Annotated in this window: 58 protein-coding genes and 6 pseudogenes (1 of these 64 running past the window's edge); 35 read left to right on the forward strand and 29 right to left on the reverse strand. The window is 69.5% G+C overall.

Annotated elements, in window-relative coordinates:
- On the forward strand, positions 1-242 hold a 242-nt coding region (locus tag ACFZDK_RS50880; protein WP_390984873.1), incomplete at its 5' end, for an SDR family oxidoreductase.
- 269 nt (positions 243-511) lie between these two features.
- Positions 512-928, forward strand: coding sequence for a nuclear transport factor 2 family protein (locus tag ACFZDK_RS50885; protein WP_390984876.1), 417 nt, complete (start codon positions 512-514; stop codon positions 926-928).
- A gap of 180 nt (positions 929-1,108) precedes the next feature.
- Here ACFZDK_RS50885 and ACFZDK_RS50890 read toward each other — a convergent pair.
- A pseudogene (locus ACFZDK_RS50890) lies at positions 1,109-1,462 on the reverse strand (site-specific integrase); the annotation flags it as partial.
- Between the two features lie 7 nt (positions 1,463-1,469).
- Here ACFZDK_RS50890 and ACFZDK_RS50895 point away from each other — a divergent pair.
- The 5 genes from ACFZDK_RS50895 (at position 1,470) to ACFZDK_RS50915 (ending at position 6,595) form a co-directional block, all read left to right on the forward strand.
- Positions 1,470-2,306: an alpha/beta hydrolase fold domain-containing protein gene (locus ACFZDK_RS50895; RefSeq protein ID WP_390985056.1), complete on the forward strand. Its 837-nt coding sequence runs from the start codon at positions 1,470-1,472 to the stop codon at positions 2,304-2,306.
- The gene (locus ACFZDK_RS50900; RefSeq protein ID WP_390984879.1) at positions 2,303-3,628 is read left to right on the forward strand and encodes a D-arabinono-1,4-lactone oxidase; all 1,326 of its coding nucleotides are present in this window, start codon (positions 2,303-2,305) and stop codon (positions 3,626-3,628) included. Before ACFZDK_RS50895 ends, ACFZDK_RS50900 begins: the two co-directional genes overlap by 4 nt.
- Positions 3,625-4,833, forward strand: coding sequence for an alanine racemase (locus ACFZDK_RS50905; RefSeq protein WP_390984882.1), 1,209 nt, complete (start codon positions 3,625-3,627; stop codon positions 4,831-4,833). The genes ACFZDK_RS50900 and ACFZDK_RS50905 overlap by 4 nt, the downstream gene beginning before the upstream one ends.
- Positions 4,834-4,949: 116 nt before the next feature.
- On the forward strand, positions 4,950-5,609 hold the full coding sequence (locus tag ACFZDK_RS50910; protein WP_390984884.1) for a hypothetical protein: 660 nt from the start codon (positions 4,950-4,952) through the stop codon (positions 5,607-5,609).
- A 323-nt stretch (positions 5,610-5,932) separates the two neighbouring features.
- Positions 5,933-6,595: a hypothetical protein gene (locus ACFZDK_RS50915; RefSeq protein WP_390984886.1), complete on the forward strand. Its 663-nt coding sequence runs from the start codon at positions 5,933-5,935 to the stop codon at positions 6,593-6,595.
- A 24-nt stretch (positions 6,596-6,619) separates the two neighbouring features.
- Here ACFZDK_RS50915 and ACFZDK_RS50920 read toward each other — a convergent pair whose 3' ends face one another.
- The 4 genes from ACFZDK_RS50920 to ACFZDK_RS50935 all read right to left on the reverse strand — a co-directional run bounded on the left by ACFZDK_RS50920 (position 6,620) and on the right by ACFZDK_RS50935 (position 10,283).
- Positions 6,620-7,222: an HD domain-containing protein gene (locus tag ACFZDK_RS50920; protein ID WP_390984889.1), complete on the reverse strand. Its 603-nt coding sequence runs from the start codon at positions 7,220-7,222 to the stop codon at positions 6,620-6,622.
- Positions 7,223-7,298: 76 nt separating this feature from the next.
- A complete protein-coding gene (locus ACFZDK_RS50925; RefSeq protein ID WP_390984891.1) occupies positions 7,299-7,865 on the reverse strand; it encodes a dihydrofolate reductase family protein in 567 nt (188 codons plus the stop codon).
- A gap of 274 nt (positions 7,866-8,139) precedes the next feature.
- On the reverse strand, positions 8,140-9,054 hold the full coding sequence (locus ACFZDK_RS50930; protein WP_390984894.1) for a hypothetical protein: 915 nt from the start codon (positions 9,052-9,054) through the stop codon (positions 8,140-8,142).
- Positions 9,051-10,283, reverse strand: a complete 1,233-nt coding sequence (locus tag ACFZDK_RS50935) for a hypothetical protein (protein WP_390984897.1) — start codon at positions 10,281-10,283, stop codon at positions 9,051-9,053. The genes ACFZDK_RS50930 and ACFZDK_RS50935 overlap by 4 nt, the downstream gene beginning before the upstream one ends.
- Positions 10,284-10,464: 181 nt before the next feature.
- Between ACFZDK_RS50935 and ACFZDK_RS50940 the strand changes: the two genes are divergently transcribed.
- The 3 genes from ACFZDK_RS50940 to ACFZDK_RS50950 all read left to right on the forward strand — a co-directional run bounded on the left by ACFZDK_RS50940 (position 10,465) and on the right by ACFZDK_RS50950 (position 11,898).
- A complete protein-coding gene (locus ACFZDK_RS50940) occupies positions 10,465-11,067 on the forward strand; it encodes a class I SAM-dependent methyltransferase (protein ID WP_390984899.1) in 603 nt (200 codons plus the stop codon).
- Between the two features lie 118 nt (positions 11,068-11,185).
- A complete protein-coding gene (locus ACFZDK_RS50945) occupies positions 11,186-11,677 on the forward strand; it encodes a DUF2975 domain-containing protein (protein WP_390984902.1) in 492 nt (163 codons plus the stop codon).
- Positions 11,677-11,898, forward strand: a complete 222-nt coding sequence (locus ACFZDK_RS50950) for a helix-turn-helix domain-containing protein (protein WP_390984905.1) — start codon at positions 11,677-11,679, stop codon at positions 11,896-11,898. The genes ACFZDK_RS50945 and ACFZDK_RS50950 overlap by 1 nt, the downstream gene beginning before the upstream one ends.
- A gap of 289 nt (positions 11,899-12,187) precedes the next feature.
- Here ACFZDK_RS50950 and ACFZDK_RS50955 read toward each other — a convergent pair whose 3' ends face one another.
- A complete protein-coding gene (locus ACFZDK_RS50955) occupies positions 12,188-12,727 on the reverse strand; it encodes a hypothetical protein (protein ID WP_390984908.1) in 540 nt (179 codons plus the stop codon).
- 209 nt (positions 12,728-12,936) lie between these two features.
- Entirely contained in the window at positions 12,937-14,037 is a 1,101-nt protein-coding gene (locus tag ACFZDK_RS50960; protein WP_390984911.1) for a protein kinase family protein, read from the reverse strand.
- A gap of 190 nt (positions 14,038-14,227) precedes the next feature.
- Between ACFZDK_RS50960 and ACFZDK_RS50965 the strand changes: the two genes are divergently transcribed.
- Complete coding sequence (locus tag ACFZDK_RS50965) at positions 14,228-14,485, forward strand: transposase (protein WP_390984914.1); 258 nt, start codon at positions 14,228-14,230, stop codon at positions 14,483-14,485.
- A gap of 40 nt (positions 14,486-14,525) precedes the next feature.
- On the opposite strand, the gene ACFZDK_RS50970 is transcribed toward ACFZDK_RS50965, so the two are convergent.
- Positions 14,526-15,740: an RNA-guided endonuclease TnpB family protein gene (locus ACFZDK_RS50970; RefSeq protein ID WP_390984917.1), complete on the reverse strand. Its 1,215-nt coding sequence runs from the start codon at positions 15,738-15,740 to the stop codon at positions 14,526-14,528.
- 50 nt (positions 15,741-15,790) lie between these two features.
- On the opposite strand from ACFZDK_RS50970, the gene tnpA reads away from it, so the two are divergent.
- Complete coding sequence (gene tnpA, locus ACFZDK_RS50975) at positions 15,791-16,219, forward strand: IS200/IS605 family transposase (RefSeq protein WP_390984920.1); 429 nt, start codon at positions 15,791-15,793, stop codon at positions 16,217-16,219.
- Positions 16,220-16,330: 111 nt separating this feature from the next.
- Here tnpA and proS read toward each other — a convergent pair whose 3' ends face one another.
- Entirely contained in the window at positions 16,331-17,743 is a 1,413-nt protein-coding gene (gene proS / locus ACFZDK_RS50980) for a proline--tRNA ligase (protein ID WP_390984922.1), read from the reverse strand.
- A gap of 180 nt (positions 17,744-17,923) precedes the next feature.
- A complete protein-coding gene (locus tag ACFZDK_RS50985; RefSeq protein WP_390984926.1) occupies positions 17,924-19,000 on the reverse strand; it encodes a fatty acid desaturase in 1,077 nt (358 codons plus the stop codon).
- A gap of 327 nt (positions 19,001-19,327) precedes the next feature.
- Between ACFZDK_RS50985 and ACFZDK_RS50990 the strand changes: the two genes are divergently transcribed.
- The 7 genes from ACFZDK_RS50990 (at position 19,328) to ACFZDK_RS51020 (ending at position 24,079) form a co-directional block, all read left to right on the forward strand.
- Entirely contained in the window at positions 19,328-19,483 is a 156-nt protein-coding gene (locus ACFZDK_RS50990) for a hypothetical protein (RefSeq protein ID WP_390984929.1), read from the forward strand.
- Between the two features lie 18 nt (positions 19,484-19,501).
- Positions 19,502-20,704 (forward strand): FAD-dependent monooxygenase, encoded by a 1,203-nt coding sequence (locus ACFZDK_RS50995; RefSeq protein ID WP_390984932.1) that lies wholly within the window; start codon positions 19,502-19,504, stop codon positions 20,702-20,704.
- 91 nt (positions 20,705-20,795) lie between these two features.
- Positions 20,796-21,260 carry a hypothetical protein gene (locus tag ACFZDK_RS51000; RefSeq protein WP_390984935.1) on the forward strand — a complete coding sequence of 155 codons (465 nt, stop codon included), beginning with the start codon at positions 20,796-20,798 and terminating at the stop codon, positions 21,258-21,260.
- A gap of 83 nt (positions 21,261-21,343) precedes the next feature.
- The gene (locus ACFZDK_RS51005; protein ID WP_390984938.1) at positions 21,344-22,465 is read left to right on the forward strand and encodes an IS630 family transposase; all 1,122 of its coding nucleotides are present in this window, start codon (positions 21,344-21,346) and stop codon (positions 22,463-22,465) included.
- 46 nt (positions 22,466-22,511) lie between these two features.
- The gene (locus ACFZDK_RS51010; protein WP_390984941.1) at positions 22,512-22,820 is read left to right on the forward strand and encodes an Imm53 family immunity protein; all 309 of its coding nucleotides are present in this window, start codon (positions 22,512-22,514) and stop codon (positions 22,818-22,820) included.
- A gap of 132 nt (positions 22,821-22,952) precedes the next feature.
- Positions 22,953-23,555 (forward strand): helix-turn-helix domain-containing protein, encoded by a 603-nt coding sequence (locus tag ACFZDK_RS51015; protein ID WP_390984944.1) that lies wholly within the window; start codon positions 22,953-22,955, stop codon positions 23,553-23,555.
- The gene (locus ACFZDK_RS51020) at positions 23,552-24,079 is read left to right on the forward strand and encodes a transposase (RefSeq protein WP_390985058.1); all 528 of its coding nucleotides are present in this window, start codon (positions 23,552-23,554) and stop codon (positions 24,077-24,079) included. The genes ACFZDK_RS51015 and ACFZDK_RS51020 overlap by 4 nt, the downstream gene beginning before the upstream one ends.
- A 30-nt stretch (positions 24,080-24,109) precedes the next feature.
- On the opposite strand, the pseudogene ACFZDK_RS51025 reads toward ACFZDK_RS51020, so the two are convergent.
- A pseudogene (locus tag ACFZDK_RS51025) lies at positions 24,110-25,113 on the reverse strand (IS5 family transposase).
- A gap of 240 nt (positions 25,114-25,353) precedes the next feature.
- Here ACFZDK_RS51025 and ACFZDK_RS51030 point away from each other — a divergent pair.
- Together ACFZDK_RS51030 and ACFZDK_RS51035 are read left to right on the forward strand one after the other, a co-directional pair.
- A complete protein-coding gene (locus ACFZDK_RS51030; RefSeq protein ID WP_390984948.1) occupies positions 25,354-25,593 on the forward strand; it encodes a hypothetical protein in 240 nt (79 codons plus the stop codon).
- A complete protein-coding gene (locus ACFZDK_RS51035; protein WP_390984950.1) occupies positions 25,593-25,973 on the forward strand; it encodes a toxin Doc in 381 nt (126 codons plus the stop codon). Before ACFZDK_RS51030 ends, ACFZDK_RS51035 begins: the two co-directional genes overlap by 1 nt.
- A 937-nt stretch (positions 25,974-26,910) precedes the next feature.
- Here ACFZDK_RS51035 and ACFZDK_RS51040 read toward each other — a convergent pair.
- Positions 26,911-27,489: a WHG domain-containing protein gene (locus ACFZDK_RS51040; protein ID WP_390984953.1), complete on the reverse strand. Its 579-nt coding sequence runs from the start codon at positions 27,487-27,489 to the stop codon at positions 26,911-26,913.
- A 91-nt stretch (positions 27,490-27,580) separates the two neighbouring features.
- Here ACFZDK_RS51040 and ACFZDK_RS51045 point away from each other — a divergent pair, with 91 nt between their 5' ends.
- From ACFZDK_RS51045 to ACFZDK_RS51060, 4 genes are all read left to right on the forward strand, one after another.
- Positions 27,581-28,027 (forward strand): anthrone oxygenase family protein, encoded by a 447-nt coding sequence (locus ACFZDK_RS51045; protein WP_390984956.1) that lies wholly within the window; start codon positions 27,581-27,583, stop codon positions 28,025-28,027.
- Between the two features lie 139 nt (positions 28,028-28,166).
- The gene (locus ACFZDK_RS51050; RefSeq protein ID WP_390984958.1) at positions 28,167-28,832 is read left to right on the forward strand and encodes a metallophosphoesterase; all 666 of its coding nucleotides are present in this window, start codon (positions 28,167-28,169) and stop codon (positions 28,830-28,832) included.
- Between the two features lie 14 nt (positions 28,833-28,846).
- Positions 28,847-29,266 (forward strand): CBS domain-containing protein, encoded by a 420-nt coding sequence (locus tag ACFZDK_RS51055; protein ID WP_390984961.1) that lies wholly within the window; start codon positions 28,847-28,849, stop codon positions 29,264-29,266.
- A 135-nt stretch (positions 29,267-29,401) separates the two neighbouring features.
- Positions 29,402-30,919, forward strand: coding sequence for a cytochrome b N-terminal domain-containing protein (locus ACFZDK_RS51060; RefSeq protein ID WP_390984963.1), 1,518 nt, complete (start codon positions 29,402-29,404; stop codon positions 30,917-30,919).
- On the opposite strand, the gene ACFZDK_RS51065 is transcribed toward ACFZDK_RS51060, so the two are convergent.
- Together ACFZDK_RS51065 and ctaD are read right to left on the reverse strand one after the other, a co-directional pair.
- Complete coding sequence (locus tag ACFZDK_RS51065; protein ID WP_390984966.1) at positions 30,837-31,241, reverse strand: cytochrome c oxidase subunit 4; 405 nt, start codon at positions 31,239-31,241, stop codon at positions 30,837-30,839. The genes ACFZDK_RS51060 and ACFZDK_RS51065 overlap by 83 nt on opposite strands.
- A complete protein-coding gene (gene ctaD, locus ACFZDK_RS51070) occupies positions 31,238-32,911 on the reverse strand; it encodes a cytochrome c oxidase subunit I (protein ID WP_390984969.1) in 1,674 nt (557 codons plus the stop codon). Before ctaD ends, ACFZDK_RS51065 begins: the two co-directional genes overlap by 4 nt.
- A 317-nt stretch (positions 32,912-33,228) precedes the next feature.
- On the opposite strand from ctaD, the gene ACFZDK_RS51075 reads away from it, so the two are divergent.
- Positions 33,229-34,194, forward strand: coding sequence for a TIGR03557 family F420-dependent LLM class oxidoreductase (locus ACFZDK_RS51075; RefSeq protein WP_390985060.1), 966 nt, complete (start codon positions 33,229-33,231; stop codon positions 34,192-34,194).
- Positions 34,195-34,213: 19 nt separating this feature from the next.
- On the forward strand, positions 34,214-34,885 hold the full coding sequence (locus ACFZDK_RS51080) for an HAD family hydrolase (protein ID WP_390984972.1): 672 nt from the start codon (positions 34,214-34,216) through the stop codon (positions 34,883-34,885).
- 17 nt (positions 34,886-34,902) lie between these two features.
- On the opposite strand, the gene ACFZDK_RS51085 is transcribed toward ACFZDK_RS51080, so the two are convergent.
- The 5 genes from ACFZDK_RS51085 to ACFZDK_RS51105 all read right to left on the reverse strand — a co-directional run bounded on the left by ACFZDK_RS51085 (position 34,903) and on the right by ACFZDK_RS51105 (position 42,288).
- Positions 34,903-35,910, reverse strand: coding sequence for an SDR family oxidoreductase (locus tag ACFZDK_RS51085; protein WP_390984974.1), 1,008 nt, complete (start codon positions 35,908-35,910; stop codon positions 34,903-34,905).
- A gap of 25 nt (positions 35,911-35,935) precedes the next feature.
- The gene (locus ACFZDK_RS51090; protein WP_390984977.1) at positions 35,936-37,039 is read right to left on the reverse strand and encodes an enolase C-terminal domain-like protein; all 1,104 of its coding nucleotides are present in this window, start codon (positions 37,037-37,039) and stop codon (positions 35,936-35,938) included.
- Positions 37,036-38,868, reverse strand: a complete 1,833-nt coding sequence (locus ACFZDK_RS51095; RefSeq protein ID WP_390984979.1) for a thiamine pyrophosphate-requiring protein — start codon at positions 38,866-38,868, stop codon at positions 37,036-37,038. Before ACFZDK_RS51095 ends, ACFZDK_RS51090 begins: the two co-directional genes overlap by 4 nt.
- Positions 38,869-38,907: 39 nt before the next feature.
- On the reverse strand, positions 38,908-41,985 hold the full coding sequence (locus ACFZDK_RS51100) for an FAD-linked oxidase C-terminal domain-containing protein (RefSeq protein WP_390984982.1): 3,078 nt from the start codon (positions 41,983-41,985) through the stop codon (positions 38,908-38,910).
- A gap of 135 nt (positions 41,986-42,120) precedes the next feature.
- On the reverse strand, positions 42,121-42,288 hold the full coding sequence (locus tag ACFZDK_RS51105; RefSeq protein ID WP_390984985.1) for a hypothetical protein: 168 nt from the start codon (positions 42,286-42,288) through the stop codon (positions 42,121-42,123).
- 477 nt (positions 42,289-42,765) lie between these two features.
- On the opposite strand from ACFZDK_RS51105, the pseudogene ACFZDK_RS51110 reads away from it, so the two are divergent.
- Positions 42,766-43,007, forward strand: a pseudogene (locus ACFZDK_RS51110) (DUF6766 family protein); the annotation flags it as partial.
- Here ACFZDK_RS51110 and ACFZDK_RS51115 read toward each other — a convergent pair.
- The 4 genes and pseudogenes from ACFZDK_RS51115 to ACFZDK_RS51130 all read right to left on the reverse strand — a co-directional run.
- Complete coding sequence (locus tag ACFZDK_RS51115) at positions 42,975-43,487, reverse strand: hypothetical protein (protein WP_390984988.1); 513 nt, start codon at positions 43,485-43,487, stop codon at positions 42,975-42,977. The pseudogene ACFZDK_RS51110 and the gene ACFZDK_RS51115 overlap by 33 nt on opposite strands.
- A 229-nt stretch (positions 43,488-43,716) precedes the next feature.
- Entirely contained in the window at positions 43,717-44,277 is a 561-nt protein-coding gene (locus tag ACFZDK_RS51120) for a hemerythrin domain-containing protein (protein ID WP_390984990.1), read from the reverse strand.
- A gap of 265 nt (positions 44,278-44,542) precedes the next feature.
- The gene (locus ACFZDK_RS51125; protein ID WP_390985063.1) at positions 44,543-44,914 is read right to left on the reverse strand and encodes an STAS domain-containing protein; all 372 of its coding nucleotides are present in this window, start codon (positions 44,912-44,914) and stop codon (positions 44,543-44,545) included.
- Positions 44,915-44,923: 9 nt separating this feature from the next.
- Positions 44,924-45,241 (reverse strand): annotated as a pseudogene (locus ACFZDK_RS51130) (winged helix-turn-helix transcriptional regulator); the annotation flags it as partial.
- A 230-nt stretch (positions 45,242-45,471) separates the two neighbouring features.
- Here ACFZDK_RS51130 and ACFZDK_RS51135 point away from each other — a divergent pair.
- Together ACFZDK_RS51135 and ACFZDK_RS51140 are read left to right on the forward strand one after the other, a co-directional pair.
- Positions 45,472-46,134 (forward strand): ANTAR domain-containing protein, encoded by a 663-nt coding sequence (locus ACFZDK_RS51135; RefSeq protein ID WP_390984993.1) that lies wholly within the window; start codon positions 45,472-45,474, stop codon positions 46,132-46,134.
- Positions 46,135-46,314: 180 nt separating this feature from the next.
- Entirely contained in the window at positions 46,315-46,968 is a 654-nt protein-coding gene (locus ACFZDK_RS51140; protein WP_390984996.1) for a TerD family protein, read from the forward strand.
- 190 nt (positions 46,969-47,158) lie between these two features.
- Here the strand turns inward: ACFZDK_RS51140 and ACFZDK_RS51145 are convergent, their stop codons facing one another.
- Positions 47,159-47,638 carry a monooxygenase family protein gene (locus ACFZDK_RS51145; protein ID WP_390984998.1) on the reverse strand — a complete coding sequence of 160 codons (480 nt, stop codon included), beginning with the start codon at positions 47,636-47,638 and terminating at the stop codon, positions 47,159-47,161.
- Here ACFZDK_RS51145 and ACFZDK_RS51150 point away from each other — a divergent pair.
- The 5 genes and pseudogenes from ACFZDK_RS51150 (at position 47,585) to ACFZDK_RS51170 (ending at position 52,585) form a co-directional block, all read left to right on the forward strand.
- Positions 47,585-47,941 (forward strand): hypothetical protein, encoded by a 357-nt coding sequence (locus ACFZDK_RS51150; RefSeq protein ID WP_390985070.1) that lies wholly within the window; start codon positions 47,585-47,587, stop codon positions 47,939-47,941. The two genes, ACFZDK_RS51145 and ACFZDK_RS51150, sit on opposite strands and share 54 nt — an antisense overlap.
- 24 nt (positions 47,942-47,965) lie before the next feature.
- A complete protein-coding gene (locus ACFZDK_RS51155) occupies positions 47,966-49,573 on the forward strand; it encodes an FAD-dependent oxidoreductase (protein ID WP_390985000.1) in 1,608 nt (535 codons plus the stop codon).
- 585 nt (positions 49,574-50,158) lie between these two features.
- The gene (locus tag ACFZDK_RS51160) at positions 50,159-51,190 is read left to right on the forward strand and encodes a serine hydrolase (RefSeq protein ID WP_390985003.1); all 1,032 of its coding nucleotides are present in this window, start codon (positions 50,159-50,161) and stop codon (positions 51,188-51,190) included.
- Positions 51,191-51,423: 233 nt separating this feature from the next.
- Positions 51,424-51,579, forward strand: a pseudogene (locus ACFZDK_RS51165) (transposase family protein); the annotation flags it as partial.
- A 526-nt stretch (positions 51,580-52,105) separates the two neighbouring features.
- Positions 52,106-52,585: a hypothetical protein gene (locus ACFZDK_RS51170; RefSeq protein WP_390985006.1), complete on the forward strand. Its 480-nt coding sequence runs from the start codon at positions 52,106-52,108 to the stop codon at positions 52,583-52,585.
- Between the two features lie 107 nt (positions 52,586-52,692).
- Here the strand turns inward: ACFZDK_RS51170 and ACFZDK_RS51175 are convergent, their stop codons facing one another.
- The 5 genes and pseudogenes from ACFZDK_RS51175 to ACFZDK_RS51195 form a co-directional block, all read right to left on the reverse strand.
- Positions 52,693-52,848 (reverse strand): hypothetical protein, encoded by a 156-nt coding sequence (locus tag ACFZDK_RS51175; protein WP_390985009.1) that lies wholly within the window; start codon positions 52,846-52,848, stop codon positions 52,693-52,695.
- Entirely contained in the window at positions 52,845-53,126 is a 282-nt protein-coding gene (locus ACFZDK_RS51180; protein ID WP_390985012.1) for a hypothetical protein, read from the reverse strand. Before ACFZDK_RS51180 ends, ACFZDK_RS51175 begins: the two co-directional genes overlap by 4 nt.
- Positions 53,123-53,780, reverse strand: a pseudogene (locus tag ACFZDK_RS51185) (endonuclease/exonuclease/phosphatase family protein). Before ACFZDK_RS51185 ends, ACFZDK_RS51180 begins: the two are co-directional and overlap by 4 nt.
- Positions 53,781-53,895: 115 nt before the next feature.
- The gene (locus ACFZDK_RS51190; protein ID WP_390985014.1) at positions 53,896-54,042 is read right to left on the reverse strand and encodes a hypothetical protein; all 147 of its coding nucleotides are present in this window, start codon (positions 54,040-54,042) and stop codon (positions 53,896-53,898) included.
- A gap of 103 nt (positions 54,043-54,145) precedes the next feature.
- Positions 54,146-54,275, reverse strand: the 3' portion of a protein-coding gene (locus tag ACFZDK_RS51195) for a GyrI-like domain-containing protein (RefSeq protein WP_390985016.1). The gene runs 689 nt beyond the window's last position; only the last 130 of its 819 coding nucleotides appear in the window; its start codon lies off the right edge, out of view; the stop codon is at positions 54,146-54,148.

Genomic DNA, 54,275 nt, shown 5'->3' on the forward strand with positions numbered 1-54,275 from the left:
GCGGAATCCGCGTCAACACCCTCACCCCAGGCCCTGTCGAGACCCCGGGCCTGGACGAGCTCCACGCCGCTTTCCCGCACAGCGATCAGCCCACCACGGCCGAGCCCGCCCCACCGACCCCGCTCGGCCGCGCCGGCCGTCCCGACGAGGTCGCCGCCACCGCCCTCTACCTGGCCGGCGACCAAAGCAGTTTCACCACCGGCGCGGAACTGTTCGTCGACGGCGGAGCCACACAGCTCTAGGCGCCAAATCGCGGGACGCATCCGATACCCCAGGGCGTCTGAGCCGCGTACTTGCGACCGTCGCCAGGGCAACGGATTCGACACAACGACACGGCAGGGAGTGAGTCTTGAAGAGCCGAATTCGGGTTCGCGCCGGTCGACCTTGGCGCGCTGCGTGAAGGCGGGGCGTTCATGCAGTTCGGCGGGCCGCTGAGCGGCAAGCACTTCCTGTTCCAGGGCTGAGGCCCGACCGACACCTGATGCAAACGAAGAGACAAAGGACAAGGACGATGGCAACAGATACGCAGACCTCGCGGACCGTGGCCGAGAAGTTCCTGGAGCGCCTGGGCAGGCAGGACCCCGACGGCATCCAGGAATTGTTCGCCGAGGAGATCGACTGGGACGTCCCCGGCAGTGACGCGCTGCCCTGGACCGGGCGCCGTACCCGCCGGGAGGAGGTCGGGCCGTACTTCACCACGATGTGGCCGCACTTCGCGCCCGGCAGGAGCAAGGTCGTGCTGGAGCGCTTCATCGTCGACGGTGGTGACGTGGTACTGCTGGCGGTCTTCACGCACACCGTCGCGGCCAGTGGGAAGGAGTTCACCACACCGGCGGCCATGCACCTGAGGGTCGAGGACAACCGGATCGTCCGCATGCACCTGTACGAGGACACGCTGACCGTCGAGAAGGCGTTCAGCGTCGGCTGAGTGAAGAGTGCTCAGGGGCCCGTGGCCCGGCGCACATGGCGGCCAGGACCTCGCGTTCGCCGAGTTCCGGGCCGGCCGGCGCCCATAGGATCGGCATCCCGGAGGGGGTGCAGACCAGATACAGAGCCCAGTGCCGTGCGGCACCGCCGTATCGGCGACGGACAGCACGGCCGGCGGAGTTCAGCGCCGGGCATCACCAGGTGCGAGGAGGCTGGTCACCTCGGCGACGGCCTCCGGCGAGGGCTTGAAGTAGCGGCGGACGTTCTCGGCCTTCTTGTGCCGGGACTTGGCCATCAGCATCAGCTCGGAGGCACTTTTCTCGCCGAGGTGGGTGAGGCCGGTGTGCCGGTACTCGTGCAGGTCCCAGCCCGTACCCAGCCCACGCAGGGCGGTGTGCTGGTCGACCAGGCCGTAGGCCTGGCCGTAGGAGAGGCGGGCCAGGCCAGTGTCCCGGCAGACGTCCCGGGCCGAGAGCATCCTGCCCGGGCCGGGACGGCGGCGGGTGACGAACACCGGCCCGCGGGTGTGGCGCTTGGCGGAGATCCGGGACCTCACGATCCCGACGCCCGAGGGCGGTATCCCGGCCCGCCTGTACCGGCCGGCGGGGGTGCGGCGTCCGTCGGCCGCGCTCGTCTACTTCCACGGCGGCGGATGGGTGCTCGGAGACCTGAGCGCCAGCGACTCCGTGGCCCGGTTCCTGGCCCATCACGCCGCGCTGACCGTCATCGCGGTCGACTACCGGCTGGCGCCGGAGAACCCGTTCCCGGCGGCCGTGGACGACGCGCTCGCGGCCTTCACGCACGTGGTGGAACACGCGGGGGAGTACGGCGTCGATCCGGCGGCCGTCGGGGTCGGCGGGGAGAGCGCGGGCGGGAACCTCGCGGCCGTGGTGGCGCTGGAGACGGCCCGGCGCGCACGCGAAGCCTCCTGCCCTACCCCGGCGATGCAACTCCTCCTCATGCCGGTCACGGACCTCTCGCGCAAGCACCGCTCGTACGAGCTGTTCGGGACGGGGCTGTTCCTCACCGAGGCCCAGATGGACTGGTACAAGGCCCACTACCTCCCTGATCCGGAACTGGCCACGGACCCACGGGTGTCGCCGCTCCTGGCCGAGGACGTCCACGACGTGGCGCCCGCCTACGTCGCCGTCGCGGGATTCGACGTCCTGCGCGACGAGGGCGAGGCGTACGCGCACAAGCTGCGGGACGCCGGAGTGCCGGCCGCCCTGCGGCGCCACAGCGGCATCACGCACAGCATGGTCAACGCGACCGGGTCCGGCCCCGCGCCCCGGGCGGTGCTGCGCGAAGTCGCGGGCGCCCTCCGCATGGGACTGACCTCCCGGGCCGGTCTGAAGACCCCCGAGGTGGAGGCGCGATGACCGCCACCAGGACCGCCACCTGGACGAACTGGGCGGGCGACCGGACCAGTCACCCGACGTCCTTCGTACGACCGCGCGATGAGGAAGAGGTCGTCCGTGCCGTGCGGACCGCGACCGAGCGGGAGCTCACCGTGCGTGCGGCGGGCAGCGGCCACTCGTTCAGCGACCTGGTCTGCACCGACGGCGTCATGATCGATCTGTCGCGCATGAACCGGGTGCTGTCGGTCGACGAGCACCAAGTCACCCTCCAGGCCGGCATCACCCTGCGCGAGCTGGGCCCGCGCAACGCCGAGCACGGCCTGTCCCTCGAGAACCAGGGGGACATCGACGCGCAGACGATGGCCGGGGCCCTCGCGACGGCCACGCACGGCACGGGCCGCGCGTTCGGCAACCTGTCGTCGCGGGTGGTGGGCATGCGACTGGTGACCGCGGACGGCACCGTACGACAGCTGGACCGGACCACCACATCGGAGCTGCTGCGCGCGGCCAGGGTGTCACTGGGGGCGCTCGGCATCGTCACCGAGGTGACCGTCGCCTGCGTCCCGGCCTTCACCCTGCGCCGGGTCGACCGGCCCCGGCCGCTCGACGACGTACTGGCCGGACTGGACCAACTGGTCGACACCCGCGACCACTTCGAGTTCTTCATCTGGCCGTACACCCGCACGGCCATGACCAGGACGTCGACCCGCACCGACGACACCCCGAGCCCAACTCCCCTCTGGAAGCGCCGACTTCGTGAGGAGTTCGCCGAGAACACGGTTCTGGGCGCACTGTGCCGGGTCGGCAGACGGTTCCCCTCCCTCGTACCGACCGTCAACGCCACCGTCGCCCGGTCGATGTCCGGGTCGCGGGTCGAGGACGTGGCCCATCGCGTCTACGCCACCGCCAGGAAGGTGAAGTTCACCGAGAGCGAGTACGCGATCCCGCGACGCCACTGCGCCGAGGCGCTGACCGCGTGCCTCCGACTCGTCGAGCGGCAGCGCCTGCCGATCCTGTTCCCCTTCGAGGTGCGCTTCACCGCCTCCGACGACGCGTACCTGTCCACCGCCGAGGGGCGCGAGACCTGCTACATCGCCGCCCACCAGTACCAGGGCATGGACGCCGACCCTTTCTTCCGCGCCTTCGAGGACGCCATGGCGACGTACGGGGGCCGACCGCACCGGGGCAAACGGCACACCCGTACGGAGGGCGACCTGCGCCCTCTCTATCCGCACTGGGACGACTTCGCCGAGCGGCGCACCGAACTCGATCCGACCGGGACCTTCGGCAACGCCCACACCCGAAGGGTCCTCGGCACCCACGACGAGGTGGTGACCCGATGACAGCACTCGACGATGCCGAGGACTACTACCGGCAGGTGTTCGCCCGGACCCAACCACCCTTCGCTTTCGTCGACTCGGACGCGCTCACCGCCAACGCGCACGACCTCCTGCGCCGGGCGCACGGGAAACCCGTCCGCATCGCGTCCAAGTCCCTCCGGGCCCCCACGATCATCGACCACGCCCTCGGGCTGGACCCCGGCTTCCAGGGCATCATGGCGTTCACCCTCGACGAGGCGCTGTGGCTGCACGGTCTCGGCGCCCAGGACGTCCTGGTCGCCTACCCGACGACCGACACCGAGCTGCTCGGGACCCTCGCCGGGCGCACCGCCGAGGACCCCGAGGGTGCGCCCGTCGTGATGATCGACTCGCCGGACCATGTCGAGCTGATCGAACGCGCGGCCCGCCGCCACGACGTCAGGGTGAAGACCTGCCTGGACTTCGACGCGTCCTTCTGGCTGGCGGGCGGCCGGATACGGATCGGGGCGAAGCGCACTCCGATCCACACCCCGGAGCAGGCCGCCGCGACGGCCCGGCGCGTCGAGCGCAGCGCGTACGCCCGTCTGGTCGGCGTGATGTCGTACGAGGCGCAGATCGCCGGAACGGGCGACGCGGTGCCGAGGCGGCCGGTCACCAACCGTGCGATCCGGCTGATGCAGGACAGGTCCCACCGCGAGCTCCGGCAACGTCGCGCGCTCGCGGTCGAGGCGATCTCCCGTGTCACGCCCCTGGACTTCGTCAACGCCGGCGGAACCGGCGACCTGGAACTGGTCGCGAGTGAACCCGCCGTCACCGAGGTCACCGCGGGATCCGGACTCTACGCGCCCGCCCTGTTCGACAGATACTCCCGGTTCGCTCCGCGGGCCGCGGCGTTCTTCGCCCTGCCCGTCGTACGCAGGCCCGGCCCGAAGACGGTGACCGTGCTCGGCGGTGGCTACGTCGCCTCCGGCGTGCCCCGCTGGGACCGGGCGTCCGTGCCGACCTTCCCGCCCGGACTGCGGTACGACGGCAACGAGGGCGCGGGCGAGGTGCAGACGCCACTGACCGGTGCCCCCGCGGCGCACCTCGCGGTCGGATCGTCGGTCTTCTTCCGGCACGCCGAAGCCGGTGAACTGTGCGAGCGCTTCAACGAGTTGCACCTGGTCCGGGACGGGAAGATCGTCGACGTCGTCCCGACCTATCGCGGAGAGGGCCGTTGCTTTCTCTGAGGCCACGCCGATGCGTGCGGGCCCAGGACAGTGCCCGATCTCCCTTAAGCTGATCTTCACAGCAACTGCCAGGCGCAAACAGGGGGATCAGCGTGGGAACGTCCGGGACAGCGGGCATGGCCGACCCGATACAGGAAGCCGCCGTCCCGAGCCCCACCAAGACGCTCAACTCGTTGCTGTGGGCGCTGGCGATCCCGCTGGTAGCTGTGACGGGAGCGGTCCTTGCCCAGTTTCCCTGGTCGTGGATCGGCATCGTCGTCGTGGTCCTCGCGGGGTTCAGCGCACCCGCCGTGGCAGGCGGCGTCTGGAATCGCGCGGGGGCCGCGACCTTCGCAGCCGTGACCACGTTCGCCCTCGGTCTCTTCGCGGGGCCCAGCCTGTTCGAGACCTACGTCAAGCAGGTCGGCGAGAGGACCGACGCCCTGGTCGCCGACACCGCGACGTACAAGAACGCCAGGAACAGCGAGCGCACCGTCTGCCGGGTCGTGGACACCTCGGGCAAGGTCCAGGACCTGACCGAACAGCAGAACTGCCAAGGCCAGTTCAAGCGCGGCCAGCACATCGTCCTGTACAAGGATCCGCTGGGCGTCCTCGAACCGTGGGCCGAGGCCACGGACGACCGAGCCGTGGACGTCGTCGGCCTGTACGCCACGGCCGGCCTGTTCACCGCCACGACCGCGTCGCTCTTCTACGCGGGAACGCGGCGGCGCTCAGACCGGGAGACGGACGGGAAGAAGCTCCGCACGTACGGCCCTCCGCGGCGATCGGAACCGTGAACGGTGATCCCCTGCCGGGCTCTGCGGTGCAGGGCGCCGTCCCGAGCGGTTGATGTCGGCAAGCGGAGCCGGGTGGCTCATTCTGGCGGAGCTTTCGTGGATTCCCGAAGGCGCTGGTCGCGCATGGCTAAAGTCCCTCCTGCACAGCCGTAGTCGTGCGATACCGGAGGGTGGCCATGAGGGGCAGGGGCGGCGGGCGGAGCCGGTCGGGACGGCGGGCGTTATGCGCCTCACCAGCACTCCTGGCCAGGTCCGCGGCGGCAGTCCTGTGCGCGTTCCTCCTTCTGGTTCTGGCCAGTTGCGGCACCGCCAACAGAGGCGACGTGCCGACACAGCACAGCTGGGTCCAGGCGATGGACAAGGCCCGTACGTCGCTGTTCAAGGGTGACCTTGAGTACGACGATGTCCGCCGCCTGAAGTTCCGGGCCGGACACCGAACCCCTTTTGAGGTCACTGTCTCCGGCAGCTGGCGGAACCTGGGGAACGGGAAACCGCACCAATCCGTGAACGTGGGGGCGGAGATCGGAGTTCAGCTCCACTGCCACGGTGACGCCACCTGCCAGAGCGACTCCTCACGCCGACAGCCCGTCCTGGACTCCGAAGACCGGAGCAACTGGACCTGGTGGATCACCCCGCACACCGCCGGGCCCCTCACCTTCAGCATCACCGTGACGACCTATTTCCGTGACACCGATACGGTCCTGGACGAGCAGACGATCCCTCTGAAAGCACAGGTCGATGCCGCGCCTCGCGGATTCCTCACGGTCGTGTGGGGCTGGTTGAAGTCGGGCTGGGTCACCGTGGTCGGCCTCGCGACCAGTCTGGCAGCGGTCTGGGGCGCGGCGAAGATGATCGCCAGCGACCTACGGCGCCGCTCCCGTGCCTCCACCGAGGAGCCGCCGGCTACGGATCCGGACAACGCCCCGGACCCGGATGACGAACCGCCGCCACGCCGGCAGGGGCAGGCGGCGCAGCAGTCCGACTGACACGCGCCGCATCCAGCGGCCGAGTCAGGTGTACACCGGAAAGGCCGACTGGAAGGCCAGGCGAGGCCCGGCGTCGGCCCCGAGGCGAGCGAGCAGGTCATCGAGCGCGAGGAACTCCTCCCACGGCTCCCGCTGTGTCGCCGCGGCCAGCGCCTTGACGAGCCTGTCCTCAAGGCCGGGGACGCGCTTGTCCTTCCATACCTTGTCGGCCGTGCTGACCAGGAGGTCCTCAATCGTCACGACGGGGTCGTCCCAGCCGGCGTGAGTGGCGGCGAACCGGGCCAGGGAAGGCGAGAAGCCATGGCTCAGCAGCAGATCACGACCTGCGTCCTCGTGTGCCGAGCCGGCACCGGTGAGTTCCTCGGGATGCAGGACCTTGCCCACGTCATGGGTCGCTGAACCGAAGAGAACGCCTTCACGGTCCAGGGAGAGTTCCGGGTATCGGTCCTGCACCCAGTCCACCAGTTCCACCGCAACGTCATGCACCGCGCGCAGATGCGCCGCCAGCCGAGGCGGGGCGTCCAGAGAACGCAGCAGCTCCGCCACCGCGGGCGGCAGCGGCCGCAGAGGCGGCTCGCCCGGGGCGTCCAGGGCACGTGCCAAGAAGTCCGTGGGCGTTGCGGTCATCCCGCGAACTGTACCTCCTGCCCGCACAGTCGAGGCTCAGCATCTCCCACCTGGGAGCCCTGCGTCCCGGCCGAGATCAGCGTTGGCTGGCAGGCTTGCTCGGAAGTTCAGTGCGACTGCCCTGGCAGGAGTAGACGATCTCCACCGAACCGCCGGGGAGGGCACGCTCATGCTGGAAGGTCAGCGCGGTGTCGGGACTGAGCGTGGGCGTCAGCTGCATCCCACCGCCGAACAGCAGCGGCAGTACGACCAGTTCGAGGGTGTCGAGTGCGCCAAGGGCGTGGAACGTCCCGATCGTCCGCGGGCCCCCGATGAGATGGACGTCTCCACCCCGGTTGGCCGAGCGGAGCTTTTGCAAGAGCCGCACCGGGTCGCGGTCGGTGGTGACGTGGTCGGGGGTGCCGTCCGGACGATGTGAGCCGAGTACGAACACGTCGAGGTCCGGCCATGGCCAGCGGTTGTTGGTCAGCGCGGGTTCGAAGGTGGTCCGACCCATCAGCGCCGCCTCGCAGCCGTCGAGGAACTCCCGGATACCGTGGCTCTCCCCGGAGACGAACGCGGGATCGGCAGTCAGCGCGGGCCACCCGTTCGGTGTGGTCACATAGCCATCGGCACTCATGCTCATACGGGCGCGGATCCGCATGTCTCTCCTTGGGGCCCGGCGGTCGGCTGCGTGGTCGGCAACCTGAACGGCCTCGGTCGACGAATGGACATCACTGCTTGAGCACAGAGTCGCAGCCTGTCCGGATGGTGCTTCCGGGGGGCCACACCTCTACTCAACCGTCGAACGGGAGACCCACCGATCGACACGCCGCGGAGAAACCCTCGCCCATGACGAGATCATGGGCCTGCAGTCCCGGCACCGGGCCGCCCCTCCTCGCACAACGATGTCGAGACGGCCGACGACGGTCGGCAGGTCAGTGGGCTGCGGTATCCGTGAAGGCGGTGAGGAGTGCCCGAGCGCGCCTACGGAAGGCGTCGTCCTGGTCGATGATGCGGTCTTCGAGGCCGGAGCGGACGATCCGGGCGTCGCCGTCGGCGAGGACGGCGAGCCGGTGCAGGTGCTCGCCGGTCAACGCGCCGGGGCCGAGAGCTTCCAACGCATCGCAGGCGCCCGCCGGATCGGCGTCCACCTCGGCGGACCACAAGGCGGCCGTGGCAAGCGCGGCGTGGTCCAGTGAGCCGGGTTCCGTCACGGCTATGAGGGCCACCACCGCTGCGGGTGCCTGAGCCGGATCGTCGAGTGCGGCTTCCAGGTGCACGGCGAGCGGCCGCCCCGCGGAACCAAGGAGCGCCGTCGTGCGGGCCGCCCGCGCCACCGACCACCGCGACCAGGGATTCCTTCCGGCACGCGAGAAGACCGAAGCCAGCACGGCGACCGCCTCGTCCGCCGTCCCCGAGACGCGCCACAGCGCCTCGGCGACTTCCGTGTCCTTGTCCAGGGCAGGTGTGGTGTCGTCGGCGGGGGAGCTGAGCGCCTCCCGAAGGGCCGGCGCCAGCGCCGCTCCCCGGAGACCGAGCGCGCCCGCCGTCCTGGCAGCGTCCCGCAACTGACCGGCACCGCCCCGGAGTTCCCGTTCCAGACAGTGCAGCAGGGGCGCGCTCTCGCCGGTGAGGTCGTACAAGGCCTTCGCCACGGGGAGGACTCCCTGCTCGGCCCGCTCCCGCACCAAGGAGACGGCGACGGCCCGGGCGCGGTCCGTCGGGGCCAGGCCGCCGGCGACGGAGGCGATGGCCTGGGCGGCCTGGCCGGGAAAGTGTGGAAGCGCCGCGCACAGTTCGGGCAACGCCGACGCTGCCTCGGCGCCCCAACCGGCCAGCAGGCGTGTCAACTGCCCCGGTTCGTTGCCGCTGAGGTCCTCGGGCCGGGTGAGGCGGTCCCGGACCGCGTCGAGGAGAGTGGCGTCGTAAGGGAAGGGGAAGTCCTTCGGGCTCCGGAACCCGGCGACCGTGTCGAGGGCCCGTGGCCGCCGCCCGATGCCGGCGGCCAGGAGCGGTGCCGCCTGTGCCGACCGACGAGCACGAGCGCGGCCAGGGCCCGGTCGGCATGGTCGTCGTCGTGGTCCGGATTCCGTCCGGCGAGCGGGGCGAGCACCTCAGCGGTCGGTGCGGCAGCGGGGCCCAGCCGACCCAGGAGGGACGACATGGCGACCACCGACTCTTCGTCCATGGCCGCCGCACGCAGGCTCCGCACCAGTCGCTGCGGGGCACTGCGCGAGAGCATGCTCGCGCGATCAGCCGCCCAGAGCCCTTCGGCCCGCACCTCGGCCCTGCGGTCGTGCAGAGCGGCGTCGACCAATCCGAACGCCGCGTCGCGCGCCACACGTTGGCCTCGGCCGAGAAGAGCCTCGACAACGGCGGCCAGCGGCTCGCCGCGTGCGTGGTCGAGATCAGAGCACAGGGCGTCGGCAGGCAGCAGGGACAGCATCGTGGTCTGCAGGGCCTCGGTCCACGGAGCGTCCGCGTCGAGGCAGGCGAGGACGGCGGCCATTCGTACCTGGGCGGGAGAGGACGGTTCCAGGACCGAGGCGGCCAGCGCCGCGCCGCCCGGGGGATCCAGCCGGGCGATACCGGCGAGGACCTCGGCGCGTACGGCTGCCTCGGACTCCTCCGTCCAGCGCGTACGGAGGCCAGGAAGCACGATCCCGGGCGCACGGGTGTGGGACACCGCCCAGGCTGCGGTCCGCCGGACCTCCGGCTCCGGGGAGGCCAGCAGGGGCAGCAGCAACGGGAGTTGGTCCGCCACGGCCGCCCGGACCGCTCCCGCTGCCACGCCGTACTCGTCCTCGCTCTCGGCCATGCCCCCGAGCAACACCAGAACGTCCGCCGTACGGTGGCCGGCCGCCGCGATCCCCGCCAGGAACGGCACCGCCTCCGCACTGGCGGCATAGACAGTTCCCTGGTGCAGAACGCTCCCGTAGAGCTCCGACAACGCCTCATCGGCATCCGCGCCGGTCAGCGCCCGCAGCAGATCGGGAACGTCTTCCGCGCTGCCGTACGCGTGGGAGAAGGAGGACCAGGGACGGTCGTCCAGGCCATCGAGCGGGTGTGCAAGATCCATGCGGAGCATCGTGTCACCCACCTCTGACATCACCCGGCCACACGCACCGCCCGGCCGGGCCGACCAGGTAGATGATCACGGTCTTTGCGTAGCGGAGGGGGCGGTGCTCAGCCACTGCCGCAAGCGGTTACGACAGCCACCGTCGCCCCGACCAGCCGCCTGCGCGGCCATAATCCACGGCATGTCGCTTCACGGAACGGACGCGTACAAGGGCGACGACGCACTGCCCGTGCTGGTCCAGCGGGCTGTCGAGGCGGCGCGCGCACACGGGTTCGCGTTCTCCTGTCGACCCGGGCAGGGGCGTCTACTCCAGGTGCTGGCCGCAGGAGCACCCCACAGCATCGCGGAGACCGGAACAGGCTGCGGTGTCGGCCTGGCCTGGCTGGCCTCGGGCGCGCCTGCGGGCACCAGGCTGATCAGCTGCGAACGCGACCGGGAACGGGCCCGTGTCGCTTCGGACGTCTTCCGTGATTGCGACCACGTCGAGGTCCTCCACGGCGACTGGCGGCGGATCGAGGAATTCGGCCCTTACGACCTGCTCGTGCTCGACGGCGGAGGCCAGGCCAAGGGCGACGGCACCGCGGACCCCGCACGTCTGCTCGCCCCCGGCGGCACCGTCGTGATCGACGACTTCACCCCGGCCACGACCTGGCCGCCCCACTTCGACGGCGCACCGGACCAAGCCCGACTTCACTGGCTCACCCACCCCGATCTTCGAGCCGCCGAACTCCGCCTCGCGACAGACCTCAGCGTGATCGTCGGTACCCACCTACCCGACAGCTGAGCGATCGCGGTGACGCGGCCGACGGCAGGTGCGAATCCGTCGCCCGCCTCCGCTCACCCCTTGCCTGTCCTATCGAATTTCGATAGATTCCCATCGCGAATCGATGGAAGGGTTGGTCATGGGAAAGCTGGCGGTGGGTGCGCTGCGTGCCGTGCTCGGGGTGGTGCTCGTCGGCACCGTGTTCGTGCAGGCGGGGATGGTGTGGGCGTTGGTGAGCAAGAACGACCCGGAGGACGGGTCGCTCCCCCTGACCTCGCTGCGGGTGATCACGATCCTGGGCATGGTGTCCGTCCAGGTCGCGGTGGTCTGCGTGGGGCGGCTGGTGACGATGGTGCGGCGCGGAACCGTGTTCTCCCACGCCGCCTTCCGGTACGTGGACGGCGTGATCGGCGCGATCGTGGCGGTCGCCCTCCTGTGGTTCGCGGTCACGGCCGTCAACGCGCCGGGCCAGCGGGACGACCCGGGCGTCACCCTCATCATGGGCGGGATCGGCGTGGCCATCCTCGGGGTCGCGCTCATCGTGCTCGTGCTGCGGATGCTGCTCGCCCAGGCCGTCGCACGCGATGGAGAAGCGACGCGGATGCAGGCCGAGTTGGACGAGGTGATCTGATGCCGATCGCCGTCGACATCGACGTGATGCTGGCCAAGCGCAAGATGTCCGTGGGCGAGCTCGCGGACCGCGTCGGGATCACACCGGCCAACCTGGCGGTACTCAAGAACGGCCGCGCCAAGGCGGTGCGGTTCGCGACACTCGCTGCGCTCTGCGCGGTGCTCGAATGTCAGCCGGGCGACCTGCTCCGCTGGGAGGCGGACGACCTCGTGGGCGAATGAACCGCGCCTGCGGACACGCCGTCGCCGATCCCGCCCGCCCTCGACCGAGTTCGCGAGCATCACGGCCGCGGTGAGATCCGCCGTATCCACGTGTGCACGGTGAACGGCCTGCTCCTTCCCGGCGCCCGCCAAATCGTCCAGCTCAGCGCCCAGGCCACGGAGCATTGCGCAACCCGACATCGCTGGTCGTTCGGCAGGACTCGGCGGGGCTGAGGTGTCCCGGCAGTGAGGCGTCGCCGCCGTCCCTGCATCGCCACCGCGGTCGCGGAAGCGGCCTGCGCGCGAGAACTCACACGAGTCCGGCGGCCTGCCGAAGCTTCGCTCGATCGCCAGGACGGGTCAGTTCCTCCGCCAACATCGCCACTACGCTCGCGTTCCGTGTGAACACGACCCGGCACTGCTCACGCTCGGGATGATCGCTGTCACTGCCGAACCAACGCACCATGGCTTCGTTGCGTCCGTCGATCGGCTCGGAGAATCCAGCGATCGAGACCAGAAGATCCAGCAGGCCGGACTGCACAGGAACCTGCGGATCGCATGCGAGGCGGAACAGAAACGGCAGCGCTGCCGGCATGCCCAGGTTCATCTCTCTGACACTGTTGAGAAGGGAGTTGGTGAGCACGCGCTTGGCCTCGGGCGCGGCAGCCTGATCGAGCAGGCCGTGCAACAACACCGGGATGGCCGCCGGACACTCCGGGAACTCGGACCAGACGACATCCTCGCACCCGCGGAGGGCGGGATGGCCACGACCGGCCTCAACTGCCTGCGGGTAGTCCAGGAGGAACCGAGTGATCGCTGTCTCCTTGCCGACCAGATCCGTGCTGCACACCTGTCTGTCCCCGTCCTGCCGCAACCAACCGTGAACTCCGCGTCAGCCGAACTCTCGCGCGATCAGAGATCCATGCACAAGCCAAGACAACGAACCGATGGGGCGCTGTGCGGCGTCCCGAAGCCCGCGGATGACATCGCTCGCACCCGGGCGCCGGTCGGATGTGGCGTGCTCGGTCGGCCGACCGGCCGGAGCGGAGCAGCGGGCACCTACTGCCCTGGACAGGACCGCTCGGCCAGAGCCCGCTGAATGTCAGCTGCAGGGAAGGGGGTGCGCTTGCTCTGCGTAAGCAGTCGATCGTGGAAGTCGTCCAGGACGATTGCGTGGGGAGCGTGACGGTCGATGATCGCGGCGATGTCGGCGGGAACGCCGTCGGGGCGGCGGCCGCCGACCCATTCGCGCAGGAAGGCCCCGTGTTCGGCGCCCGCGCGTACGCCGTCCGGCAGATGGCGGCGAAGCAAATGGTGACGAAGCAGGTGGTTCGGTGCGTAGGAGCGGTCGTACACGAGGTGATCGGCGAGGAAAACACGCTCCTCCGCCGACAGTTCGAAATCGCGACTCAACGCGAGCCCGAAGTCCGCGAAGTACACCCGCCGGCCGTCCGTCAGCAGATTGGCGAAGTGGGCGTCGAAGTGGACCAGTCCGCGCGCACTCAGGAACTCCGTCCCCCGCATCAGCGCATTCTCGACCCACTGATAGGGCGATTCACCTCCGCGCTGCGACCGGGCCGCTTCACGGGTATCGCCGCCGAGCCACTCGGCGAGCGTCCGTGGCACATGCTCCAGGAAGAGCACGAGGCTGTGGGAGGACTCTCCGATGGCCTCCAGCCGACGTCGCACGGCCGACGAGCCCTCCCAATGCGCTACGGCCCCCTCGACGCCGCCGAGCCCGTCGACGAAGCCGGCCGGGGGACTGTCGGGCAGAACCCGCCAGTGATAGAGCAGCGGGAAACCGGCGAACTCGTTCTTCAGCACCCAGCCTGTCGTCATGATGTGCGCGGTCAGCTCACGCCAGGCACCGAACCCCGCCGACCCCGCGCCGTACTGGTAGAAAAGAGGAAGCCGGAACACGTTCGCTGTCGACCGCACATGCTCCGGCCGTAACTCGATGTCCGTCAACGGGACCCGTTTGACGAAGACGCGTATCCCCTCGACTTCCATCTCCGCCGACCTGCCGCCGATACCGGAGCCAAGACCTGGTGCGGCGGAGACTGCGTCCTCAAGTCGACGGTCGCTGAACAGGGACAGCCGTGCGCCCACGGCCGCGTAAGCGGACACGCGCGCGGCATGCGCCGACTCGGTCACATCCATCGGTGACTCCAACCTGACAGCGGATTCGGCTCCCGTCGATCATGCCAGGGTGTTGAGCGCGACGCCCGAGGGCGCGGTCAAATGACGCCCCGAGCAGGGTGACCGTCAGACCCGTGTCCGGCTGCAAGGCGTCGGACACGTCCGCGCGCACCAGCAGCGGCCCGTACAGGGCCGTGTCCAAACGATCAGTGTGAAGCGTGAGGGAACCAACTGGTACGTCGTCCTTGCCTGCGGCGAGGTCCCCGCCGAGCCGCTGCCGCCCACCGGGGCGATCGTCGGCATCGACATGGGCGTCGCCCACTTCCTGACCACCTCGGACGGCGAACACGTCGCCAACCCGCGCTTCCTCCAGGCGGTGACCGAAGAACTCGCTGAAGTGCAGCGTTACCGGGTCATCCTCGTCGAGTCCGTTTCTCTTTGGCGGCGCGGCGGGTGTCGGCTGACTTGATGTCGTGACTCCTCCCCCGGCTGAAGCCGGGGGCTTCTCGTTACGCCGGGTTGGCGTCGCGACGGACCAGCCCGGCCCGTAGAACGTTGATGGCTCCCACCGTGTCGGCGTGCGCGGTGTGGCCGCACGAGAGGCAGTGGAACTTTTCCTGTGTGGGCCGGTTCTCCTTCGCGGTGTGCCCGCATTCGGGGCAGGTGCGGGAGGTGTTGCGGGGGTCCACGGCGATCACTTCCCGTCCGGCGCTTTCAGCCTTGGCGTGCAGGATCGTCAGGAACACCCCCCATCCGGCATCGTTGATCGACCTGTTGAGGCCGGCCTTCGCGGCAGCCCCGTTGGGCAGGAACGCGCCTGCCTGGCCGGGGTCGGGCCTGGGTGCGGGGGCCTTGCTCATGTTGCGGATCTTGAGGTCTTCGTGCGCGATGAAGTCGTGTGCGCGGACCAGACTCAGCGCGGCCTTGTGTGCGTGGTCGAGCCGCTGACGCCGGACCTTGCCGTGCAGCTGGGCGACCTTCTCCACCGCGCGCCGGTGGCCCGCGGTGCGGTCTTTGGCCTTGCAGCGCGGGAAGCGGGACAGGGCCTGCTGCGCCGCCTCAAGTTTCGCGGCCGCGCGACGGCCGTGGCGCGGGTTGGGCACGAAGGCGCCGTTCGAGTCGGCGAGGAAGTTCGCGATGCCCAGATCGATCCCGGCCACGGAGCCGGTCGCGGGCAGCGGTTCGGGCCGGTTCTGTTCGGCGGTGAGTACGACGAACCACTTCCGGCCCTCGCGCTTGACCGACACGGTCTTGACGTGGCCGAGCACCGGGCGGTGCTGGTTGACCTTCACATGCCCGACGCCCTGGAAGCGGACACGGATTGCGGAGTCGTGCGGGGTGGAGTTCCAGCGGCAGCCGTCCCCGTCCTTGGGGAAGTCCACCGTGTCGAACCAGTTCACCCCGCGAAAGCGCGGGTAGCCCGGGGCATCGCCGGACGTGACCCGGCGGAAAAAGGCGGCGAACGCTTTGTCGAGACGGCGCAAGGTGGCCTGCTGCGAACTGAACGACCAGCGGCCCTGACGCTCCGGGTCGAACGCCCGGATCTCCTTGAGCTGCGCGGACTGCATCCCGTACTGGACGGTGGTCTTCGAGACGTGCCGCCAGGCGTCGCGGCGTTCCTGCAACGCCCCGTTGTAGAGGGAGCAGTGATCGCGCAGCATCTCGCCGAGGGCCTGCTCCTGGCGGACGGTGGGCCGCATGAGGAACTTGTACGCACGGATCATCCAGCCCACCCCCTCCGGTCAAGTCCGCTTGATCCTACTTCACTTGGCGCATGTCACCACGCTGGGAACCAGATCCCGACATCAGACGCGGAAACCATGTAATTTTCAACCTCCACGCCTACTTGGTGTTCGTCACGAAGTACCGGCGGGAAGTCTTCAACGACGACATGCTGACGCGCTGCGAGGCGATCATGCGGGACGTGTGCGAGAGCTTCGGCGCGGAGCTTCGGGAGTTCAACGGCGAAGGCGACCATGTGCATCTGCTCGTGCACTACCCGCCGAAAATCGCCCTGTCCAAGCTCGTCAACTCCCTCAAGGGCGTCAGCTCCCGCTACCTGCAGGCGGAGTACACCGGCCGGATCAACAGGATCGGGACGGGCTCGGTGTTCTGGTCCCCGTCCTACTTCGCCGCGTCCTGCGGCGGCGCACCGCTGAGCATCGTCAAGGAGTACATCGAAAACCAGAAGCGACCGGCCTGACCCTCACCCCGAAGACGCAGAGAACTCCGGCGCTGCGCGCCTCCGGGCCGAAAATCGCATTCCCGCCCGGCCTGAAGGCCGGGATTCCCTACGAAGATCAAGGGATGGGGGTCAGTAGGCGCGTGCGATGACGGCGATGATGTCCGGTTGGTTGTCGTCGTGGGGGACTGATCCGTCCGTGGTGGTGAGGCAGCGTACGGTCACGCCGTGTTCGGCGAGTTTCGCCTCGCCTTCCGGTCCCAGCGCTGTCCAAGGAATGTGTGCCCAGCCGGTGTTCGCCGCTTCCAGGGCTTCTTGGATGGTGGTGACTTCAGCGGTGTGGTCTTCGCGGTGTCTGCGGGATTGCGCCAGCAGCAGTGCCTGGTCGTCTTCGAGGACGGTGGGCAGGAGTGCGGGCAGGGCGTCGAGCGGTGTCGGTTCCTTGGTTCCGGGAAGTCGGCGGACCAGTACGGCGGTGCCGTTCTGGAGGTCGCGTGGTCCGATCTCGATCCGTACGGGGACTCCCTTGAGTTCCCAGTCGACGGTGCGGCGGCCGAAGGGCATGTCGGTGCGGTCGTCGACGTGCACACGGATGCCCGTGGCCGTCAGCCGTTCGCCGATCTCGCGAGCCTTGGTGACCACGGCGTCGTCGTCCTTGATGGCGACGACGACGGCCTGGACCGGGGCCAGGCGCGGCGGGATGCGCAGGCCGTCGTCGTCTCCGTGCATCATGACCAGCGCGCCGACCATGCGGGTGGTGGAGCCCCAGGAGGTCTGCCAGACGTATTCCTGTCGGCCGTCTTTCGTGAGGAATCGGGTGTTGAAGGCCTTGGCGAAGTTCTGGCCGAGCTCGTGACTGGTGGCCAGTTGGAGGGCTTTGCCGTCGCCTGTCATGCCTTCGAGGGTGAGGGTGTTGATGGCGCCGGCGAAGCGTTCCCGGGCTGTCTTGCGTCCGGGTACGACGTCCAGGGCGAGGACGTTCTCCATGAAGTCGGCGTAGACCTCCTGGTGGATACGCGCCGCGTAGGTGCGGGCGTCGTCCTGGGTGGCGTGGGCCGTGTGGCCCTCCTGCCACAGGAATTCGGTCGTGCGCAGGAAGACACGCGGCCGCAGTTCCCAGCGGACCACGTTCGCCCATTGGTTGATCAGTAGCGGCAGGTCGCGGTAGCTCTGCACCCACTTGGAGAAGTAGTCGTTGATGATCGTCTCGGAGGTGGGCCGGACGACGGCGGGTTCCTCCAGTTCCTTGCCGCCGCCGTGGGTGACGACGGCCAGTTCGGGGGCGAAGCCCTCGACGTGTTCGGCTTCCCGGGTCAGATAGGACTGCGGGATGAGGAGGGGAAAGTACGCGTTCTGGGCGCCGGCCCCTTTGATCCGGGCGTCGACTTCCTGCTGCATCCGCTCCCACAGACCGTATCCGTAGGGCCGGATGACCATGGTGCCGCGCACCGGCCCGTTGTCGGCCAGTTCGGCCTTGCTGATCAGGTCCTGGTACCAGCGCGGGAAGTCGTCCGCCTGTGGGGTGAGAACGCGTGCTTTCGCCATGGCGCGCAGAGTAGGGGGCGGGCGCGTCCGGGCGCGAACCCATTACTCCCACTCCTTGTCCTTCGTGCACGTCAGCAGGACACCAGCAGGACACCAGCAGGTCCGAGTGCTTCCCGATACCCTCCCAGTAGCCCGTTCGGCCGTTTGCCCTGGCAACCCTCACCCACCGCCCAGGAGCGGTCAGGACGCCTTTCGCTGCCGCCTGATGGGCTCCCCGGTCCGGTGGAGGTGCGTGAGCGCCTCGCGGTAGGACTGGATCAGCCCGGTCTCGTGGTAAGGCACGCCGATTTCCTCGCAGTACGCGCGTACGACGACCTGGGCCCGCCGCAGGTGCGGAGAGGGCATGCCGGGGAACAGATGGTGCTCGATCTGGTAGTTGAGCCCGCCCAGCATCAGGTCGGTGAGCCGGCCGCCCCGCACGTTGCGGGAGGTGAGTACCTGGCGGCGCAGGAAGTCGGGCCGGTCGTCGCCGGTGAGAGTGGGCATGCCCTTGTGGTTGGGGGCGAAGACGCACCCGAGGTACACACCGAAGAGGCACTGGTTGACGGCGAGGAACGCCATCGCCTTGCCGGGGGAGAGCACCAGGAACAGCGCGGACAGGTAGGCCGCCATGTGCAGTAGGAGCAGGCCGCCTTCCAGCAGGCGGCTCTTCGCGGAGGGCGAGAACAGCGATCGTACGCTCGCCACGTGCAGGTTGAAGCCCTCCAGCGTCAGCAGCGGAAAGAACAGGAACGCCTGGTGGCCGCCTATGAGGCGGGCCGGCCCACTGCTGTTCCGGGCCTGCTCCGTGGACCACACCAGGATGTCCGGGGCGACGTCGGGGTCGAGTTCCTCGTGGTTGGGGTTGGCGTGGTGGCGGGTGTGCTTGTTCATCCACCAGCCGTAGCTCATTCCGATGCCGAGGTTGCCGAAGAGCCGGCCCCAGACAGCGCTCGTGCGGCGGTGCCGGAACACCTGCCGGTGCGCCAGGTCGTGGGCCACCAGCGCGACTTGGCCGAAGACCAGGGCCATGAAGGCGGCGACCGCCAGCTGCCACCAGCTGTCGCCGAGCACGGCGAACGCCGCCCAGCCCGCCGCCAGCAGTCCGATCACCACCGTGAGCCGCACCGCGTAGTAGCCGTGGCGCTGCCGCAGTAGGCCTGCCTCGGTGATGCGCCGGGAGAGCCGGGCGAAGTCGCTGCCGACGTCCGGGCGGATTCTGCGGGAACGCACAGCGGCCGCTGCGGTCGCGACCGAGGCGTCGGAGGAAGTCGTCATGCAGCCGAGTCTCGCTACGCCCCTCCCACCGCGACCAGCCGGTCAGCTGCAGGCGTCCCGGGGGCCGAGCCCCCCACGCCCCCATGGGGTTGTCCCCACCCTTGTACCGCCTGACCTGGTCATTCGCCTGGCGCTGACGTCGATCACCGGGCCCGCCGGCCAGCCGGCGCAGAAGAACGGCGTGGCGATGGCCCGGCTTTCAGCCGCGCGATCATCCAGACCGGCACCAAGTCCTGCACACGCGCACACACCAAGGCACAAGCCCAGCACGGCCGAGCGGAACATTCGTCCAATCCACCGGCGCCTACCGGCGGAAACAGTGGGGCTATGCCTGTTCTTGACGGCGGCCCGTACGTGAACGGCGCCGATGAAGCCACCCGCTTCCAACTGGAGCAGCGGGCCTCGCTCCTGATGGAGAATCTGCCGGGGTTCGCCAAGCGCCTGCAGGCCGTTGCCGCGGTTCACGCCGTACGGGTGGACTGAATGAAGGAGAAGGGCTCCATGCGGATTCTGGTCTCTGGTGCCAGTGTCGCCGGGCCGGTGCTGGCCTACTGGCTCACCAGGCACGGTTTCTCCGTCACCGTCGTCGAGCGTGCGCCGGCTCTGCGGAAGACCGGTGGGCACGCGGTCGACCTGTTCCGGCCCGCGATGAACATCTCGGAGAAGATGGGTGTGCTGCCGCGCGTCGAGGAGCGGGCCACCGGGGCGAATCGGATGACCGTCTACGGGGAGGGCTTACGGCGTCCCGTACGGGCGGACCTGTCGAAGATCTTCGGTGGTACCGGCGACCGGCACGTCGAGATCATGCGCGACGACCTGAGCGAGATCTACTACGACGCCGCACGCGACGACGTCGAGTACGTCTTCGGCGACTCGATCACCGCGATCTCGCCCGACGGCGAGGTGCGGTTCGAGAACGCCGCGCCGCGCCGCTTCGACCTCGTCGTCGGCGCGGACGGGCTGCACTCCAACGTGCGCCGCCTCGTCTTCGACGAGGCGCCCCGCACCCACGCCTTCATCGGGGCCTACTTCGGGGTGCTGACCCTGCCGAACGTCGCCGACCTCGACCGCGAGCTCCTCATCCACGTCGGCGTCGGCCGCACCGCCGGTCTGTACGGCGCTCGGCATCTCGGCGACGCGCGGGCGTTGTTCCTGTTCCGCAGCGAGCGCGAGCTCGGCCACCACCGCGACGTGCCCCGGCAGAAGAAGCTGCTGCGCGATGTGTTCGCCGGCATGCACACCCACGTGGACCGCTGGCTGGAGGAGCTGGACCGCACGCCTGCGTTCTACTTCGACTCGATCACCCAGCTCCATATGGACACCTGGTCACGGGGGCGGGTGACGCTCGTCGGCGACGCGGGCTACTGCCCCGGTCCGGCCGTCGGCGGCAGCACCAGCCTGGCCGTCGTGGGCGCGTACGTCCTCGCCGGAGAGCTGGCACGGGCGGGCGGCGATCACGAGCGGGCCTTTCCCGCCTATGAGCGCGCGATGGCGGAGCACGTACGAGGCAGCCGCGCGGTCGCGCTGAGCGCGGCGAAGACCCTGGTTCCCACGTCCCGCCGAGGCGTCTGGGGGCTGGCCCATGGCGCCCGCCTGATCTCCGCCCTGCCCGCGGGCCCCAGCCGCGCCCTCCTTCGCCTCACCACCAAGAGCGCTCGCTTCTATGACTCCGTGACCGTCGATGACTACCCGCCGGAGGACTAGGGCGCGTATTTGGTTGTGATCAATAGGTGGTTCGGGTGAGGTGCTCGAGCCGGATAAGGTGCCCCCGAAGTCAGGCATGAGGGGGATCTCGTTGGAGCGACGGAAGCTGATCGGGATCGGGGCGGGGCTGGCGGTCCTACCCGCCTGGTGGACCCTGCGTCAGGTGGCGAACGGGGCCAAGGGGGACTGGCGCACCGACACCACACCGCTGGAGCGGGCATTCCCGCTGCTGGGCCAGCTCGCCGATGCCAAGTGGGTGAGCAGCCGGGACAACGATCGGGGCATACCGTCGCCGGAGCTGGTGATTTCGGGCTTCGCCCGGCTGACACCGGGGAAAATTGCCGAGCTGACGGCGGCCCACGCCTTCGTCTCCGAGGGGCCGGCCGATGACTTCTCCTCGTGGTTCGAGAAGCCGCTCGAGGGCGAGGGGCCGGAGAACCCCCGGTGGATCCGGTCGCACGAGCTCGACCGCGACGGCAGCGGCTACTCCACCAAACTGTGGTTCGACCGTCGCAGCGACACCGTCCGCTTCTGGGCACTCAACCCGTACGGCTAGTGCTGTGACCGCATAGGTTCGCCGGTTCGGCGGTTGTAGCGGTTGGATGTGCGGTGACGTCCGATCCGACCGTTGGAGGCGCGGTGGCCGAGCCCGTCCGGGTGCGCAGACTGACCGACCAGGAGGGGCAGAGGCTGCAGCAGGTCGTGCGCCGGGGCAGCACCAGTTCGGTGCGTTACCGGCGCGCGATGATGCTGTTGGCCTCGGCCGGCGGAAACCGGGTGCCGGTGATCGCCCAGCTGGTCCAGGCCGACGAGGACACCGTCCGGGACGTGATCCACCGCTTCAACGAGATCGGCCTGGCCTGCCTGGACCCTCGGTGGGCGGGAGGCCGTCCCCGCCAACTCAGCGATGACGAGGAGGACTTCGTCGTCGTGACGGCTACCACCCGCCCGGTCAAGCTCGGCCAGCCATTCACGCGCTGGTCGCTGCGCAAGCTGGTCGCCTACCTGCGCAAAGTGCACGGCCGGGTGATCCGTATCGGCCGCGAGGCATTACGGTCCCTGCTCGCCCGCCGCGGCGTCACCTTCCAGCGTACCAAGACCTGGAAGGAGTCCCCGGACCCCGACCGTGAGGCGAAGCTGGACCGTATCGAGGAAGTGGTGGACCGCTTCCCGGACCGGGTCTTCGCCTTCGACGAATTCGGCCCGCTGGGGATCCGGCCCACCGCCGGCTCGGGCTGGGCGAACCGGAAGCATCCCGACCGGGTGCCGGCCACCTACCACCGCACCCACGGAGTCCGGTACTTCCAGGGCTGCTATTCGGTCGGCGACGACCGCCTATGGGGCGTCAACCGCCGCAAGAAGGGAGCCGTGAACACGCTGGCCGCGCTGAAATCGATCCGCGCTGCCCGGCCCGACGGCGCCCCGATCTACGTGATCTTGGACAACCTGTCTGCCCACAAGGGTGCCGACATCTGCCGCTGGGCGAAGAAACATAAGGTCGAGCTGTGCTTCACCCCGACCTACGCCTCGTGGGCGAACCCCATCGAAGCGCACTTCGGACCGCTGCGGCAGTTCACGATCGCCAACTCGAACCACGCCAACCACACCGTGCAGACCCGAGCCCTGCACGCCTACCTCCGCTGGCGCAACGCCAACGCCCGCCAACGCGACGTCCTGGCCGCCGAACGCAAGGAACGCGCCCGCATCCGCAGCGAGAAGGGCATCCGCTGGGGCGGACGACCACTCGCCACCGCGGCCTGAGCGACCCGGCCAACCTATGGTCAGAGCACTACTAGCATCCCCTGTCATGAGCGATTCGGAAGATGTCCTTGACTGGCTGCAACACTGGTACGCCGCGCAGTGCAACGAGGACTGGGAGCACGAGTGGGGCCTGAAGATCGCCACGCTCGACAACCCCGGCTGGACCGTCACCATCGACCTGGAGGAGACGGATCTGGAGCAACACGAATACCCCCGCCAGGACGTCAACCGCAGCGCTCACGACTGGGTCTGGGCATGGACTTCCGAGAAGACCTTTCACGCCAGATGCGGCCCCGGCAACCTCACCGAAGCCCTCACCTTGTTCCGCTCCTGGGCGACCGCGAACACTCCTTGAACAATCGCACAGCGGCAGGACGCCAACCCGGTGAACCTATGCGGTCACAGCACTAGTGCTGGATTCCTCTTTCGATGGGTATAGCTGCTGATAGCGGGGCGGTTTCGGGTACTCGGGGGCGGGTGCTGGGGCATGGTGCTGAAGGCGCGGCCGGGCCGTGACGAAGGCGAGCAAGCGGTGGTCCACCGCCTGGCGTCGGCCAGAAAGGCGCCGAAGGATGTGGTGGAGCGGTGCCGGATGGTGGAGCTGAGCTGGGACGGGTGGCTGGTCCCGCAGATCGCGGACGAGCTGAAGTGCAGTCAGAAGACGGTGCGTCGCTGGCTGCACCGCTTCAACCGCTTGGGGCTGGAGGGCCTGGAGGATCTGGGCGGGCAAGGCCGCAAACGGCGGATCACCGAGGCCGAACGCTCGAGGATCGTCGGCCTGGTCAAGCAGACCCCGCCCGGCCGACTCGAGGTGCAGCCGTCGAACGAGATGTGGGCCGCGGACGAGTCAGGGCCCTCGGAGTGGACTTTGGACACGCTGGTCGCCGCGGCCCGAGACTTGGGCATCGAGGTCAGCCGCTCCCAGGTGCGCCGGATTTTGCTCGCGGAAGGGGTCCGCTGGCGGCGCACACGCTCCTGGACGCGCTCGAAGGATCCGGACTTCGAGGGAAAAGGACGCGGATCGTCGAGCTCTATATCAGCCCGCCCGCCGGCGCGACGGTGGTCTGCGCCGACGAACTCGGCCCGGTGATCCCCCGCGCTTTCCCACCGGCACCGGGCTGGTCGCCGGACGGGCACCGCATCAAGAACGAGATCGACTACTCCCGCGGACCAGAGAAAACCTGGGTCTATGGCGCCCTACGCGTCCGCGACGGTCAAGCGATCACGATGACCGCCACTTCCCGCAACAGCGCCTTCTACCAGCGGTTTCTCCAGTTGGTCGAGGAAGCCAACCCCGCCGGGGACATCTACGTGATCACGGACAATCTGTCCTCGCACAACAGCGTGTCCACCCGCACCTGGCTCGAGGACCACCCACGCATCAAGCACGTCTTCATCCCGGTCGGGGCCTGCTGGCTCAACCTCCAAGAAGGCTGGTGGCGCATCTTCCGCAAGATCGCCCTGGCCGGACGCTCCTTCGGCGACCCAGGCCACATCACCCACGCCACCAACGTCGCCACCGGCCAGCTCAACTCCCGTGCCCGACCCTGGATCTGGGGCAGACCCGCACCACCCACCAGGCGCTTACGCCACCGCTATGTGTACTTCCTTTGAGGAATCCAGCACTAGGCGCGTCGATTGTGATCAATGGGCGGTCCGCGTGAGGTCCCTGATCCAGATCATCGAGGCGCGCAAGTGGAGGCCGACGAGGTAGCTGTCCGGGGTCTTGTCGTATCGGGTGGCGATGCCTCGCCAGGCCTTGAGCTTGTTGATCAGACGCTCGACGGCGTTCCGTTCCTTGTAGAGGTCGGCGTCGTGGCTGACGGGCTGTCCGCCTCTGGAGCCCTTCTTCCTCCGGTTGGCGGCCTGGTCCTTCTTCTCCGGGATGACTGCCTTGATGCAGCGTTTCCGCAGGTGGGCGCGGTTGCCGCGAGACGAGTAGGCCTTGTCCCCGGCTACCGCGTCGGGGCGGGTGCGGGGGCGGCCGACGGGGCCGCGGACCCGTATTTTCTTGAGCACGGGGATGAATTGCGGGCTGTCGGCGGCCTGGCCCGCAGTCAGGACGAACGCCAGCGGGCGGCACTTGCGGTCAGCGGCGAGATGGACCTTACTGGTCTGCCCGCCCCTGGAGCGTCCGAGGAGAGCGGCCTTCAGCCGGAGTTTTCGTCGGCGCCGAATGCGTCGTCGTTCTTCCCACTCGGGGCTGTTTCCGGCGTCCTGCCCGTCTTGTCCTTCCGGGCTGCCCCCTTTGACCTGGCCTTTTCTTCCTCGGCGGCGTCCTTCTCCAGAGCGGTGAACACGTCCTCGCTCAGGTGCATCCCGGCGGCGTCGTGGTGAGCGCGTGCGGTGGTGGAGTCGACGCTGACCAGGGACAGGTCCACCTCGCCCCGCTTCGCGGCCTCCGCGATCAGCCCCTCCAGCAGAGCCTCGAACACGCAGGCGTCACGCCACTGCCGGAAGCGGTTGGAGACGGTCGACCAGGCACCGAACTCCTGCGGCATCTCCCGCCACTGCCCGCCCGTCCTGAACCGCCAGATCACGCCCTCGAACTGCTGCCGCAGGCGCTCGGGGTAAGGGCCGTACTCGCCGATCGGCAGGTACGGCCCGATGAACTCCCACTCTTCGTCTGTCAGTTGCACTCGCGTCACGCAAGACGATCTACCGGATCAGGCCTCGACACGAGGGCAAATCCAAGATTGATCGCGACTCGATACGCGCCCTAGCAGGGTGGCGATGGCGGAGAGGGCGGTGCGGGACTGCAGGGCACGCTCGTCCGGGCGATCGCCTTGAGGACACCGTCAAGACTCTGCTGAGGAGGGAGGGCGGGGTGTGCGCCCCTGCCAACGCTCGCTTCACCCGTCCGGCACCTAGTAGGTACCATGAGGGGCATGCCATCCCTGAATGTGTCCTTCACCGACGAGGAACTCGAGGGTGTCCGGGCCGCGGCCGCGGCCGAGGGCAAGAGCCTCAAGCAGTACCTTCACGACCTCGGCATCCGCGAGATGCAGCGCAAGCAGTTCGTCGCCGGCGCGACCGAGTGGGCTGAGCGGCTGCGCGGCGAGTTCGACGAGGCCTTCCCCGACGAGGTGCCGCCCGCCGAGCGCGGCGACGGAGCCGCTGCCGCCTGATGCCGCCCCTCTACATCGACGTCTCCTGGCTGCTGGACGTCCAGGAGAACGCGCTCGGCCACGACGACCTGTCCGTCTCGGACTACTCGGCGCTGGTGGCCGCCGTCGCCCGCCACAAGACCCGGCTGCCCACCCTCGCGGCCGCCGATCCGGACACGGCCTGGCGAGCCGCGGCGCTGCTCCACACGATCGTGCGCCTGGAGCCGCTGCCGCATCGCAACAGCCTGTACGCCGCGTTCATCGCGGCCCAGTACATGGCGCAGGCAGGCGAGGGCATCGATCCTCCCTACGGCGCGCTCTCCGATCTGGTCCGCAAGGTCCGCGACACCCGGATCGGCGTCCAGGACGTCGCCGACCAACTGCGCGGCTGGAAGCTGTAGCCCTGTGGGGACGGGTGCGGCGGCCCGTCCGTGGTGCTGCGAAGCCCGCGTCAGGTGTTCACACCTTCGGCTTCGGCCCGGGCTCCTCCAGCCGAGCGGGTACGGCTCGTCGACACTGTCGGCAACCTCTTCGCGTGGATTGCCGAGGCCGAGCACGAAGGCCCGACCGGCGAGGTAGCGAGCCTCTGCAAGCTCGCGCAACTCGACACCGAGGCGTGCCGTCCCTCGGCCGACTGGTCGTGGACGCTGTCCACGATGCGTCGGTCGACCAGCACCGCAGCCCGATGCCGTGTTCGGCGTGGACGGTGAAAGACCCCGTCCATCACATCGCCATGATGCTGCTGCTGACGAGAGACACGGGCACCCGCACGGACTCGGATCCGAGCCTGCTGACGGCGAACCCGGTGCATCTCCTCGCCGGGCGGGCGGAGTCCGCGTGGGTGTTGCCCGTGGCCGGTGGAGCGGAACCGGCGGCCGGGGTCTGGTCCGAGCCGGCGGTGTGGGAGGGAGAGGCCGGCCTCGGCGGACCGCTCATGCCCGCGACCGGGCTCGGCGGGATCCTGATCGCAGAATTCACCGTCCATGCCTGGGACGCGGCGGCAGCCACCGGACATTGGCGCGCCAGTCCCGCACCCTCGGCCCAGCCACGTTCGCGACATCCTCGCGCGAGGCACCCCGCATGCGCGGTCTCGGCCTTGTGGGCGGCGAAGTACCCCAAGACGCAGACGCAGACGCACCCGTGCTCGACCGCGCACCGGCACTCAGCGGCAGAAACCCCCGATGGGCACCAGCGGCCGATCGGGGTGCGTATCAGGTCGTGATCAACAGGGTCCGGTGATCTGCGGCGCGGCCGTGTGGTCGTGAGCGACCGGAGGTGGTGCCGCAGGCGGGCGGCCGTGCTCGAAGACCCCGGCTGGGTGCCTGCCGGGACGGTGTGTCAGATCACGGCGAGCCGGTCCACCAGCAGCTCCACCCTCGGCTCGGCGTACTCGGGCAGCAGGCGGCCCGCGCGGGTCAGGGTTGCCAGGCCGTGCAGGGACGCCCAGAACGCCTCGGTGAACAGCCCCGGGTCGACGCCGTCCCCGGCGACTTCGCCCAGGGTCTCCATAAGCGCGGCGAAGGCGTCCTTCAAGGGTTGCGGGGTGTCCTCCTGCGCGTATGCCAGGCCGCCGTCGAGCTGGAACAAGGCGTCGTAGACCGCCGGGTTGCGTGCGGCGTAGTCGAGGTAGGCGCGGGCCAGGGCGGCGACCCGGGCGCGCGGGTCGTTCTCGGCGGAGGTCGCGGCTCGCAGGAACGCGGCCATTTCCGTGGCGCCCTCCAGGGCGACGGCGCCGATGATCTCCCGTTTGCCGCGGAAGTGGCTGTAGAGGACGGGCTGGCTGTACTCGATGCGTTCGGCGAGCCGGCGGGTGGTGACCGCGTCCCAGCCCTGTTGCTCGGCGAGTTCGCGGGCCGTCGCCACGATGAGGCGTTCGCGGGCCGCGCGTTCGCGCTCCTTGCGTTCCTTGACCGACATGTATTGATCCTAGCATCGCTAGACAGCCGAGCGGCAGCAGTGCTAGTGTTGCCTCATCTTCTAGCGGTGCTAGCTCAACGGAGGGATCGTCATGCTCAACGCACTCGAGGTCGTCACCACCGTCGTCGTCGGCCTGATGGTGGGGGTGGAGTTCTCCGTCGCCTTCATCATGAACCGGATCCTGGACGCGCTTCCCGAGGACAGCGGTCAACTCGGTCACGCCCACGGCGGCCGGATGCTCGGCGCCCTGATGCCGTTCTGGTACATAGGCTCGCTCGTCCTCAGCGCGATCTGGGCCATCGCCGGATGGCACCACCACGGCGCCGGACTCGTCGTCGCCGCCGCCGGACTGCTGATCGTCAGCGTGGTCATGTCGATCCTGCTGCTCGTCCCGATCAACAACCGGAACAAGACCTGGACCCCCGAGAACCGGCCCGCCGACTGGAAGAAGCAGCTGAACCGGTGGGGCCGCTACCACTACGTCCGCGTCGCCGTCCTCATCGCCGCCTTCACCCTGCTGGCCGCCGCCCTCACCTGAGCCCGAGGGCCGACACCACGCTGGTGGCCGCACTATCCACGAGCTCAGCGCCCCGGTGGCCTTCGACGGACCTTGGGGCCGGGTCTACGACCTGTCTCGGCGCTGGCAGCGGGACGGCATCCGGGCCGGGGATCAACGAATGGATGTGAGTAGGTCCGGCACGCTCGTGATCGCTAGCCTCGCCGGCCATGAAGCAGCGTCAACAGAAGAAGCTCTCCTCGGCAACCACGACCACCACGACGACCGCCCCGACGAGGTCGCGGCCATCCTGTGGGACGCGGGCGGACATGTCCTGGAGGGCGAGGCGACCGTCGTGGCCCACCGCGGTCTGCGGATCGGCGTGGCGGGCACCAAGGGGTTCGGCGGCGGGTTCGTGGGCCGCTGCGCGGGGGAGTTCGGCGAGCCCGTGATGAAGGAGTTCGTCCGGTACTCACGGCAACTCGCCGACGGTCTCCGCATCGCCCTGGAGGACCTGCACGGACGCGAGTGCGACGTGCGGATCGCCCTGACCCACTTCGCCCCCGTGCCCGACACCCTGGTCGGCGAACCCCTGGAGATCCACCCGTTCCTCGGCAGTTACCTGCTCGCCGAGGCCATCGACACGGCGGGGGCCGACCTCGCCGTCCACGGGCATGCGCACGCCGGCACCGAACACGGCATGACCGGCGGCGGAGTGAAGGTGCGCAACGTCGCCCAGCCGGTCATCGGCAGGGCCTTCCACGTCTACTCCCTGAACCCGCTCGACCCGTGGGAGGGAGCGGGTGCCACGGGTACCCGGTCGCCGACAGACACCGTCGAACAGTGAGAAGGGGGCCGGTCATGGCCCAGCACGTACGCGACATCATGACCAGCGATCTGGTGACCGTCGAACCGCAGGCGTCGGTGGCCGCCGTGGCCCGGATGATGCGGGACGAGGACGTCGGCGCGGTCCTGGTGACCGAGGAAGGGCATCTGCGCTGCCTGGTGAGCGACCGCGACCTGATGGTGCGGGCCTTCGCCGAGGGCGTCGACCCCGACCGGACCACGGTCATGCAGGCGGCCAGCACGGACCTGGTCACCGTCACCCCCGACGACCGCCTGGACCGGGCCGTCCGACTGATGCGCGAGCACGCCGTACGACGTCTCCCGGTCGTCGACGGCGACCGTCCGGTGGGCATCCTCGCCCTCGGCGACCTCGCGATGGAACGCGACGAGAAGTCCGCACTCGGCGACATCAGCGCCGCCCGGCCCAACGGCTGACGCCCTGGCGCCCTCGGCCGATCGGGTACCGCCGCCCGGCCGCGCGAGTGTTTCGCGCCGGCCGGGTACGCCCCGGGCCCATGACGGGCAAGGGATGGCGAGAGCACGGCCGCGGACCGTCGGGAGGAGCGTCAGGTGAAGCCCGGGAGAGACGGGACGGGGGAGAGGTTCGCCGACGCGGTCGACGCGAGGCTGCCCGTGCACGACGGGGCCGGGCAGCTGCTGCGCAAGTCCTTCCCCGACCACTGGTCGTTCCTGCTCGGCGAGATCGCCCTCTACAGCCTGATCGTGCTGGTGCTGACCGGCGTGTGGCTGACCTTCTTCTTCCAGCCGGAGATGCGGGAGGTCGTGTACCAGGGGCCGTACACCCCCCTGCGCGGTCAACTCGTCTCGGGCGCCTTCGACTCCACCCTCCACATCAGCTTCGACATCCGCGGGGGCCTGCTGATGCGGCAGGTCCACCACTGGGCCGCGCTGGTGTTCGTCGCCGCGATCGGCGTGCACCTGCTGCGGATCTTCTTCACCGGTGCCTTCCGCCGCCCCCGCGAGCTGAACTGGGCCATCGGCGTGACGCTCTTCGCGCTCGGCCTGGCCGAGGGCTTCGCCGGCTACTCCCTCCCCGACGACCTGCTCTCCGGTACCGGACTGCGCATCGCCCAGGGCATCATGCTCTCGATCCCGGTCGTCGGAACGTACGTGAGCATGTTCGCGTTCGGCTCCGAGTTCCCCGGCCACGACATCGTCCCCCGGCTGTACAGCCTGCACATCCTGCTCCTGCCGGGCGTCCTGATCGCCCTGGTCACCCTCCACCTGATCCTGGTCTTCCACCTGAAGCACACTCAGTGGCGCGGCCCCGGCCGCAGGAACTCCAACGCAGTCGGAAAGCCGCTCTACCCCCAGTTCTCGGCCTCCTCCATGGGCCTGTCCTGCACCGTCGCCGGGCTGCTGACGGTGCTGGCCGGCGTCGCGCAGATCAACCCGGTCTGGGTGTACGGCCCGTACCGGCCGGACCAGGTGTCGACCGGCTCCCAGCCGGACTGGTACGTCGGTTTTCTGGAGGGATCGCTGCGCCTGGTCCCGCCCTGGGAGACGAACGTCGCCGGCCACACCCTGATGTGGAACGTCCTGCTGCCCGCCGTCGTACTGCCGGCGCTGCTCTTCGCCGTCCTGTACGCCTACCCCTTCGCCGAACAACGGCTGACGGGGGAGTGGCGGCAGGAACAGCACCTCTGCGACCGGCCCCGGGAACGGCCGGTGCGCACGGGCCTCGGTGTGGCGGGCATCACCTGCTACGGCGTTCTGGTGCTGGCCGGCGGCAACGACGTGGTGGCCCAGACCTTCCGGATCTCGGTGAACGCCCTGACCTGGATCTTCCGGGTCTCCCTGATCGTGGGTCCCGTCCTCGCCTTCTTCGTCACCCGCGCGCTGTGCCGGGCCCTGCTGCACGCCGAACAGGAGCGCCTGGCCGAGGGGGAGGAGACGGGACTGGTACGGCAGACCCTCGCCGGCGGCTACGAGAGCGGTCACCGCCCGGTGACGGAGTTCCGCCCGGGTGCCCCGCGCCGGCCGCTCAGTCCTCCTGCTCAACCTCCCGGTTCACGTACTGGAACACCAGCCCGGCGACACCCCGGGCCAGAACACCGAAGCCGATGAGGAACAGCCACAGCCCGAACACCACCCCGGTCGCCGCGACCGCGAACCCGAGCGCGGTGACGATCGGCCAGGGGCTGTGCGGCGGGAAGAACTCGACCGGCCCGGCGGAGTCCGCCACCTCCGCGTCGGTACGGTCCTGGGGGCGCGGGCCGTGGCGCACATAGTGCGTCGCGCAGAAGAACGACACCACGGCGGCCATCCCGAACGCCACGATCAGGGCCGCCGTACCCGCCGGGTCTGCGTGCGACCACACCCCGTAGAGCGCGGCGGCGGCGCCGAAGAAGACGGCCACACCACCGAAGAGCAGTGCCTCGACCTTCACCGCAGCCCCTCCCTCTCCGCCTGCCGGACGATCTCCGGATGGTGCAGGTCGAAGGCCGGTGACTCGGACCGGACCCGGGGCAGCGCCACGAAGTTGTGCCGGGGCGGCGGACAGGAGGTGGCCCACTCCAGGGCGCGCCCGAACCCCCACGGGTCGTCCTCGGTGACCTGCTTCCCCTTGTGGGCGGTGAGCCAGACGTTGTAGAGGAACGGCAGCGTGGAGACGCCGAGCAGCAGCGCGCCCGCCGAGGAGAGGGTGTTGAGCAGGGTGAACCCGTCGGAGGGGAGATAGTCGGCGTACCGGCGGGGCATGCCTTCCGCGCCGAGCCAGTGCTGTACCAGGAACGTCAGCTGGAACCCCGGGAAGAGCAGCCAGAAGTGCACCTTCCCCCACCGCTCGTCGAGCATCTTCCCGGTGAACTTCGGCCACCAGAAGTAGAACCCGGCGAACATCGCGAACACCACCGTGCCGAACAGCACATAGTGCAGGTGCGCCACGACGAAGTACGAGTCGGTGACGTGGAAGTCGAGCGGCGGCGACGCGACGAGCACCCCGCTCAGCCCGCCCAGCAGGAACGTCACCAGGAAACCCATCGACCACAGCATCGGCGTCTCGAACGAGAGCGAGCCGCCGTGCATCGTCCCGATCCACGCGAAGAACTTGATCCCGGTCGGCACGGCGATCAGGAACGACATGAGGGAGAAGAACGGCAGCAGCACCGCTCCGGTCGCGAACATGTGGTGCGCCCAGACGACCGCGGACAGCATGGTGATGGAGGTCGTCGCCCCGATCATCGGCAGATAGCCGAACAGCGGCTTGCGCGAGAACACCGGGATGATCTCGGAGATGATCCCGAAGAACGGCAGCGCCACGATGTACACCTCGGGATGCCCGAAGAACCAGAACAGGTGCTGCCACAGCAGCGCCCCGCCGTTGTGTGCGTCGAAGACGTGCGAGCCGAACTTCCGGTCGCACTCCAGGGCGAGCAGCGCGGCCGTCAGCACCGGGAACGCGGGCAGCACCAGGATGGACGTGAACAGCACGTTCCAGGTGAACATCGGCATCCGGAACATGGTCATGCCCGGCGCGCGCAGACACATGATGGTGGCGACGAAGTTCACCGCGCTCAGCGTCGTGGACACACCCGAGACCACCAGCCCCATGGTCCACAGATCACCGCCCGCTCCGGGCGAGTGGTACGCGCTGTTCAGCGGTGCGTAGGCGAACCAGCCGAACGATGCCGCGCCGCCGGGCACCAGAAACCCGGAGACCACGAGCAGCCCACCGAACAGGTACATCCAGTACGACAGCGCGTTGAGCCGGGGAAAGGCGAGGTCGGGGGCGCCGATCTGGAGCGGCATGACGGCGTTGGTGAACCCGGCGAACATCGGGGTCGCGAACAGCAGCATCATGATCGTGCCGTGGATGGTGAAGAACTGGTTGTAGCCTTCCCGGCTCAGGAACTGCAGCCCCGGCCGGGCCAGTTCGGCCCGCATGCCCAGCGCGAGCAGTCCGGCGAGGAGGAAGAAACAGAACGCCGTCACCATGTACAGTCGGCCGATCACCTTGTGGTCGGTCGTGGACGTCCAGCCCAGCAGCCGGCGGCCGAGCGGTGCCGGAGCGACGGGAGGCGCAGGCTTGTCGTCGACACGTTGCGACAGTTCGCTCATGGTCCTCCTCAGTCGTGCCCAGCGCGGGAAGCGCCTCGACGAGACCGATATGGCGGGTGATCGGCGGTATGTTCACCCACGGTGACGCTACCGGTGACCCGGCGCATGCCTTCGATACGGCGCGCCGATGCCGTTTGCCGGGGCCTCGGCCGCCTGAAAGGGCGCGAGAGGGGTACGCGTATCGCGGTCGGTGACCGGCCCGTCTGCTGCTGGGCGACGGGAGCCACCCGGCGTTGTGCGACCGTGCCGTACAGTCCGTGCGTCCTCGGTCGCCCGGTGTGATGTGCCGACCTCGCGACCACGAGGAGATGAGCGGCATGGTGCGGATCGGGTACACGATGATGACCGAGCAGGCCGGTCCGCGGGAGCTGGTGGACCATGTGGTGGGCGCCGAGCGGGCCGGCTTCGACTTCTCGGTCACGTCCGACCACTACTTTCCGTGGCTGGAGTCCCAGGGCCACGCGCCCTACGCGTGGAGCCTGCTGGGCGCCGCCGCACAGGCCACCGAACGCATTCCCCTGATGACGTACGTGACGTGTCCGACGACCCGCTACCACCCGGCGGTCGTCGCCCAGAAGGCAGTCACGATGCAGGTCCTCTCCCAGGGACGGTTCCGGCTGGGGCTGGGCTCGGGGGAGAACCTCAACGAGCATGTGATGGGCGAGGGCTGGCCTGCCGCGCACGTCCGGCTGGAGAAGCTGGAGGAGGCGGTGGAGATCATCCGCGCGCTGTTCGCGGGGGAGAACGTCAACCACCACGGCGTTCACTTCGATGTGACGAACGCCCGGTTGTGGGACCTTCCCGACGAGCCGACGCCGATCGGTGTCGCCGTCTCGGGCGACCGCTCCTGCGAACTCGCCGGTCACCTCGCCGATCTGGTGATCGCCACGGAACCCCGGCCGGAACTGATCTCGGCCTTCGAGCGGCACGGCGGCGCGGGCAAGCCCAAGGTGGGCCAGCTGCCCATCTGCTACGACACCGATCGCGACGCGGCTGTCGCCCGCGCCCACGAGCAGTTCCGCTGGTTCGGCGGCGGCTGGCCGGTCAACTCCGAACTGCCCGGACCCGTCGCGTTCGCGCGTGCCACCGAGTTCGTACGGCCCGAGGACGTGGCCGAGTCCATCCCCTGCGGCGACGACGTGCAGGCGGTCGTCGAGGCCGTACGCCCCTACGTGGACGCGGGGTTCACCGAGGTCGCGCTCGTCCAGATCGGCGGCGACCACCAGGAGCCGTACCTGGAATGGGCCGAGCACAAGCTGCTGCCCGCGCTCCGCGCACTGTGAGAGGGCGAGGGCAGCCGTGATGGCCACGCAACGCGCCGCGATCTTCGACATCGACGGGACGCTCGTCGACACCAATCACCTGCACGTGGTCACGTGGTGGGAGGCGTTCCGGCAGGCGGACCACCACGTTCCGATGCGCGACATCCACCGCGCCGTGGGGCTCAGCGGCGGCGACCTGCTGGACCACCTGCTCGGCGACGACCACGATCCCGACCAGGACGAACAGCTCACCGCGGCCCACCACACCCTCTACGCCACGTACTTCGAGCGGCTGCCCGCGCTGGACGCGGCGGGCGACCTGTTGCGCGCCCTGGCCGGGCGGGGCTGGCAGATCGTCCTGGCGACCTCGGCGAGCGGCGCGGAACTCTCCGCGCTCCGCGGCGCCATCGACGCGGACGAGGTCATCCTCGGGGTCACCAGCGCCGACGACGTCGCCGACGGCAAACCCGCCCCCGACCCGGTTCGGCAGGCCAGGGAACTCGCCGGTGTGCCGAGCGAACGTGCCCTGTTCGTCGGCGACAGCGTCTGGGACATGAAGGCGGCCGTCCGCGACGGAGTCACCCCGGTGGCGGTCCTGTCCGGCGGCGTCCCGCGCGCGGACCTGGAGGGGGCCGGTGCGCAGGCCGTGTACCGGGACCCCGCCGACCTCCTCGCCCACCTGGACACCAGCGTCTTCGCGCAGACCGAGTAGCAGGTCCGAGTAGGAGGTCAGGCGGGGCGGCGGCGCCTCTTCCAGGCGACCGTCGCCGTTGCCGCCGCTGCGGCCGCGAGCGCCGAGGCTACGGCGGGGTGGCGGGCGAGTGCGGCCTCGAAGGACCGGCTGTGGGACGACGTGTCGAAGGCGCCGTGTGCGCCGTGGTCCGTGCCCTCCCGCCGGTCGACCGGTTCGAAGAGGTTGTTCTCGCCGCTCGGCCGCCGCCGGTCGGTCTGCTGGGCCTCGAAGCCGGTACGGGCCAGGTAGCGGTCGAGCAGGGCCGGGGCCAGGCGGTTGGCCCAGATCGTCGCCACGGTGGTGGCGCCGACGTAGTACTGCTTGCGGCGCGGATGATCGGCCGCGTACACCGCGCCCCGCGCGGCCACCTCCGGCTGGTAGATGGGCGGGACGGGCTGCGGGTGCCGGGGCAGACGTGAGCGTACCCACGAGAACTGCGGGGTGTTGACGGCGGGCATCTGAACAACCGTGACGTGCACGTTGCTGCCACGGTGCAGCAGTTCGGTGCGGAGCGAGGAAGTGAATCCGTTGATGGCGTGCTTGGCACCGCAGTACGCCGACTGCAACGGGATGGCCCGCTCCCCGAGCGCCGAACCGACCTGCACCACGGTGCCGTGGTCCCGCGGCAGCATCCGCCTCAGCGCGGTCCGGGTGCCGTTGACGAAGCCGAGGTAGGTCACCTGGGTGACCCGGTCGTACTCCTCCGTGGTCATCTCGTCGAAGGCGGCGAACACGCTGGTGAACGCGGAGTTGATCCAGACGTCGATGGGCCCGAAGGACTCCTCGGCGGCCTCGGCGGCCCTCTCGACCTGGCGGGCGTCGGCGGTGTCGGCGACCTGGACGAGCGGACGGCCGCCGAGGGACTCCACTTCCTTCGCGGCGGCCTCGAGGCCGGCCCGGCCGCGCGCGATCAGCACCACGTTGGCACCGCGCTCGCCGTAGAGGCGGGCGATGGCGCGTCCGATGCCGGCGCCGGCTCCGGTGACGACGACGGTCTCGGGCATGGTCAGCTCCATCCATTGGTAGGTGTCAGGCCACCCGATAGGGCCGCGCCCGCTCCGGGGCGAGGCCGAGGCCGGGTGCGCCGTCGGCGCCGGGCGTCAGGGTGCCGCCGTGGGCAGAGAGGACGCCGTCGAAAACGGTGCGCTCGATGCGGACGTGGTCGTGGAACCACTCGAGGTGGCGCAGGTTGGGCACGGTGGTGGCGGCGTGCGCATGGGCGTGCGGGGCGCAGTGTCCGGAGATGTCGATGCCATGGGCTTCGGCGAGCGCGGCGGAACGCAGCCAGACGGTGATGCCTCCGCAGCGGGTGGCGTCGGCCTGGAGACAGTCCACCGCTCCGGCGGCGAGCAGGTGCGCGAAGTAGGGCAGGGTGTAGCCGTACTCGCCGGCTGCCACCTCCTGGGGCACCAGGCCGCGGATCGCGGCGAGGGCGGACAGGTGGTCGGAGGAGACCGGCTCCTCGAACCAGGTCACCCCGTCGTCGGCGAGCCCCCGTCCCACCCGCACGGCCTGCTTGGCACCGTATCCGCCGTTGGCGTCGACGTAGAGCTCGGCGGAGTCGCCAATGACGGCTCGGGTCCGGGCGACGCGCCGCCGGTCGCGTTCCTCCCGGCGTCCCCATGACTCCGCGATCTTGATCTTGACGCGGGGAATGCCCTCGTCCTCGACCCAGCCGCGCAGTTGCCGTTCCAGCCGGTCGTCGTCGTATGTGGTGAAGCCGCCGCTGCCGTAGACGGGCATCTCGTCGCGGGCCGCCCCCAGCAGGCGCACGAGCGGCAGGCCGAGCAGGCGGGCCTTGCAGTCCCACAGTGCGATGTCCACGGCCGAGATCGCCTGGGCGGCCACGCCGGGCAGCCCGGCATTGCGCACTGCCCGGCGCATGGCCTCGTTCGCCCGTGGCACGTCGTGGGCGGGAGAGCCGATGACCAGGTCGGCGAGCAGGTCGTCGACGACACGTGCCGCCGCGGCGGGCGCGTAGGTGTAGCCGAGGCCCGTGACACTCCCGCAGCCGACGGTCGCCACGACCAGGGTCGTGCTGTCCCAGGCGAGCGTGCCGTCCGCCTCGGGGGCGTCGGTGGGCACGGTGTAGACGGCCGTCCCCACCCGCTCCACCACCGGGCCGTCACTCATGTGCCGTCCTTCTCGTCCTGCGCCCCGGGCCGGTCCGTGCGGTGGCGGTGACCGGGCAGCAGGTCCTGGACCTTGGCCTTGAAGCCCTGGCGGACCATGGCCGCCCGGTCGCTGTCGCCCTTGAGGACCGAGGCCGCCGCTGCCTCGATCTGGTCGAGGGACGCGTGCGGCGGGATCGGCGGGACGGCGGGGTCGGTCACGAAGTCCAGGACGCAGGGCCGGTCGGCGGCCAGCGCGGCCTGCCAGGCGTCCACGACGTCGTCCGGCTTCTCGACCCGTATGCCCTTGAGGCCCACCAGGCGGGCGAAGTCGGCGTAGGCGATGTCGGGGATCGACTGGGAGGGCAGGAACTGCGGGGCGCCCTCCATGGCCCGCATCTCCCAGGTGACCTGGTTGAGGTCCTGGTTGTTCAGCACCGCCACGATCAGTCGGGGGTCCTCCCATTCCCGGTAGTACTTCGCGACGGTGATCAGCTCGGCCATGCCGTTCATCTGCATCGCCCCGTCGCCGACGAGCGCGATCGCGGGCCGGTCGCCGTGCGCGAACTTGGCGCCGATCGCGTACGGCACTCCGGGCCCCATCGTGGCGAGTGTGCCGGAGAGCGAACCGCGCATGGCACCGCGCAGCCGCAGATGGCGGGCGTACCAGTTGGCGGCCGAGCCGGAGTCGGAGGACAGGATCACGTTCTCCGGCAGCAGGTCGTCCAGCGCGTGGACGACGTACTCGGGGTTGAGCGGGTCGGCGTCGACCGCGGCGCGCCGCTGCATGACCTCCCACCAGCGGGCGGTGTTCTTCTCGATCTGCTTGCGCCAGCTGTCGTGCTTGTTCGTGTCGAGCAAAGGCAGCAGCCGGGCCAATGTCTTTCGGGCGTCGCCGACGAGATTGACCTCGAACGGGTAGCGCAGCCCGACCATGTGCGGGTCGATGTCGATCTGCACGGCCCGCGCCTGCCCGAACTCCGGCAGGAACTGCGTATAGGGGAAGGAGGAGCCGATGACGAGGAGGGTGTCGCAACGCATCATCAGCTCGTACGAGGGCCGGGTGCCCAACAACCCGATGGAACCGGTGACATACGGCAGGTCGTCGTCGAGGGCGTCCTTGCCGAGCAGCGCCTTGGCCACGCCGGCGCCGAGCCGGTCGGCGACCTCCATGACCTCCTGCCGGGCCCCGCGGGCACCCTGCCCGACCAGGAGCGCGACCTTCTCGCCCGCGTTGAGCACCTCGGCGGCCCGGGCGAGGTCCTCGTCGTCCGGCACCGGAGCGTACTGCGGCGCACCCAGGCTGGAGGGCACCATCTTGAAGGCGTGCCCGGGCGGCGAGTAGTCCAGTTCCTGGACGTCGGCGGGGATGATCACGGCGGTGACGGAGCGGCGGGCCATGGCGGTGCGGATCGCCCGGTCCAGGACGTTGGGCAACTGCTCGGGGACGGTGACCATCTCGCAGAAGTCAGAGGCGACGTCCTTGTACAGGCTGACCAGGTCGACCTCCTGCTGGTAGGAGCCGCCCATGGCACTGCGGTTGGTCTGTCCGACGATCGCGACGACGGGCACGTGGTCGAGCTTGGCGTCGTACAGCCCGTTGAGCAGATGGATGGCGCCGGGCCCGGACGTGGCGGCGCACACCCCGACCCTGCCGGAGAACTTGGCGTAGCCGACGGCTTCGAAGGCCGACATCTCCTCGTGCCGGGACTGGATGAAGCGGGGGTTGTCGTCGGCACGGCCCCAGGCCGCGAGCAGACCGTTGATGCCGTCGCCGGGATAGGCGAAGACATGATCCACTCCCCAGTCGCGCAGGCGCTCGAGGAGATGGTCGGAAACCTTCTGCGACATGTTCGACAACCTTTCCTGTAGTGCCTTTGTGAAGAGGGATCAGAGAATGCGCAGTTTGCGCGCCGCCGCTCGGCCGGCGACCGTCGCGGCGGTAGCCGTCAGGGTCGCCGCGCCCGCGGTGGCCGCCCAGCGGGCCGCGCGGGAGGGCGGCGCGGGGCGTACGGCCAGGCGTTCGGGGTGCGCGGTCGGCAGCGTGCCCTCCAGGCCGAGGGCCAGGACCTCCGCCAGGTGCAGGGCCCGCCGTCCGGTGCCGCCCTGTTCGATCTGGGTACGGCAGCTGAAGCCGTCGGCGAGGACGAGGCTGTCCGGGGCGGCGGCGCGGACCGCGGGCAGGACGCCTTGTTCGGCGACGGCCATGGAGACCTGGTGATGGCCGCGTTCGAAGCCGAAGTTGCCGGCCAGGCCGCAGCAGCCCTCGTCGAGGACGTCGGCGTCGAGGTGAGCGCGGCGCATCAGCTCGCGGTCCGCGTCGAACTTCATGATGGCGTGCTGGTGGCAGTGGGTCTGCACGGTCGCCCGCCGGCTGAGCCGCGGAGGCCGCCAGTCGTCGGGCGCATGGTGGACGAGCTGTTCGGCGAAGGTGCGGACCTGTCCGGCCAGCCGCTTGACGTCCTGGTCGGCGGGCATCAGCTCGGGGGCGTCGGAGCGGAAGACGGCAGTGCAGGACGGTTCGAGCCCGATGACCGGGGTGCCCGCCTCCAGATAGGGGCGCAGCACACCGAGGGTGCGGCGCAGCACCTTCTGCGCGAGGGGCAACTGCCCGGTGGAGATCCAGGTCAGCCCGCAGCACACCGGCAGGGTGGGTACGGCGACGCGGAAGCCGGCGTCCTCCAGGACGCGTACGGCCGAGACGGCGATCGAGGGATGGAAGGAGTTGCTGAAGGTGTCCGGCCACAGGAGGACGGTCCGCGGGTCGGCCGGGTCGGGTTCCTCGCCGCCTTGGCTCTGCCACCACTGCTGGAAGGACTGTGCGGCGAAGACGGGTGCCGAGCGGGCCTCGTCCACGCCGGCCAGGCGCTTGCCGGCCCGGGCCAGACCGGGCGCGTGCAGGGCACTGTTGACCAGCCCGGGTGCGATATGGGACAGCCGGGCCCACACGGGGAGCCAGCCCATGGCGTAGTGGGCTGCGGGACGCAGCCGACCCTCGTAGTGGTGCGAGAGGAACTCCGCCTTGAGGGTGGCCATATCGACGCCGGTCGGGCAGTCCGACTTGCAGCCCTTGCAGGCCAGGCACAGGTCCAGTGCGTCGCGTACTTCGGTGGAGCGCCAGCCGTCGGTGACGGCCGAGTCGGCATGGCCGTCGAGCATCTCGAACAGCAGCCTGGCCCGGCCGCGGGTGGAGTGTTCCTCCTCCATGGAGGCCCGGTAGGAGGGGCACATGACGCCGCCGGAGTGGGTGCGGCAGTTGCCGATGCCGACACAGCGCATCACTGCCCGGTTGAAGGAGTGATCGTCCTCGGGGAAGCCGAAGTGCGTCGCCGGGGTCCGCGGGCGCCAGGCGGAACCGAGCCGCAGCTGGCCGTCGACCGGATTCGGATGGACGATCTTGCCGGGGTTCATCCGGTTGCCCGGGTCGAACAGCGCCTTCAGCTCGCCGAACGCGCCCACCAGCCGCTCGCCGAACATACGGGTGAGCAGTTCGCCCCGGGACTGGCCGTCGCCGTGCTCGCCGGAGAGGGAACCGCCATAGGAGACGACGAGGCCGGCGGCCCGCTCCAGGAAGCGGCGGAAGTCGGCCACGCCCTCGGCGGTCCTGAGCTCGAAGGGGATACGGGTGTGGACGCAGCCCTGCCCGAAGTGCCCGTACAGGGAGGGGTGGTCGTAGCCGAACTCCCCGAACAGCTCCTTCAGGTCCCGCAGATAGTCCCCGAGCCGCTCCGGCGGTACGGCCGAGTCCTCCCAGCCCTCCCAGGTCTCCCGGTCGTCGGGCGGGCGGGCGGTGACGCCGAGCCCTGCCTCGCGTGCCCTGAGCATCCGCTGCTCGCGCTCGGGATCGTCGGAGAACGCGATGTCGGCGTCCTTCTCGGTGCGGCCGACGGCGCGCAGCAGGGCGTGCGCCTGCTCGTCGACCTCCTCCTGGCTGTCGCCGCCGAACTGCAGCATCAGCCAGCTGTCACCCTGCGGCAGGGCGTTCAAAGACGCCAGGTAGGCGCCTTCCTCGCGCATCAGCTGGGCCATCCGGCCGTCCAGCGCCTCCAGTTGACCGGGTGAACAGTGCTCCAGCAGCCGGGGCACGTCGTCGGCGGCCGCGCAGATGTTGTCGTAGCCGAGGACCAGCAGCGACTGGTACGGGGGCACCGGCACCAGGTCGAGCTCGGCGTGCAGCACGGTGACCAGGGTGCCCTCGCTCCCGACCAGCGCCCGCGCCACGTCGAAACCGCTCTCCGGCAGCAGCGAGTCGAGGTTGTACCCGGAGACCCGGCGCGGGATCTTCGGATAGCCGCGGCGGATGTCGGCGAGGTATTCGGTGACGATACGGTCCAAGCCGGCGTAGAGCTCGGCGCGGCGACCGCCCTCCGCTGCGATCCGCGCCCGCTCGGCCTTCGACGTCGGCCCGACCCACATCCGGACGCCGTCGTAGGTGAGCACCTCCAGCCGGCGCACGTTGTCGACGGTCTTGCCGTAGGCCTGCGCGGACGCGCCACACGAATTGTTCCCGATCATCCCGCCCAGAGCGCAGTGGCTGTGTGTCGACGGCTTCGGGCCGAACTGCAGCCGATGGTCGGCCAGCCGCCGGTTGAGCGCGTCCAGCACGATCCCCGGTTCGACCACGCAGGTACGGGCATCGGGATCGACGGCGACGAGCCGGTGGCAGTACTTGCTCCAGTCGATCACCACGGCCGTGTTCGTCGTCTGTCCGGCGAGGCTGGTGCCGCCGCCCCGCGACAGGACCGGGGCGCCGAACCGGGCGCACACCCGCACGGCCGCCGTCCCGGCCTCGACCGTACGCGGCACCACGACGCCGATCGGCACCTGCCGGTAGTTGGAGCCGTCCGTGGCGTAGGCGCCTCGGCTGCCCGCATCGAACCTGACCTCGGCGTCGACCTCCTGGGCCAGCGCGGCGGTCAGCCCGGCCACATCCACGCCCGCGGAAGTACCGAAGGGGGTGCCAGTCATCGGGGGTAGCCGCCTTCCTGAGCCGTGGACCGTGCGGGAGGCGTCGCGCAGTTCCTCGGGTATCTCCATCTCCGCGATGCCGCAGCTCCCGGGTACCCATCGCTGAAGGCGCAATGGCGCCTTTCCGGGGGGCCATCACCAGGAGGCGGAGGGGTCTCCGCCGGCCACCCGACGGAAGCGGGCCACCATCATCAGGTCATCGACGCTTTCTCGTACGAACCCGTCCACGATGACGGGTCTGTCGGCGCGTTCGAACACCACGACCTTCCCTGGTTCGGTTTCGCCGACGATTCGCTGATGCATCAACGCCACAAGCGCGGACCGCATAGGGACTTCCTGGCCTGTGCGGCTCTGCAAAGCAGAGATCAGCGCCTTGCAGCGGGAGATCGGTCAGCTGCGGGATTCCGTCGTGCCGCAGGCCGTGATCGGCCACGCGATCGGCGTGATCCTTGTCCTCGGCGGGCTCCGTCCCCATCAGGGCATCGAGGTCCTCATGGCCCGTGTCCGAGCGCACCGGCCCCAGTGTTCGCGTCATCGCCGGGCAGCTCGTCGACTGCGCTGTGGCCAAACGACCGCCTGAACGCATTCGCCAGGCACTGGAGACCGCGATGGCTGACGCGCGGACCGTCCGAACCGGGCGCGTCCGCGAGGACGAGCACATCCCAGGCCCTAGCCCGATGGCTCGACATCCCCCCGGCCCGCGGCGGGGCAGCCACCCCACGACATCAGCAGCCCGGCAGCGGCCGTGCACAACGAGCAGCATCTGCGCCGTCTGCGCCGCTCCCGGCTTCTGCTTCCTGGGCCCAGTACCTGAGCTCGGCCGACTTCTGGAACCGCACCCTGCAGAACCGGCAGTCCGAACTCCTGGCCGTCGCCTCTATGGCCATTCTCTCGGTCTCCATGCGTCAACGCGGATCCCCCGAGTCCAAGCCCGTCACCGCGAAACCCACACCTCCACAGGAGTCGAGGGCCGAGCCGCGGTGAAACCGTCACGGCCGCTCGGCGCCGTCGACACTGAGTAGTTTCACCAGCCGGGGTCGGTGCAGGGCAGCAACGGGTTCGAGCAGGTCGGGATGGCGGAGCAGGGCGGCGGCTTCGGCATCCCGGTCGCCCGGGGCGGTGAGCCGCCGCAGGCCACCGGCTTCGCCGTGGCGCTCGGTCTCCTGGAGGGCCCGATGGGCACACGCGGCCAGGGTGGGATCCGCCAGCAGACAGGCAGCCCAACTGACGACGGTTTCGTCGACCCATGTCCGCCAGCCGGAGTCGTCGGGGTGCGGATCGTGACCGGTGAGCCGGTCAAGACGGTCGGATCCGCTGGGTGCCAGGAGATGCAGCAGCTGCACGTCAAGGCTGGTGGGGTAGCACAGGGCGGCGGCGAGGAGCGTGGCCTGCCCGGCCTGGGCCTCGGCCAGCGCCTTGCTGAGCGCACCCCCGGGGGCCGGGTAGGCGGCCAGGAGCCAGCGACTGGAGGCGGCTATGACAGGCGTCAGATCAGTGGACAAGGCGGTCGGTCTCTCCGGAGCGCGCTCGCCGGTGTCCGGCTGATCCGTCCCGCGAGCTGTTTCGCGGAGCCGCGCTGCCCCGCCCATGGCGTCCTAGCCTAGGCAGCCGGTCCGGAAGACGGGATGGTCCGCGTCACAGCGCGCGGCCCTGGCTCCGGGGACGCACCACGCACTCGGCGTCTGTGGTGCGCCCCGGAGCCGGGCCCTTCGGCCGGCGGCCCTGCGGGGTTCAGGACTTGCCGCGGCCGGTGACGAAGTCGCGGGCCCGGTCCACGAGGCCCGCGCCGGGAGCGAGGAGCTTGTTCGCGGGCGGAGTGTCCGGCGCCGAGGGGTGCGGGCGGGTCGGTGCCGTGGCCTTGGCCCGGCGGACCTTGTCCCCGAGTTCGTCGAGCGTCTCGGGGGAGCAGACCTGGCGCAGCTTCGGGAAGAGGTTGGTTTCCTCGTCCTGGACGTGGTCGGAGACCTCGGTCATGAGCTGGTGCAGCAGCGGGCCTGTCCGGGGGTCGTCGGTGTCCGTCTTCTCCAGTTCCTTCAGGAGTTCCTCGACCCGGCCGTGGTCCGCGATCTCCTTGTCGGCGAGCCGGTCGCCGCCCTCGATGTACTCGCGTACCGCCGGGTACAAGTACTGCTCCTCGGCGACCGAGTGACGCACCAGCTCGATGGTGACGTCGTCGACAAGATCCCGCAGCTGCCGGCCGCCGCCGCTCATCGCTTCGATCCGGCTGAACATCTCCTCGACCTCACGGTGGTCGGTCATCAGTTCCGCGAGGACATTTCCGCCGTGTCCCATGGGGTATTCCGCCTCTCGTCGGTCGTTTCCTGTGTGGGTCCAATCCGTCATCCGGGCGGACGGGGGTTCGCGTCCGCCGTGGCTGACGGCGCCCGGCCCGTACATGTGGTTCACCCGCGCAGAAGAAGGGCCCAGTGGCTGCGGGGTGGAGGCGTCGGCCCGAGCGCAGAACACCGAGTTCCCCATGACGGCCACCTGACTCAAGCGGCGACGAGCGCCCCGTTGCGTCCTTGTCCTCGGTTCCAGGGTGGTGGGGAGGACCCGGTCACGCCGTGGCGTCGTCCAGATCAGCCCGCACCTTGAGGACCTCGTCGGCCCCAGTGAGTTCCAGCAGGCGCCGCAATTGCGCCGGCGGCGCGACCACACGCAGATCGGTCGCGTGGTGGATGCTGATCAGCAGATTCAAGAACGTCGAGTCCGCAAAGCTGACAGCGGTGGTGTCCACCACCACCCTGGGACATTTCTCGGCAGCTGATTGCAACGCGTCCGCAAGCAGCGTGATCGAGGTCGGATCGTACTCGCCGTGAGCCGAGAACACCCGGGTCCCGCGGAACTCGTATTGCACCACTTCAGGCGGCCCCGGATGAGAATGGCCGACCTGGGACGAACGATCGTCCCCACTCTCAGCCGACTGCACGTTCCCCCCTTGGCGTTCCGCTTCGTCCCTGATGAGCATCGACAGCAGAGCGGCGACCGTCAGGTCGGCCTCGGCCGGATGCCGGAGGACCTTGCTCGGGTCGATGCTGTACTGGTTGGAACGGCCATTGCGGATGTGGGAGAGATATCCGTCCTGTTCCAGGTCCGAGATGATCTTCTGGACGGCGCGCTCCGTGAGCCGGCAGCGCGCCGCGATGTCGCGGATCCGAGCGTTGTGATCGTCGGCGATGCTGGCCAGGACGCGCGCATGACTCGTCAGAAACGTCCAGCCGGTATGTGGCTCGGGCACTCCTTCGACTCCCACCATGGTGGAAATCATACGGCCAATTATTCACGTAGACAAAGATACGAAACAAATTTCGCGTATGACTTGACGTGTTATGGAGGTCGTATGACGCTGGAGAAGGGCAGGTGGAGGAGGTGATCATGCTCAAGCCGTCCGACGAGGTGCCGTACGTGAGCGGGGGCAGCAGCGTTCGTCCGCTCCGATCGACCACCACGACTCTGCTGACGGAGGTCGGCCCAGCAGGCGACCGTGTGACCGTCGTCGTCAGCGGCGAATACCGTCTCGACGACAGCCAGCGCCTCCAGCACGCCCTGCGCGACGCACTCGCGCGGTCGGCTCAGGGAGTGGACCTGGATCTGGGCGGACTGGCGTTCGCGGACGGCAGCGCGCTCAACGCACTGCTGGCCATGCGCGCGCGTGCGATCGCGGCGGGGAAGACGATCACCGTCACCACCGTCAGTCCCGCGGTGGAGCGCCTGTTGACCTTCACCGACACCTACGCACTCTTCTCGGCCGTCGCCGGCGGCCCGCCGGGGCTGCCGACGACAGTCGAGCCGCAGGGCGAGGGCACGGGCGACGGGCTCCTCCAGGCCGAGGTGGTCCAGCTGCGCCGTGCCATGCGAACGCGCCCGGACATCGATCTGGCCAGGGGGATACTCATGGCCACCTTCGGGCTGAGCGCCGATGCGGCGTGGGAGGTGCTGGTCACGATGTCCCAGAACCTGAACACCAAACTGCACCGCCTGGCCACGGACCTGGTGGCGACGGTGCAGGGGGAGCCGCTGCCGGATCCGGTCCGACGACACCTCATGACGGCTGTCGCCACAGCCCGCAAGACGGAGGTGCAGCCGCAGGGAGGTGCACGGACGGGGGCGACACGAGAGGCGGTGTGCCAAGACCGGGAGTATGCGTAACGGCAGGCTCAATCCTCGCCCCGGACAATGCTCCACTCACCGCTCGTATGCGTGACGGTCGATACGCTTTCGTCCGCGACGGCGGCAACGCACGTACGTACGCCCCTGCGAGGCAGGCGGCGTGCCTTCGTCCACCCGGTCTCCGTCACACGGGGTCGGCCCCCCGCCGCGCTGGCTGCGATGGCCCCGGTGCAGGACGGCTGTACCGGGTTTCTCGCCGCAACGGCCGACCGGCTCCTCCCACCCACGTCCATGTCGCTGCGCACGTCGGCACAGAGCGCTGCCGGAGACCGGCCGGACACGGCAGCCGTACTGGTCCGAGGAGCGGTCATCGACCTGTCCGACACCGGCACGGCCTGGACGGTGGCCGCCACCTGGCGTCAGCGGACCGCCTACGACGTGGACGTCGTCGCATTCGCGGTCGACTTTCGCGAACAGGTGCCTGGAGACGAGGACTTCGTCTTCTACGGCGCGCCCGAGCACCCCGACGCCACCCTGCGGCTCGCCACGGACGGTCCGACGGAACAGACGATCACCGCCGACCTGGAGCGCCTGCCCCTGGAGACCCACCGGATCGTCGTCGCCGCCGCGGTCGACGGTGCCGCGACCTTCTCAGACGTCGGTGCCATCGAGATCACCGCCTCATGCGGGATCGGGGCGGCCCCGACCGTCCGGGCCACCCTCGACGCCGCCACCACCGAACGCACCATGATCCTCGCCGAGCTCTACCGCCGAGGGGAGGGCTGGCGGCTGCGGGCCGTCGGGCAGGGCTACGACCATGGCCTGACCGGCCTTGCTCGCGGCTACGGCGTCGACGCCGACGCCGACGAATGATCGACACCTTGCCGTACTTGAAGGGCCGGAGCCCCCAGGGCCCCAAGCCGCGTTGCAGTTCGGCCTGAGTCGCGCCGCTGACGATTGCCGCGTGGCTTTTGGATCCACTACGCAGCCCATCGGCGCGTGACTGAAGCTTCGGCTGCACTGCGGTGCGGTCCAGTGTGAGCGATCCTCGCGAAACGGACGGCTACTTCTCTGCCGCCCGCAGCCGCTGGGCCGCCGTGTCGCCGCGCCGGCCGACCGGTACGACACCGGTCGCGGCGGCGAGGCCGTATGCGGGCATGTCAACGTACACCGATTCGTAGGAGCCGGCCGGGACGATGAACGTCTCGTGCCAGATGCCCACATGACCCTTCCCGGCGCGTCCTCGTCGGTTGAACGCCGACCATGCGGGCCGGTGCTCCTTGTCCTGCTGGTGGGCGTAGGCGAGCAGCCGTTCCTTGTCGGACCAGTACTGGACGACGTAGAAGTCCCGGGGGCTGCCGTAGAGCACCTTGTAACCGAGAAGCCCGCTGCTCTTTTCCTGCGACAGCTCACGCAGCATGCGCGGCATCGACATGAATGCCGGCAACCAGCTGGAGAACGCTCGCAGCCGGTTGATCCTCAGCCCGATGTGGAAGACGACGATGTCACCTTCGGCGGCGGCGGTGTTGCGACCCGGAACCACTTTCTCATCCTGCTGCCCTGCCTCTTCGGCGTCGGCGCGACCATGATGTTCGCCATCCCCACCATCCAGGTCCGGCTGACCAGCTTCGCACCGGACGCCCCGACCCTGATGGGAACGCTCAACCTGGCCGCCCTCAACCTGGCCAACTGTCTCGGCGCGATCGGCGGCGCGATCGCCCTCGGCGCCGGCTGGGGGACCCTGTCCACCGTGTGGGCCGGCTTCGTCCTCACCACCGCGGGTCTGCTCCTGTACGTCATGACCGTCGCCCGGGTGAAGCCGGCGCCCGTTCCGGTCCGTGCCTGATACAGCCCGACTCGGAGGATTCACGTGAACGACGCTGCGGCACAGCGCGGGCCGGTCCTGGACGACGAGCAGTTCCGCCGACTCGCCGAGTACGGCGAGACGGAGCACGCCGAGCCCGGCCGGGATCTGTACACCTCCGGCGACGACACCTACGACTTGTTCCTGCTCCGGTCGGCGACCGTGGACATCGTCCGGGACGCGACGGCGATCGAGCCGGAGCGGCTGATCTACCGGGGAGGCCCCGGAGACTTCCTGGGCGAGCTCAACCTGCTGACCGGTCAGCACGTCTACCTGACCGCCCGCGTGGTGTCCGCCGGGACGGTCGTCCGGATCCGGGCGGCGATGCTGCGCCGGGCCCTCGCCGAGCAGGTCGACATCGCCGACACACTGATCGAGGCGTTCAGGGAACGGCGCGAGGTGATCCGCGGGGCGGCAGGCAACGCCCTGGAGCTCGTCGGCCGGCCGTACGCCGCGGAGACGCTCGAACTACGCACCTATGCGGCGCAGATGCTCCTGCCGAACTCCTGGCTCGACGCGGCCTCGGACCCCGGACGCTCGCTGATGAGACGGGTCGGGCTCGGCGAGGACGACCTCCCGGCAGCTATGGTCAACGGTTCGCTGCTGAGGCGCGCGACGCCCAGAACTCTGGCCGAGGTGCTCGGTCTCACCTATCGAGCCGACGGGCGCCCGGTCGATCTCGTCGTGGTGGGCGCAGGCCCGGCGGGTCTGGCCGCCGCTGTGTACGGGGCGTCCGAGGGTCTCGTCACCGTACTGCTGGACCGCGCCGGGCTCGGCGGCCAGGCCGCCAAGAGCGCCCGCATCGAGAACTACCTGGGCTTCCCGCACGGAGTCAGCGGCGAAAGCCTGACCCGTCTGGCCATGGTCCAGGCGCTCAAGTTCGGCGTACGCATCCACGCGCCCTGCGCGGTGGCCGGCCTGGACCTCTCCGAGGAGCGACGGCCGGCCGTGCTGCTGGAGGACGGCACACGCATCCAGTGCCGCGCGGTGATCGCCGCGACCGGGGCCCACTACCGCCACTTCGACCTGCCGCAATGGACGACCTTCGAGAAGACCGGTTGCGTCCGCTACGCCGCGACCGAGCTGGACGTCCGAGGCTATGAGGACCAGCCGGTGACGGTCGTCGGCGGCGCCAACTCGGCCGGGCAAGCGGCCCTGTCCCTCGCCGCCCGCGGCGCGAGCGTGGATCTGATCGTCCGCGGCGCCGACCTCGCAGCCCGGATGTCCTCCTACCTGACCGACCGGATCCGAGCACATGCGCGGATCCAGGTCCACACCGGCAGCACGATCCGCGAACTGGGCGGCGACGACACCCTCACGTCGATCGTTGCCGAAAGACCCGACGGGCGACGGGACCGGCTCGCTTCCCGCGCCCTGTTCTGCTTCATCGGCGCCGACCCGGTGTCGGGCTGGCTGGACGGCGTGGCCAAGGACCCCAACGGCTTCGTCCTCACGGACAACCGATTCGGTACCGCCCTGCCGTTCCAGACAAGCACACCCCGGGTCTTCGCAGTCGGCGACCTCCGTGCGGGCTCGACGAAAAGAGTGTCCACCGCCGTCGGCGACGGCGCCGGCGCGGTCTCCTCCGTCCACCAGGCACTCGCCGACGACTGACCCGTCCCCTCGACGGACACCTCGTACTGGGCGCCTGCGTGTCGGAACCCAACGTGACTCCTCTGCCTGTGGGTTGAGGCCTCGAACACCTCCCCCAGGCGACACCGGAGCCTCGTGCGTTGCGGGCACCGATCCCGTCACCCCATCAGTGGCCGCATGGAAAGAGCTCAGTCACCGATACCCATCTTTTTCACCCCGCCTTCGGCTATCCTCCGAAGGCTTCCCCAGGGCTGCGCAGGGCCCGCCGGAGCTGGCTTCGCCCCAGTGCCGGGCGACAACTCGCCGCGCGGAGTTCCGTGTTCTCCTCCTCGTACCCCGATCGAGCCCGACGGCCTTCCCGGATTGTCGAAGGAGCATGAATTGCGTGTGAAGGTGAGTGTTCCACGGCGCCCGCAACTGACGGGGTTTCGCGCAGTGGCAACAGTGGCGGTGTTCGCGGCCCTCGTCGTGCCCCTCGCTGGGACCCCGTCGAGTGCGGCCGCCGGCCCTCGGACGCTCTCGGCGGTCCGACGGGACGGTACTGCGGAGACACGCGCTCACCTGCGGGAGCTGGCGCGGAAGTTGGTGGAAGAAGGAGTGCCTGGGGTGATCGTGCGGGTGGACGACGGTCACGGCAGGCCCATCGAGATCTCCGAGCAGGCCGCCTGGACGAAGAAGGACCATCGGCTCAGGGCGGACGACGAGGTGCGAGAGGCGTCCAACACCAAGACGGTGATGGCCACCCTCGTCCTGCAACTGGTCGCCGAGCACAGACTCGCCCTCACCGACCCGGTCGACAAGTGGCTGCCCGGCCAGGTGCGCAACGGCAGGGCGATCACCCTGCGCATGCTGCTCAACCACACCAGTGGGTTGTTCGACTACACCGACGACCCCGCCCTCGTACCGGCCCTCACCGGCTGGGACTCCCACGTATGGACGTCGACGGAAATCCTGGGCCTGGTGAGCAGACACCCGGCACTGTTCGAGCCCGGCACCGAGTGGTCGTACAGCAACACCAACTACATCGCGATCGGCGCCGTCCTGGAGAAGGCCACCGGTAAGAGCCTTGCGGCCCTGGTGCGGGACCGGATCGCCGGACCCCTGGGGCTCCGGCACACCTTCTACGCCACCGGCTCCGCCTGGCACGACCGGCACGCACACGGCTACGAACCTGACGCCGCCCACATGCCACCGGACGTCCCCGACGAGTTCAGGAACTACGCCGGACCACAGCACGACGACCACGTGGACGTCACCGGCGACTACGTCACGGCCAACGGAGCGGATGCCGCGATCGTGTCCACCGCCGGTGACTGGTCCCGTTTCTACGGCGCGCTGATGTCGGGCCGCCTGCTGCCCGCCGCCCAACTGGCCGAGATGCGCACCACCGTGCCGGAGAACGGGCCGGGCGACCCGGACGAGCTCGGCTACGGGTTGGGCATCGAGACGGCGAAGACCTCCTGTGGCGCGGTCTGGGACCACGTCGGCGTCGTCCCCGGCTATGCGACCTACAACGTCACCGACTCCACCGGCCATCGCACGGCCGCCTTCTTCTTTGCCACATCCACTCTCACCAAGCAGGCGCACCAGACCGGAGCGGCCCTGATGGCCGCGGTGAACTGCGCCCTGTTCGACTGACCTGCGCGTTTCCGTGGAGGAGCCGCCTCCGGCCCACGATGTGAAACGCCCCACTGAGTGGTTTCAACTTGGGTGATTGGGCGGCGAGTCGGCGCCGCGGTGGTGTCCGGGGAAAAAGGGGAAAGGTGAAGCTCCTGGTAGAGGGGTTGTCGACCACGATCAGCCTGTCCGGCTGGAGTTTCGCGCGCCTGTCCACCCATCGGGGATCGACCTGCCCAACTCGACCCCTGCGCGACCTTTCCCGCCTGCTGGCCCTGGCCCACCTGCGGTGCGGCCACACTCATGCCCAGCTCGCAGCCGGGTTCGACGTCGAGACCGCCACCGTCCACCGCTACATCGCCAAGGTGGTCGAGGCCCTGACAGCCGTCGCCCCGGACCTCGCCGCGGCCACCCTGCACCTGGCTACGTCAAACTGCGGTTGGAAAGGGCTCAGGGGCGGCGTTGTTCTCCCCTCCGGCCGGGACGGCTGGCCCCTCGTCACCACCGACCCAACCCCGTACGCGGCCAGCCTTCGCGCTTTGGGGCCTCGCCGACACCGCCGAAGCTGTGGGCCAGGGCCAGCGTGCGGCCTGCACGGTTACTGCCGGGCCAGGTGGCGTTGCAACTGGATGTGCCTGAACTGGCACATCGCCCGTCCTGCCTCGGGGCCCGCGAACTCGCGGGCGATGTCGGGTCAGTTTCTCTCCTTGTGGTGGTAGTCGTTCTCCAGTCGGCTGTGTGAGACGGTCTTCTCCATGTCCGCTCTCAACGAAGAAAGTCGGTTGTGAGCTGCCGACAAGGGCAGACTGAGTTCGTTGAGCCGGCTGCTCATCGAGCAGCCGGCTGTCCTATCCGCCGGCGCGCGTATCAACCTTCGAACACCGGCTGACGGGGATGTTGGGGGAGGACGGTTGCATGATCGGTGACCGTTGGGGTGTGAGCGACACCGAGATCTCGCGGTCCTACCCGTGCGACGACTTCGTCACCTCACCCGCGCTGCAGGCGTGGCGCGGCGTGGGCGTCGAGGCGCCTGCCGAAGCCGTGTGGTCGTGGGTCGCACAAGTGAGGCTTGCGCCGTACGCGTACGACTGGATCGACAATCCGGGCCACCGATCGCCTCGTGAACTGGTCGGCCTTCCCGAGCCTCGAGTGGGGGAGAAGTTCACCACCGCCGGCGGGCGCGAGCTGGGCCGGATCGTCTCGGTCGAACCCGGACACCAGCTGACGGGCACCATCATGGGCGCCTTCCTCTCGTACGTCCTCGTGCCGCAGGATCACGACAGGACGCGTCTGCTGCTCAAAGTCGTCATGCGGACCGGCCGCTGGACGGCCATCGGCCTGTCGGTCGGCGATCTGGTCATGGCTCGACGGCAGTTGCTGAACCTGAAGCGGCTCGCCGAGCGCCACCGGCATTGAGCCGCGGGCGCGAGTCGAGGGGCTTGGCCGAGGTGGGATCGAACGTCCGCAGCTGCAAGGCCGCTTCAGGCCGCCGCATGTCGATGGCTGCGATTCGCACGGTGTCTTCAACGCCCGTCCGGTCGGTCTTGTAGGACCTTGCTGATCAGGCCATGGATCAGGAATGCTCCGGGGGAGCGGTTCTCCTTGAGCCGGTGACGGTCGGCGGGACCGAACCAGCCGTAGGCGGAGTGCTTGGACCACTCCAGCGCCGGGTGGGTCAAGTCGCCGTCGACCTCGACGAGATAGTCGGCTTCGTGCCGGAGCGCGCCGTCGTCGTCCCACGATACAGGCGCCGGTCGGGGCCGCGTTTCTGGGCGAAGGCTTCACCGTGCTGGTTGAGGATCACCGCTCCGACGGTCCACACCTCCCCTTCCTCGGGCAGTGGTATCGCAACGTCTTGGTCCACTTCGGCTGGCCGGTGGTCTGCCGGCATGGTCGCCAACGTAGAGAAGGGTCCGTTTCCCGGCTTCGGGTCGGCGAGGCCGATGGCGCCCGTCATGGCATGTCGATGGTGTCGAGCGCCAGGTCCGCGACGACCGCGGCGTGGCCGGAGGGCCAGAGCCCGCCGACGGGACGGTCCCCGGCGCGTCGCACCGAACAGACCCGGCCGAGGCCGCCGGGCCCAGGAGGACCGACGTGGATGCAGTCGCATCGCACGTTCGGTTCGAAGCCACGGCCGGCGAAGGGATTCGCGCTGTCCCAGGTGGCCGACGACGTCGCCGGATCGGCGTACTCCCACGTGTCCATGAGACCCGGCCCGCGACGGCGGGCGCGGTCTTGTAGCTACCGAGCAGGCGCATCTCGTCCGAGTCCGGCCAGGCGATGTAGTTCCCGGTGACCACGGGCGGGAAGGGACCCGCGCCGCGGTGGGCTGCCACGAACTCCGCCAGAACCGCCACCTGCTGCCCGGGAGCCTCCAGCAGGGCGTGCAGGGCCAGACGCCCGTCGTCGTGGCCGACCGCCGCCGGCAGCCGCACGACGTCACGGTCCGCGATGGGCCACCTCCATGCTGCGAGGTTCTCGTCGCCGGGCCTCATACCTCCTGCATCCCGACGACATCAGGCCGCAGACCGCCAAGAACCGCAAGGATCGCCTCGCGCCGCTCCTCCCAGGGCCCGAACCGCCACCACGCGTTCCGGGTCACCACACGCATCCACAACCCTCCCCGTCCGCATGCCCGCCCGTGCCCCGACCGGCCCCGCCGCCACGGCACCGACTCCGAGAGGTCCGCCGACCACGGCTGAGCAACAAGGACTTCGCGTACCGAATCATCCCGGTACCGGGTGGGCGCCGTCCCCGGCGACCTCTCCGAGGCTCGTCAGCAGGGCGGCGAAGGCATCCATGTCGAAGATCACCCCAGGGGGAAAACCGGCGCCCTCACCGAACAGGTAAGAGACGTACCGTATCGCTGCCAAGGCACGAGCTTCCGAATCGAACCCTAGTTCGAATTCTCCGTGGTGCGGAATACCGTGAGGCCTGGTGAGATCGCCCTGCGAGTCCGCAGTGGCGGACTGGCTGTCAACCGGGTGTGGGCGTGAGCCGGAACACCGGCCAGCCGATCTCGGTACGCCAGGCTGCCGGATCCGGGTCGTCGCGCGGGCCGACCAGATATGTCTCGTGCACCGGACCGTCGACCGCGAGGGCATGG

The sequence above is a fragment of the Streptomyces sp. NPDC007901 genome (genome assembly GCF_042959465.1).
In the GTDB taxonomy this organism is placed as follows: domain Bacteria; phylum Actinomycetota; class Actinomycetes; order Streptomycetales; family Streptomycetaceae; genus Streptomyces.

Excerpts from the sequence above, each read along its gene's own strand:
- ACFZDK_RS51075 (WP_390985060.1), top strand. The coding sequence starts at position 33,229 with ATGGTGCGGATCGGGTACACGATGATGACCGAGCAGGCCGGTCCGCGG.
- ACFZDK_RS51095 (WP_390984979.1), bottom strand. The coding sequence starts at position 38,868 with ATGTCGCAGAAGGTTTCCGACCATCTCCTCGAGCGCCTGCGCGACTGG.
- ACFZDK_RS51045 (WP_390984956.1), top strand. The coding sequence starts at position 27,581 with ATGCTCAACGCACTCGAGGTCGTCACCACCGTCGTCGTCGGCCTGATG.
- ACFZDK_RS51030 (WP_390984948.1), top strand. The coding sequence starts at position 25,354 with ATGCCATCCCTGAATGTGTCCTTCACCGACGAGGAACTCGAGGGTGTC.
- ACFZDK_RS50940 (WP_390984899.1), top strand. The coding sequence starts at position 10,465 with ATGTCGCTTCACGGAACGGACGCGTACAAGGGCGACGACGCACTGCCC.
- ACFZDK_RS50985 (WP_390984926.1), bottom strand. The coding sequence starts at position 19,000 with ATGACGACTTCCTCCGACGCCTCGGTCGCGACCGCAGCGGCCGCTGTG.
- ACFZDK_RS51090 (WP_390984977.1), bottom strand. The coding sequence starts at position 37,039 with ATGAGTGACGGCCCGGTGGTGGAGCGGGTGGGGACGGCCGTCTACACC.
- ACFZDK_RS50970 (WP_390984917.1), bottom strand. The coding sequence starts at position 15,740 with ATGATCCGTGCGTACAAGTTCCTCATGCGGCCCACCGTCCGCCAGGAG.
- ACFZDK_RS50935 (WP_390984897.1), bottom strand. The coding sequence starts at position 10,283 with ATGGATCTTGCACACCCGCTCGATGGCCTGGACGACCGTCCCTGGTCC.
- tnpA (WP_390984920.1), top strand. The coding sequence starts at position 15,791 with ATGTCACCACGCTGGGAACCAGATCCCGACATCAGACGCGGAAACCAT.
- ACFZDK_RS51120 (WP_390984990.1), bottom strand. The coding sequence starts at position 44,277 with ATGGGACACGGCGGAAATGTCCTCGCGGAACTGATGACCGACCACCGT.
- ACFZDK_RS51015 (WP_390984944.1), top strand. The coding sequence starts at position 22,953 with ATGGTGCTGAAGGCGCGGCCGGGCCGTGACGAAGGCGAGCAAGCGGTG.
- ACFZDK_RS51050 (WP_390984958.1), top strand. The coding sequence starts at position 28,167 with ATGGATGTGAGTAGGTCCGGCACGCTCGTGATCGCTAGCCTCGCCGGC.
- ACFZDK_RS50905 (WP_390984882.1), top strand. The coding sequence starts at position 3,625 with ATGACAGCACTCGACGATGCCGAGGACTACTACCGGCAGGTGTTCGCC.
- ACFZDK_RS50910 (WP_390984884.1), top strand. The coding sequence starts at position 4,950 with ATGGCCGACCCGATACAGGAAGCCGCCGTCCCGAGCCCCACCAAGACG.
- ACFZDK_RS51010 (WP_390984941.1), top strand. The coding sequence starts at position 22,512 with ATGAGCGATTCGGAAGATGTCCTTGACTGGCTGCAACACTGGTACGCC.
- proS (WP_390984922.1), bottom strand. The coding sequence starts at position 17,743 with ATGGCGAAAGCACGCGTTCTCACCCCACAGGCGGACGACTTCCCGCGC.
- ACFZDK_RS51055 (WP_390984961.1), top strand. The coding sequence starts at position 28,847 with ATGGCCCAGCACGTACGCGACATCATGACCAGCGATCTGGTGACCGTC.
- ACFZDK_RS50920 (WP_390984889.1), bottom strand. The coding sequence starts at position 7,222 with ATGACCGCAACGCCCACGGACTTCTTGGCACGTGCCCTGGACGCCCCG.
- ACFZDK_RS51140 (WP_390984996.1), top strand. The coding sequence starts at position 46,315 with ATGGCCCCGGTGCAGGACGGCTGTACCGGGTTTCTCGCCGCAACGGCC.
- ACFZDK_RS50925 (WP_390984891.1), bottom strand. The coding sequence starts at position 7,865 with ATGCGGATCCGCGCCCGTATGAGCATGAGTGCCGATGGCTATGTGACC.
- ACFZDK_RS51180 (WP_390985012.1), bottom strand. The coding sequence starts at position 53,126 with ATGACGGGCGCCATCGGCCTCGCCGACCCGAAGCCGGGAAACGGACCC.
- ctaD (WP_390984969.1), bottom strand. The coding sequence starts at position 32,911 with ATGAGCGAACTGTCGCAACGTGTCGACGACAAGCCTGCGCCTCCCGTC.
- ACFZDK_RS50900 (WP_390984879.1), top strand. The coding sequence starts at position 2,303 with ATGACCGCCACCAGGACCGCCACCTGGACGAACTGGGCGGGCGACCGG.
- ACFZDK_RS50990 (WP_390984929.1), top strand. The coding sequence starts at position 19,328 with ATGCCTGTTCTTGACGGCGGCCCGTACGTGAACGGCGCCGATGAAGCC.
- ACFZDK_RS51100 (WP_390984982.1), bottom strand. The coding sequence starts at position 41,985 with ATGACTGGCACCCCCTTCGGTACTTCCGCGGGCGTGGATGTGGCCGGG.
- ACFZDK_RS51105 (WP_390984985.1), bottom strand. The coding sequence starts at position 42,288 with ATGCATCAGCGAATCGTCGGCGAAACCGAACCAGGGAAGGTCGTGGTG.
- ACFZDK_RS50995 (WP_390984932.1), top strand. The coding sequence starts at position 19,502 with ATGCGGATTCTGGTCTCTGGTGCCAGTGTCGCCGGGCCGGTGCTGGCC.
- ACFZDK_RS51040 (WP_390984953.1), bottom strand. The coding sequence starts at position 27,489 with ATGTCGGTCAAGGAACGCAAGGAGCGCGAACGCGCGGCCCGCGAACGC.
- ACFZDK_RS51085 (WP_390984974.1), bottom strand. The coding sequence starts at position 35,910 with ATGCCCGAGACCGTCGTCGTCACCGGAGCCGGCGCCGGCATCGGACGC.
- ACFZDK_RS51035 (WP_390984950.1), top strand. The coding sequence starts at position 25,593 with ATGCCGCCCCTCTACATCGACGTCTCCTGGCTGCTGGACGTCCAGGAG.
- ACFZDK_RS50950 (WP_390984905.1), top strand. The coding sequence starts at position 11,677 with ATGCCGATCGCCGTCGACATCGACGTGATGCTGGCCAAGCGCAAGATG.
- ACFZDK_RS50960 (WP_390984911.1), bottom strand. The coding sequence starts at position 14,037 with ATGGATGTGACCGAGTCGGCGCATGCCGCGCGCGTGTCCGCTTACGCG.
- ACFZDK_RS51080 (WP_390984972.1), top strand. The coding sequence starts at position 34,214 with ATGGCCACGCAACGCGCCGCGATCTTCGACATCGACGGGACGCTCGTC.
- ACFZDK_RS50945 (WP_390984902.1), top strand. The coding sequence starts at position 11,186 with ATGGGAAAGCTGGCGGTGGGTGCGCTGCGTGCCGTGCTCGGGGTGGTG.
- ACFZDK_RS50885 (WP_390984876.1), top strand. The coding sequence starts at position 512 with ATGGCAACAGATACGCAGACCTCGCGGACCGTGGCCGAGAAGTTCCTG.